This window comes from Adlercreutzia wanghongyangiae, assembly GCF_035989245.1.
Lineage (GTDB): Bacteria > Actinomycetota > Coriobacteriia > Coriobacteriales > Eggerthellaceae > Adlercreutzia > Adlercreutzia wanghongyangiae.
This window is the reverse complement of the sequence record NZ_JAYMFF010000003.1, coordinates 1-57,671: the sequence shown is the minus strand read 5'-3', so window position 1 is coordinate 57,671 and position 57,671 is coordinate 1. Positions and strand designations below refer to the sequence as shown.

Sequence of the window (57,671 nt, the reverse complement as noted above, 5' to 3'; positions counted from 1 at the left end):
CTTGCCGGCGCCGTTCCAGCCCTCGAACAGCACCACAAGTCCCACGCCCTCGTTGTGCGCCCGCTGCTGCAGCACCACCAATTCCTCCAGCAGCGCGTCCCACTGCTCCTTATAGGCGGCCTTCTTCATCTTCTTCTGCGAGAAGTCCACTTGCTCCAACATGGCAGCTCCCCTTTTCGCTGGTAGCTCGATTGTTTTACTCATTCTACCATGGTCCGCCGCCCAGCAGGCCCGCATTGAGGCGCCTCGAAGCGCACCCCTATGCTTCGCCCGACTGCTGCGCCAGGTCAATGAGCTCCTGCTTATTGTGAACTCCCACCTTGGCGTATATATGGCGCACGTGGGTGTCCACCGTGCTGATGGACACGTACAGCGTGTCGCGAATATAGGGACGGCTGCGCCCCTGCAGCAGCATGCCGAGTATTTCGCACTCCCGATTCGTCAGGCCGTAACGCTCGGCAATATCTTGCGCCGCCTCGGAGGTACCTCCCGCAGCAACCACCTCGTCGCCTGCAGGATGGTCCGCTTTCTCGTAGGGATGCAGGGAATGGGATCGGCCGAGCCGCGTTTCAACGTCGAGCAGCAAAAGAGAGCTTGCCCCCACGAGAACGGCAAGCACGACCAAGGTAAGGTGCAGCGAATCAATGGCAACCGCCATGGTTACCACCATGTAGAGGCTCGGCCCCAGAAACGCTCCCGCCATGATGGCGGCAAACCCCCAGCCCACGTACAAAAGCTCGTCTCCCCGGCTTTTGCGGGCAAAGGAAATCACCTGCATGCGCAAAATCATTTCAAAAGCCGCATGGGCAACGGACAGCATGAGACAAGCCGCCACCAGCAACTCCGGGATCTCCGAGCCATTGAACAGCAGACCGCAGGCCATAACCGGCAAGACCCAACGAGCGGCCGCCACAAACCCGACGCTCGGCGAGTACTTCACGAACAGCCATATGGCCAGCCCCGAAACCATAAAGCCCAGACCGAAGAGAAGCGCCTTGGAAACCATAAGCTCCTGATGTCTGAGCGAGAACATGCACCATACAAAGCTGACGATCGTGACGGAGAACGCAACGCTCAAAACCAGCGGCGTCAGAGTGGCCCGCGCCGTCTCTTCGCGCTCACCGCGAGCTTCCCCATCGCTCTTTCGGAGCAAGGGCTCGTTCGGCAAAACGACGCCATCCGCCAGGGCGCAAGCGGCAACAGCCACTGGGACGGCAGCAAGCACCCCATCCAGAATCGCATTCGGCAAGCCGAGCGTCACCATGACGACCAAGCCCACCAGAACGAGGATCAGCACGAAATCACGCTCGATGCGCTCAGCGTCGCCGCGGCACAAGGCCAGTCCCCAGAAAACCAGGAAAAACGAAGTTCCGATGCCGTTGACAAATGCGAGTGCCACAAGAAGGGGCGCGGGGACAGACGCAGAGACGCCCATGGTTCCCAGCCATCCGGCAAGCCAAAGCGCAGCAGCTCCCAAAATCGACCGCGTGAGCATTTGGGGTTCAAACAAGCGAGGGGCGAAGATGAAGATGATGCAAGGCACAAGCCCCACGGCGCTAAAGCGAATGAGTATCTGAGCCCCCGCCGACACGCCCTCCCAAAAAGTCCCATCTGCGCTAATGGGAGGCGCCGCGCAAAAGGCCCACGCCAGAGTTAGGGCCATGCCCAAAACGCGCAATGCGCTGTTGCGATATTCTCTCATTCCGCGCCGGCTCTCTTTCTCGCTCATTTCGCAAATTGTACTTCACCCACGGCCCCTACCGCCTCTCGCAAGCCGTCCAAAATGGCTCCCATCGGCCAAATCACTGGAAACCAGTGACGCGAAAACCCGTTTCTGTGCGGTTCCATGGATGCGACGGCCGCCGAAATCGCGCAAGCTTTCCCTGCACTGCAATTCCGCTTGCCTTATCTGGAAAGGGAAGCGGCTCAAAACGGGCGCCGCATCCCGCGTGCGCCAGAAGGAGGAACGAATGGGAATCGAGAACGCATCTTTGGAACGCCGCAGTTTCCTTAAGGGCATCGCCGCTCTGGGCGCGGCGGCCGGCGCGACCGCCTTGGCTGGCTGCTCCCCGCAACCGGGAAGCTCGTCGGAATCACTCTCGCAAACCGGAAGCAGCGACAACGGCGGCGCAGCCCACTCCTGGGAGATGGCGCCGGAGCCCATCGACGAGGCCAACATCGTGGAAACCATCGACGCCGATGTGGTAATTGTCGGAGCCGGCATGGCGGGCATGGCCGCCTTCATGCACGCAGCGGAACAGGGCGTGCGTACCGTTATCATCGAAAAGCGCGACTCCTTCAGCGCCCGCGGCCTCGACTTTGCCGCCGTCGGAACCAAGGTGCAGAAGGAAGCCGGGGTCGAGATCGACAAAGGCCAGCTCGTTAACGACCTCGTGAAAGCCTCGGGCTATAAAGCCGACGGCTCGCTCATAAAGCTCTGGGCCGATCACTCCGGCGAGGTGTTCGATCGCCTGATCGATATGATCGTTGCCGATGGCGGTGCGGTTGCCCTGGGCGCCGGTTCTTCCGCGTCCGCCAACGCAGAGGACTTCACCACGCGAACCTATCCCACCGATCACACCTTCGGCACGGGCATGACGGGACCGGGCGACGTCATCGGCCACATGGAGAAGGTCGGCCTTGAAGCCGGCGGCCAGGTGATGTACAACACGAAGGCCGAGCAGCTTCAAAAGGACGGCGATCGCGTGAGCGCCGTGTTCGCCACTAATGCCGACGGAAACACCGTGAAGATCACTGCCTCCAAAGGCGTGATTCTGGCCACCGGCGACTATGGGAACAATGCCGAGATGGTGGAGGCGTGGTGCCCCCTGGCCGCCGGCGCCGAGGGCAACGTGTATCCGGCCCCCGAGGCAAACACCGGCGACGGCATCAACATGGCGCTGTGGGCGGGAGGCGCCATCCAGCCCGGTGCCCACGCCGCCATGATCCACCCGATCTTCGGCGGAGGCGCCATGAGCACCGCCTCTTACCTGAAGGTGAACGAGAGCGGCGTGCGCTTCTGCAACGAGAACACCACGCTGCCGGGCATCTCCAATATGTACCTCACCAGCAAGGATCACAAGGTGTGGAGCATTTTCGACGACGACTTTGAAACCCAGATGCCGGCCATGTCTGCCCTGAGCAACTACAACAACAATACCGCCGGCCCGCTCACGGCCATGTTCGGCACCGGCGATGCCGACCCGGCGAATCCCCCGACTCCTACCGAGGTGGTTTCGTACTGCCTCGAGAACGGCAGCACCGTTAAGGCCGACTCCCTGTCCGAGCTGGCCGCCGCCATGGGCGTTCCCGCCGACGCGCTCGAGGCCACGGTGGCCCGCTACAACGAGCTCGTGAACGCCGGCGTCGACGAGGATTTCGGCAAGAATGCCGACGATCTGAAGCCCATCGTCAAAGCGCCCTTCTACGCCTCAGCACTCACCGCCAAGGTGCTGGTAATTGCTTCGGGATTGAACGTGAACAGCCAGATGCAGGTGCTGTCCACCGAAGACGAGCCGCTCGAGGGCCTGTACGCCGTGGGCAATGTGATGGGCAATTTCTTCGCCAACGACTACCCCATCTGCGCCCCCGGCCTCAGCCACGGACGCTGCCTCACCCTGGGAGCGCTCTTGGGCCGCGCCGTGGCCACGGGCCAGCCCCTTGGCGCCTAATCCCCGAGTTTTAAGCACACGCACTCTCACGCGCCGATATGCCCTTCCGGCATTCAATGGCAAAAGCCGCCCCAGCGTCCCTCCCCGCTGGGGCGGCTTCTTTTTAAGAAGCCCGGGCGGCTGGCAGGCGGCCCGGGCTTGAAGTTTAGCCGAACAGCTTCTTGAGAAGACGGGTGAGGAAGTTCCCCTTTTTCGGCTCGATGATCTCAGCGGGGACGATCTCGCTGGTGGGTGCGGGGGCCGGAGCGGTTGCGGAGGCCGGAGCCGGCGCGGACGCAGGGGCCGCCGTCGGAACCGCAGAGGCGGGCGCCGTGGGAGCCGAGGCGGTTGCGGCGGGCGCGGCCCCAGCAGAGCCGGCCGCCGGAGCGTTCGAGGCCGAGGCGACGGGAGCCGCCTTCGGAACAGAGGCGGGTGCGGCGGGTGCGGCAGACGTTGCCGACGGGGTGGATGTGGGGGCCGAGGCGGGTGCGGCGGGTGCGGGCGGCCTGAAGGCCGCCCCTACGGGGGTGGTTTCCCCGGGGGTGGTTTCCGCGGGGGTGGTTTCCCCGGCCGGGACGGAGTCCTTTGCGGGCGCGGGTTTCGCCGCCTGGGGAGCCGCGGGCTTCACGGCCTTCGCCTTGCCGGTCTTTTTCTTTGCGGGAGCGGGGGGAGCCGTCAGCACGGCAGCCGCCGCACCCGAAGCCGCCTGCAAAGCAGAGGCGGGCTCAGCCGGAACCGACGTGGCCTTCGGGACGTCGCCCTGCGGAGCGGCCGGCGCCTCAGCCTTGGCAGCGGCAACCTTCTCCGTTGCGGCCCCAGCCTCAGGATCGACCTTCGCCGGCGTAGTCTTCTCGAGCGCGACCCCGGCCGCAGCGTCGGTCGCGGTCGGGGCGTCGTCAACCGCAGTCTGCTCTTGGGCCGCAGCGTCAGTCTGGGCCGCAACGGCTGCGGCCGCAATCCGCTCTTGAGCGGCGGCCTCGGCAGCAGCGATTTTCTCCTGGGTGGCTGCAGCGTCGTTTTTCTCCTCGGTCACGAACGCGGCCACGGCAGCCGAAACCGCCGCGTCCGACACACCGGCCACCTCGGCCGCCGCCACACGCGCGGGCACTGCGGCCTTCGCCGGTACCTCCGCCGCATGCTTGCCCTTCGCAGCTTTTTCCGACGCCGACGCGGCGACAGACGGCTCGGCAGCGGCCGGCTCGGCCTCGCCGACCACGGAAGGCGCCGCCTCGGCTGCAATCGCCGCAACGGCAGCACCCCGCTCGATCGCGGGCGCCGGCTCGGCAGCGGATTCCGCCGCCTCGGATACCGACAATTGCGTCGTAGCGGCCTCAACGGCTGCGGCCTCTGCCGCATCGGGTGCCGCGCCCATCGCGGCTTCCGCCGCCTCGGCGCTGGCGACCTCCGACTGGCTCATGGCCTGCAGCACGCTTTCCGCCGTGGCCTCCACCGCGGCAGCCATGGCCTCGGCCGCGTCGTGCATGGCGCGCACCTCGGCCTCCACCGCCGCCCAAATGGCCGGGTCGATCTCCATGCCCAGCTCATCGGACATCGCCGAGCGCTCGGCCTGCGTGGCCAGAGCAGCTTCCTTCACGGCGCGGGCCAGGTGCTTGCCCACGCGCTCGTCTTCCGCAACCTGCGGCACGAACTCCGACTCCTCCTCGGTTTCCACAGGCTGCGGCTCGGGCGTGACGGCGGCCACACGGCCCAGCGGGAACACGTAATGGGAATCGCCCTCGGCCAGCACGCCCTCGTGGGCGGCCAGCTCGGCGGCGGCCAGATGCATGCGCTGGGCCTCGGAAATCAGGTACTTCTGGGAATCGAACAGCTCCACATCGCCCTCGTCACCGGGCTTGGCAAAGAAACCGAGCGGGGTGTAGGACCCGTCGGCCAGAAGCTCACGCAGCTTCGCCGTATCGGACCAGCTGATGTCCAGGTAGCCCAGCACCTGCTCGCGCAGCACGTCATCCAAAATGGGCCAGGCGATCTCGATGCGCTTGTCCATGTTGCGGGTCATAAGGTCGGCGCTGGACAGGTAAATCTGGCAGCTCTCGCGCGGGCCGAAGCCGTAGATGCGGCTGTGCTCCAAAAGCTGGCCCACGATGGAAACCTCGTGCACATGGTCGGTATAGCCGGGCACGCCGGGCAGCAGGCACGAGATGCCGCGCACCAGCAGGTGCGTCTCCACGCCCGCCTGCGATGCCTCCACGATCTTCTCGATCACCTCACGATCGGTGATGGAGTTCGTCTTGAAGAACAGCCCGCAGGGCTTGCCGGCCTTCGCCAGGGCAATCTGCTCGTCGATGCCGCGCAGGATGTTCTGCTTGATCATCAGCGGCGCCACCCACAGAATGTCGTAGTTGTCCGATGTGTTCTCCAGCGCCATGTTGCGGAAGAAGTCGGCGGCGTCGGCGCCGATGCGCGGGTCGGTGGTGATGAACGAGAAGTCGGTGTACAGGCGGGCCGTCTTTTCGTTGTAGTTGCCCGTGCCCAGCTGGGTGATATGCTGCAGCCCGTCGGCAGTCTGACGCGTGATGGTGCAGATCTTCGAGTGCACCTTGAAGTTGCGGAAGCCGTAGATGACATGGCAGCCCGCCTGCTCGAAGCGCTGGGACCACTCGATGTTGTTCGACTCGTCGAAACGGGCACGCAGCTCGAATAGCGCTGTTACTTCCTTGCCGTTCTCGGCCGCGGCGATAAGCGCCTCGGCCAGGTGCGACTGACTGGCCAAACGGTACAGGGTGATCTTGATGGAGATGACCGCCGGATCGTTGGCCGCCTCGTGCAGCAGGCGCACGAAGGCGTCCATCGATTGGTAGGGATACGACAGCAGCACCTCGCGCTCGGACACCTGCTGGATGATGGAGCGGTTGCGATCGAGGCACGCCGGCCACTGCGGCGTGAAGGGGGCCTGGGTCAGAGCCGCGCGCTTCTTCGCCGACAAGCGGCCAGACAAGCCCCAGGTGTAGCTCATGTTCAGCGGCACGCTGGTCACGTACAGCTGGTGCTCGGCCAGCTCCAGCTTGTCCAGCAGCAGACTCTTCACCGTACGCGACAGCGGGCGCTCGCTTTCCAGGCGCACCGGCGCCAGGCGACTGCGCTTCTTCAGGATGCGCTTCATGTGCTCGCGGTAATCCTCGCCCTGCTCCTCGGCACCCTCGGTGGCATCCAGGTCGGCGTTGCGCGTAACGCACACGATGTTGGTGTGCTTCACCGTGTACATAGAGAAAATCTCGGGCACGAACATCTCGATGGCGTGCTCCACCAGCATGAACGACAGGCCCTTGCCCGGCAGCTGGATAACGCGGTCGGTCTGGCGCGGCAGAGGGATGATACCCAGCGTCACGCCCTCGGCACCCAGGTTCTTCGCCTGCTTGCCCTCGGCGGCAGCGGCCTTCTCGGCCTTGGCGCGGGCCTTCTCCTCCTTGGTCTTCTTACCCTTGGGAGCGGCCTGCTCGTCCAGGCGCACGATAATGTAGAGGCCGCCGTTCTCCAAATGGGGGAAGGGGTGGCGGGCGTTCACGATCTGCGGCGACAGGAAGGGCAGCACGCTGTCCTGCATGTAGTCGTCCAGGAACACCAGCTGCTCATCGGTGAGATCGTCCTTGCGCACCTGACGGATGCCCTCTTCGGCCAAAAGCCCGCGCAGGTTCTCGAAGGTTTCCTCGTAGTAGGGATACAGCTCGTGGCAGCGCGCGTAGACGGCGTCCAACTGCTCGGCCGGCGTCATACCCGACTTCGGATCGATGATGGACTTCTTCAGCAGCGAGAGGTCGGTCAAGCTGCCCACGCGCACCATGAAGAACTCCTGAAGGTTGCTCCAGAAAATGGAAATGAAGTTCAGCCGCTCGAGCAGGGGCACGGTGGGATCGGCGCCCTGATCAAGAACGCGCTTGTTGAAGTCGAGCCAGGAAAGCTCGCGATTCTGCATGTAAGGGGGCTTCGTCAGCGCGCCCTCGTTCACAGAATCCTTCGGTGCCTGCTGGTTCATGGAAACCGCCTCCCCATTGCCGGTGAACAAAACCGACCGCCCCCGAGGGCTTTCCCGATGCCCCGGCGGCCGATCATTCGATTTTATCACGAGTGCAGCACCTTACCCCCAGCTGTGGGCGGTTCGTTACGGGAGGTCAACATCCCAGGTAAAAAACAAAAATCCCGCCAATCGCTTCTGATGGCCACTTGACTTGGTGCAAAGGTTTACATGCGGGGGCTTAAAGGCTTAGGCCTCGTCGCCGCTGACGAGTTTGAGGCCGATGATGCAGCCGACAAGGCCGGCGATCAGCAGAATGCGGGCGACGCTGGCCGGCTCGCTTCCCGTGACCATGCCGTAGATGACCGTGAGCGCCGCGCCGATGCCCACCCACACCGCATAGGCCGTGCCCGTAGGCAGCGTCTTCACGGCGAAGGACAGCCCCAGCATGGAAAGCACCAGGGCCACAACGAACACGACGGAAGGGCCCAGATGAGTGAAGCCCTCCGACTTCCCCAAGGCGATGGCCCACACCGATTCCATGCACCCCGACGCAACGAGCACAAGCCAACTCACTGGTCCCTCCTTTCTCGGCGGAGCGGGGCGCCGCGGCCGACCGCCCCGCGCCCCGCACCCTCGCTTCCGTATGCGCCCGCGCTACTCGTCGATCACCATAGTCGGGTTGTCGCGGGTGATGATCTCCTTCGCGAAGATCGTGGCGCCCAGGTGGCGCTCCACCATGTCGGCCAGCTGGTCGATGGCGGCAGCCAGGTCATCGGCGCGAGCGGGGTCCACCGACTCGATGATGAGGAACGCCTTCTTCGACTCGTCGGTTAAGGCCGTGCGCTCGCCGTCGCGCCAGTTCCAGCAGCGGCAGATGGCGCCGGCGTTATCGAAGTAGCACAGCTCGCCTTCCAGCGTGGGAGCGTCCTCGTCCTCGCCGAGCGGGCGGAAGGCGTCGCCGCCCTGGGTGACGCCCAGGCGAATGTCGCCGTCCATGGCATCGATGTCCTCGCCGCCCACGGGCAGCGCATAGGCGAGCGACACCGTGTTGTAGATATCGACCGACGGGGTGATGGAGCCCACGGGGTTGCCCTTCAGCACGCGCTTGAGCAGGTTCTCGATGGAGCAGCGCGCGCCCTTCTTCGTCTTGAACTTCTGGTAGGCGTCGCGCCACACGGCCACCACCTCGTTCTGGGAGATGGTGTTGCTCTCCAAGTGCTGGTCGGCCATGCCGTTGGCCTCGGCAAGGGCCTTGGCAATGGCGGCGGCGTCCTCGGGCGCCACCTCGGCGGTGGGCTTCATGCCGTGGGCCACCACGATGCCAATGCTCGCATCGGGGAACAGATTCCAGAACGATTCTTCCGTGACGAATTGCTTCATACTGCGATCCTTTCTCCTCGCCGGTCTCCTGCGACCGAGCCGCACGCACGCCGGGCAAAACAAAAAGCGCCCACGGGGCGAGCATCTTCAAAGGCCTAACGATGCTCGCTCAGTGAGCGCTTCACGCCTACCCGGCGGCAGGCTATGTACTTCAATCGGGATCCAATGATAGCACAGGGCTAGTTGGCAGGACCCACAGGGCACGAATCTTCCAAGAGCGCATTCACCAAAGCCGCATCGCGGTGGCACCACAGTGCCGTGAAGCGCGCAAGAGCCGTGTAGAACGTGGCTCCGTAGTGCGTCTCCATCGCTTCGGCTAGCGAGTCTATCCACCGCAGGAGATGGTCGGTGAGAAACGTCAGCGACTGCAGAAGGCGATCCTGGCACCGTTGCGACTCGTCTTCCTGGAAGGCAGCAAGCGCATCGGCGGCCAGCTTCGCCATGAAGTCGCACTCAAGGCCGATGGAGTCATCGGCCACCTGGCGGTAGCGCTCGGGAAGAAAACCAGCCTGGCGGTAGGCGTCGCGCACCGACAGAATGTCGCGATGGAACAGCATGCGCTTGCCCGTGGTGTGCATCGTCTCCCAGGGGGAGGCGGCCAAAGTGTTCGGGCCCACGAAGATGCGCGTGTAGTCCTCCCGGGCCGCCGCGACAGCCCCGTCGCGCTCGGCAGCCGGCACGGCCAGAAAAGCAGCCGCGGCCTGGAAAGCCGCCACAAGATCGGCAGTCGCCCCGTCTTCCACCAGCCCCACTTCCTCGCGCGCATGCTCCCCGGCAACGATGTCGGCGAAAGCGCGATCGGGCTCTTCCGCGAACCCGCGGGCAATGAGCCCCCACACGAACTGGCGGTTCGCCAGCACCAGCTCTTTCGTATCGGCATCCACGGAAGGGCTCCTTTCTCATCAGAAGGGCCGCCCGGCCTGAGGAAGGAGCAGGCCGGGCGGCAAAGGGAGGGATTACAGCACCAAATCTACGAAGCTGTCGTCCTGCAGGCAGTCGCGACCCATGATGAGCGTGCTCGGATCGGTCATGGAGGAATCGGGGCGGCAAGCGATATCGCGAACCGCGTCCGGATGGGCGGCCGCCAGCTCGTCGTAGTCGCCGAACTCCAGGGCACGCGTGCCGCAGGCAGCCACACAGGTGGGAGCGCCGTCCTCGGAGCGCGTATCGATGCAAGCGTTGCACTTACCCGTAATCTTCTTGTCCTCCAGCAGCACGGGCACCTGGTAGGGGCACGACTTCACGCACGTTTCGCAGCCGATGCAAATCTCGTCATCGTGCTGAACGGTGCCGTCTTCCTCGTCGCGATGCATGGCCCCCGTCGGGCAGTTGGCCACGCAGGCCGCATCAACGCAGTGGTTGCACGTGTGCGAAATATGGTAGTACTTCGCCTCGGGGTATTCGCCCACCTCGTAGCTGGCAACCGCACGATAGGTGATGCCCACGGGCAACGCGTTCTTCAGCTTGCAGGCAACCTGGCAGGTCTTGCAGCCCACGCAGCGGGTGGAATCGAAATAGAATCCTTTGCGGGTCATGTTGGTTCTCCTCCTTTATTCCGCGTCGATGACGAGCTGGCGCTCGTCATCGGGGGTCAGCGCCTCGCCGGTCCACTTCTCAACCTTGACGCTCACATTGTTGTAGCCGGACACGCCCATGCCCTTCGGCTTGCCGCCGTACAGGGTGTTGGGGCAGCCGCCACGGTCGATGCCCTCCTCGTCGAAGTCGGGCCAGGTGCCGTTAGGCACGTCGATAGCGCCGGGAACGATCTGGTTGCTCACAGACGCGGGGCGCAAGATGCGACCGTAGGGGCTGCTCACGAGCACGGCGTCGCCCGTCTTGATTCCGGCTGCCGCAGCATCGGCGGCGTTGATGGTCACCGGCGCGTCAAAGGCCTCGCGCAAGGTGGTCACGTTGTCGAAATCAGAACACGCGCTGCGCGGGTAATGCGTGTTGAACATGAGCAGCGGATAGCCCTCGTCGCCGGCCTGCTCGTGGTAAGTGGCGTAAGGCTTGTACGTCTCGCCGCCGAAGGCCAGGGAACTCAGTTTGTCGCCCTTCTCCTGGCAGTAGATTTCGAACTTGCCGCTGGCGCTGTTCACGGGATTCGCCTCCGGGTCGGCGATGAAGTCGGCGTAGGCGATGTGGGTGTAGCCGTCGCCGAAGGAGCGGGGCACCTGGTAGATGCCGTTCTCGCGCAGGGTGGCCAGATCGACAACGCCCTGCTGCGGCTCCCCTTCCACACCCATCGCGTCAATGTCTTCCTGGGTGATGGTGATGAGCGGGCTGTACTCGCCGGATTCGTCCATGATCCGGGAGGAGGCCAGGTAGTTGAAATAGCACTGCTCCTCGGTGTAGGGGTACACGTCCTTCGGGTTGTAGCCGAGGCGCTCCAGCAGCTGCTCGGCGATCCAGCGGTCGCTGTGAGCTTCGTAGGGCGTCTCGCCAAGCGGCGTGTAGAACAAAAAGCCCTCGCGGTCCTGGTCGCCGCCCTCCAGGGCGATGTCATGCTCGAAGTCGGCGAGCACCGGCAGGATGATGTCGGCATAGGGGGCCGAGGCGGTAGCGAAGATGTGCTGCACGAGGAAGAAGTCCACCGTGCGCAGGGCCTCCACCATACGGTTGGCGTTCGGCGTGGCGCGGATGGTGTTGTCGCGGCTGCCGTAGATGAAACGGATGTCGCAGGTGGCCGGCTCGGGCGGAATAGCGCCGCGGCGGCCGGAGTTGGTGTACTGGCCCGTGATGACCGCATCCCACATCTCCAGGGCGTTCACGTAATCCGGATGCTCCGGGTCGGGCACCAGGGAAGGATCACACAGCGGGGTGAGCGCGGGCAGTTCCAAATCGGCGGCGCCATCGTCGCCCACCATGCAGATGGGATCGCCGCCGGTACCGCAGCGGTCGACGAAGTAGTTGCCGCAGGCATGGCCCGGCTTGCCGAAGTGGCCGCCCATGGCTGCGATGGTCATAATGGCCTGGGGCAGATCCTCGGCGCCGTTGCAGCGGGCGGAAGCGTAGCCATGGGAAAGAATGGTTGCGTGCTCCTTGCCGAGCGCTTCGGCAAGGAAGGTGATGTCGGCGGCCGGCGCACCGGTGATGGCGCTCGCCCACTCGGCGGTCTTCGGAGTGCCGTCGTACTCGCCGAGCACATAGCCGCGGAAATTCTCGTTGATGGCGGCATCCGCGGGCATGGATTCCTCGTCGAAGCCCACGCAATACTTGTGCAGGAAGTCCCAATCCACCACATTGCCCTGCTCCTCATCGAGGCGCAGCATCTCATGGGCCACGCCCAGCAGAAGCGCCGTGTCGGTGCCCGGCTTCACGGGAATCCACTTGGCGTCCAGCATGTTCGCGGACACGTTGTAGGAAGGCCCGATATAAATGAACCGGGCGCCGCGGTCGCGCGCCTCGCGGAAGTTGAAGCTGGGATTACCGTTGGAACCCCAGCCGGGATTGTTGCCCAGCATGATGATATTCTCGGCGTTCTCGATCATGTCCATGCGGTCGTTCACCGACGTGGAGCTGTGGCCCAAGCTCACGCGCAGAGTGTGGGTTCCGAAGGAAATGGTGTCGGACACGCCCAGGTATCCTCCGCACGCATTCAGCAGCGGGCGAATGTAGCCACCGGAGAGGCAGCCGGGCGTGTAGACGCCCTTGGGGCCCACCTCGGTGTACACCTTCTTCAGCTGATCGGCCACAATGTCGAGGGCCTCCTCCCAGCTGATGCGCTCATAGCCCTCTTTACCGCGCAGATCGCCATGGGGATCCTCCGGCGTCCAGCTCTTGCGCTTCATGGGATACTTCAAACGGTCGGCGCCCATCTGGGACTCGTACAATGCACGACCGCGCAGGCAGCCGCGCTGCTGCGGATACTCGATGGAGTCCTCGTGGGTGTCGTCCGTCTTCTGGCGAATGACCACGCCGTCGGACACGAGCACCTTGTTCATGCAGCGCGTTCCGCAACCGTGGGAGCATGCGATGGTCACCCACTCGCCCGCCGGCTGCGCGGCGCCCTCGGCATCGCCCTCGCCCGTTTCGCTCAGACGATTATCGCAGCCGTAAAGCGACGCCGACGCGCCCAGCGCCGCAGCAGCGGCAGCGCCAGCGGCCACAAAGCTGCGCCGATCCATCTTGAGGCTGTTGAGCTTAATCTCGCCCATGTTCCTCCCCCTTCTTCTCAAAGGCATTTTCCTCTACGAGGTGCAGAATATCCAGCCCTCGAAGAAAGGGATATAGACACGGTATCAATTCTTTATGACGAGTTGTTAATGAATTCTTACAGCGTTCCGATCAGTTCGTCGATCAATTTGCCATCGCACTCGAAAAACGCAGCACTGAACCGGGACAACTCACCATATAAAGCAAGTGCGCACTCCACGACCTCGGCGCTTCCGACACCTGCCTCGACAGCCTCTTCACAGGCCTGCGCCAAAGAGCGACCCAATTCCACAGCGAAGCTGGCGAGATGGTCGGACAGAAACGCTCGCGAGGCCACGAGGGCCTTCTTGCAGCCAACGTCGTCCCCGTCGCTAAAAGCACCGGCAGCCCTTTGGGCCATCTTCGCCATGAAATCGCATTCCGTGGCGATATGATCGTCAGGTTCTGACCCCTTCTTCCTGGCAGCGAGTCCCCATGCGGCATAGGCCTCGCGCACCGCCAGAGTAGACGGCTGAAACACCAGGCGCTCTCCGGTCACATATACCGATTCCCAAGGAGCCACCCGCGTACCCACGCCCATGAAGCACCAGTTGAATGCCCGCTCGGCGTCGGCAACGCCCCATCGGTCAATCGCCGCCGCAACCGCACGCCACTGCCCAACCAGCGACTGCCCGCCGTCTTCCTCGAACAGCGCCAGCACCGTCTCCCAGTCGGAAGAGCCGAGAACCGATGCAGCGTCGGCATCGAGTGCATCGGCCCACGCCCGCGCCAGCAGCGTATAGACCGCCTGACGCCCCTGCAGCGCAGCTGCAACCGAGGCGGAATCCATCGCATCGTCTTCCACTACCGTCTCCTTCCTTCTCGCCCGGCACCTCGCCAGACGCAATGAAAAGCACTACCGAAAACGCCGAGCCGACGGGAGGGATGTCGGCCCGGCGCAATGTACAGGGGCAGTGCGACGATTATCAGAGGGAGAGGTGCCGCAGCGCCCCGGTAGCAACTAAACGAGCACTGAAGCCCAATCCTCCTCCAGCGCGGCCGGCTTGGCGTCGATGGCCAACGACGGGGCCGTGTCCGGCTCGGGCAGCACGGCAATCTTGTCCACGGCCTCGGGATGCTTCGCGCGCAGCTCCTCGATATCGCCGAACTCCAGCGCGCGCATGGGACACGATGCCACGCACATGTTCTCCTCGCCGTTCTTGCGTAGGCTCAGACAGGCATCGCACTTTCCGGTGATCTTCAGCTCGGGAAGATACTGGGGTACCTCGTACGGGCACGACTTCACGCAGGTCTCGCAACCGATGCACACTTCGTCGTCGTGCTGGGTGGTGCCGTCTTCATCATCGATGTACATGGCTCCTGTCGGGCAGTTCGCCACGCACGCAGGGCTCTCGCAGTGGTTGCAGGTATGGGTCAGGTGGTAGAGCATCGAAGTGGGGAAATCACCAGTTTCGAAGCTATCCACCTTGCGGTAGATGATGCCGATGGGAAGATCGTTCTTGTCCTTGCAGGCCACCTGGCAGGTGCGACAACCCACGCAGCTTTCCTGGTTAAAATAGAATCCCTTGTGTGCCATGGCCTATTCACCATCCTCTTCGAAGAAAACCACCGGGGCCTTCTCAACGTCGTTCAAAATGTCGCCCGTGTATTTCTCAACCTTGGCAATGGCGCTGTTGTAGCCCGAGGTACCCTGACCGGTCACCACACCGCCAGTCAGCGTGTTGGACGCACCGCCCACATCGGCCTGAGCCGCCTCGTCGTACTCATACCAGCCGCCCCACGGCACCACCAGTGTGCCCGGCATCTGACGCGCAGTGACGGACACCTTACGCACAATGGCGCCGGTAGGACTCGTCACTTTCACGGCATCGCCAGTCTGAATACCCAGATCTTTTGCGTCAGCTGCAGCCATGATCACGGGGTTCTCGATGGTCTCGCGCAGCTGGGGAACGTTGTCCATGGTGGACGCCACGTCACGCAGGGTCTTCAGGCAGAATACCTGGAAGGGATACTCGCCCTTCACCCCTGCCGCAAAGTCAGAGAACGTGGCCTCGTAGCCCATGGCCTTCTCCTTGTACACGGTCAGCGGGGACACTTCGCCGTAGCCCATAGCGCTCAGCGTCTCGCCCATCTTCTGAGAGTAAATCTCAAACTTGCCGCTCTCGGAGTTCTCGGAGGGATTGGCCTCGGGGTCTTCGCGGAACGCCTTGAACGGAATGTGGGTGTAAGTGTCGCCATCGGTGCGGTGCACGGTAACCACGCCCGTCTCCCAGAACTCCTTCAGCGCCACCTGCCCTTCCTGCGGCTCGCCTTCCACGCCCCACTCGTCGATATCGTCCTGAGTGATAGTCACCAGCGGAATGGGAGTCTCGCCGTCGGCAGGATCGAACACCGTGGAACCGGCGATCTGGTTGAACAACTGCTGCTTCTCGCTACCGCAGTAGAAGTCCTCCTCTTTGAAGCCGAACAGGGGAGCCAAGCCGCGCACGACATCCTGGTCGCTGCGAGCCTCATACAGCGGATCGCATACCGGCTGAGCCAGCGTAATGGTGTCGCGACCGCCATCGGCCGAGATACGACCCGCACGCTCCCACGGCGTGGTCACGGGCAGCACAATGTCGGCGTAGATGGCCGGCGGATTCGGCGCCCAGGCATGCGCCACCACGAAATCCATCTTGCGGAACACCTCGATGCCCTTGCTGATGTCCTCGTTGGAACCCAGCCAGCCGATGCCCGTGGCATACAGCACGTGAATGTCGCAGGAACGCTTCTCGGCGATGGGGTTCAGGTTGTCGAAACCATAACCAGGCATACGGCCGTTGAAGGTATACTCCCCCTTCAATACCGACTCCCACAGCTCGCCGGTGTTGATGCACTCGTCCAGCGCGTTCTCAATATCGGGATTGCCCGACGATCCTGTGGAGAACAGGCGCGGACCGCCATCGGCCGTCATGGCATCGCAGCAAATGCCGCACATGTGGCCTTCTTTACCGAAGTGGCCCGTCATAGAGCCCAGAGTCATGAACATCTGGGAAAGGTGGTCGGTGTCGTGGCGACGAGCCGGCGCCCAGGAGGTGACGATGGACACCTTCTTCTCGGGCTTCAGCTCGTAAGCCAGGTCGCGAATCTGCTCGGGGCTGGCACCGCACAGCTTCGAAGCCCACTCGGGTGTTTTCGGCGTGCCGTCATAGGTACCCAGCACATAGTCGCGGAAATTCTCCTTCGGATCGGCGCCCTCGGGCATGGAGTCGGCATCGAAGCCAATAGTGCAGCGACTGAGGAAGTCCCAATCGATCAGGGGGTTGCTCGCCGGGTCGTCCTCGGTGATGAGCACATAAGCCAAGCCGAGGATGAGCGCGTCGTCCTGGCCGGGGTAGATGGGAATCCACTCGGCGTTCAGCATGGCGTAGGAATCGTTGTAGCGCGGGTCGACGGCGATGAACTTCGCGCCGGCCTCCTTCACCTGCTGCCAATACCACGACTGGGTACCGCAGCCCGACCAAGCCGGATTCACGCCGAACATGACCACTGTCTCGCTCTTCGCCATGGAAAGACGATCAGAGGCCGTCACCTTTCCATGATGATGGTAGCCGTTGAAGCGCGTGCTCAGCGAGTAGGAACCGAATGAATGGGTGCTCCAGTAGGTGGTGTAGCCACCGAGCTTGTTCAGCAGCCCCGTGATCTCGCCATGGGCCAGAATGGAGGCGGGACCATAGGTGTCGATAGCCTTTTGCAGCTCGTCGTGGATGATTTGCAGCGCCTCGTCCCAGCTGATGCGCTCCCACTCGTCCTTGCCGCGCATTTCGCCGTTGGGGGCATCGGGGCTCCAACCCTTGCGCTTCATGGGATACTTCAGGCGGTCGGCAGAGAACACGTGCTTACGCTGGGACCGTCCGCGCAAGCAGCCGCGACGCTGGGGATGCTCGGCGCTGTCCTCGTGGGAGTCGTCGCTCTTCTGGCGCAGCACAATACCGTCTTTCACCAGACCCATGTTGCGACAAGCGGCAGTTCCGCAACCCAGCCAGCAGGCTACGGGAATCCATGTCGCACCCTCCTCGGGATTGCCGGTCTCCGACAACTCCACGGCATTCTCGCTCTGAGGGCTGCAGCCGGCCAGAGCGCCGGTCAGCGCCGTAGCGGCAGCCGCGGCGGCACCAGCCTTCACGAACCCGCGCCGGCTCACCGTCGTCTGGGTCGCTTGTTCCAGATAACCCATCTCTCAATCCTCCTCTTCGTCTCGAGCGCAGGGATTCGACCCCGCGATGGCGAAAAGATACCCCCCCCCCCGCAGAAAGAGCCATAGACCAAATCTCATAACTTTCCGACAAGTTATTGCGGAAATCTTACTTGCTGCAAAAGACAGCTTCCAAGAAACCCACTTCTTACGCCCGGGAAGAGAATCGGTGCAGTATGATATAAGAAATCATGAAAGGTTCTTTTTATGACGGAAATTGATGGTTAGAAAACGTTACTCGTATATCTTGACGAAGCAGGTGACACATATTTCGGTGACTCGGGGACCCGTTTCTTTCTCTATACCGGCCTCGTTTTAACAGGCGAGAACTTTCCTCTGCACAGAGCGCTGCTCGAATGTCGCTACGCGACCATTGCGGCACAGGGGCGATTCAGCAACAGTCACGAGCACAATGATTATTTTCACGCTACGGAAGACTCGCTCGAAACAAGAGAGCGTGTTTTCTCCACGTTGAAAAAGCATTCGAGAGATGCGCGCGGCTACGCGGCGATACTCGAGAAAGCGGCCTTAGCACCAAACCGGCAAACGCCCGAGGAGCTATTCCAGACCGCCGCAGAAAGCCTCCTCAGCACCCTTGTAGCTGCAGAGATTCGCGATGCCTCATACAGTCATATCAGCATCATGCTCGACTCAATTCCTGTGCAAAAGAAGCGCAGGGCAATCGTCGGAGCCCTTAAACGCGCGTTGGCAACGGTGCTCGAAGGAACCGGCATGACCTTTACGGTTATGCCCATGGCATCTAAAAGCGATCTGGCCCTCCAGGCCGTCGATTACTATGCTTGGGCGCTCTATCGAAAATGGGAGTCGAACGACCCTTCGCAGCTAGCACGACTTGGCGATGGCTCAATTCGCACCATCCGGGTAGCACCCTCGCAGGCGGCCACGCGCCCCAAAAGCAAAACGACCTCCCCAGCTATCCATAAGGAAGAGCAGCGGAGCTCTTATCGCTGGGGAGGAACCTTTTCGCATCCATCATAACACATCACAACGAAACCGAGCCGCTCTTTCCTAGGCCTCGAAAGGCTGCGCAAGCTTTAGAAACAGCCATAAATCAAATCTCATAACTTTCCGACAAGTTATTGCGGAAATCTTACTGCGCGGCGTTCTCCCAGTTCCAGGTCTTGTTGGCATTGCGTCATTATTTTTCCTTGCCGTTTCCTCCGGCCTCTGAAATAAAGTAGACTTTACGCAGGGGAAATCTGCGGTCCGACGAGAGATCGAGGGGGGCGGCTCCATGCGCATCAAGCTTCGTACCAAAATCGCCGTGCTCGTGCTCGGCGTGGTCACGGTGTTCCTGTGCGCCAACGTGCTGTGGGAGTCCAGCCGCGGAGCCGAGCTGGAAGAAGCCGAGCTGGTGCAGCAGGCCCGCGCGCTTTCGGCCAACATGGAGGCCGTGTGGGAGTTCATGAACCACAACCAGGACAAGATCAACTACGACAGCGCTGGCAACTTCGAATTCAAGGGACTGCAGTGCTCCATCGCCGGCCGGTCGGTGGGCGCCTACTTCACGCGCGACACCGACTATTCCGTGCGCTACGTGAGCGACACGCCCCGCAACCGCGCCGATGAGCCCGACGCCTTCGAGCAGACGGCCATCGATGCCTTCCGCGCCGACCCGGACTTAAACGAGTACTACACTTTTGCCGAGGTGGACGGCCAGCGCGTGTTCCGTTACGCCGAACCCATGGCGCTCGTGCAGAGCTGCCTGTCGTGCCACGGCGAACCCGCCGGCGAACTGGATCTTTCCGGGTACCCGCGCGAGGGGTTTGCGCAGGGCCACGTGTACGGCGCGCTTTCCATGGATATTCCCACCGAGGCGTTCGTGGCCGCCTCCAACGAGAACGCCGCCTTGAACATCGGTTTCTCGCTCGCCCTCATCGTCGCGTGCGTCGCCATCATTTCCATTGCCATATCCCACCTGGTCACACGGCCCCTCGCCCAGGTGCGCACCGCCATGGAGGATGTCGCCGAGGGCGATTACTCCGCTCGTCTGCCCCAAGATCGCTCGTCCGACGAGATGGCCGTGCTGTCCTGCGGATTCAACCAGATGACCTCCCAGCTGGAAAAGACCACGGGGCATCTGGAGGAACTGGTCGCCGAGCGCACCACGGCGCTGGAGCACGCCAACGCCGAGCTTGCCCGCCAAAGCGCCGAGCTGGAAAAGGCCAACGAGGCCCTGACCGAGGAGAACCAGTACCGCAGTGATTTTCTGGCCATGATGAGCCACGAGCTGCGCACGCCCCTGGCCGCATCCATGGCCTTCGCCGACATTTTGCGTGAGCGGCGCGCCGTAGAAGGCCAGTTCGGCACCGAGGACGAGCGGCTGTGGCACGAGATGGAGAGCAACCACCGCACCCTGCTGTCGATGATCAACAACATTCTGGAAATGGCGCGCATCGATGCTGGGCGCGAGAGCTTCCGCCCCGAGCTGATGGATATCGGCGATGTTATCGGGCTGCTGGAAAACACCATCGCGCCCCTGGCCGACCAGAAGTCCATCGCCCTGGAATACCGCATCGGCGACGTGCCGCTGTTCGTGGCCGACGCCGAGAAGCTGCGCCGCATCGTGGAGAACCTGATGAGCAACGCCGTGAAGTTCACCCCCGAGGGCGGGCGCATCGTGTTCTCGGCGGATCACCAACCCGACGAGGGCGCCATCGTATTCGCCGTGGCCGACACCGGCTGCGGCATCCCCGAGGCGAGTCGGGCCACCATCTTCGACCGCTTCGTGCAGGCCGACAGCTCGTCGTCGCGCGCCTACGGCGGCAGCGGGCTGGGGCTCGCCCTCGTGCGCGAGCTGGCCGAAATGCACGGCGGCTCCGTCAGCTTGGAAAGCACCGTGGGCGCCGGCAGCACCTTCACCGTGTGCATCCCCGACAATATCCCCCTTATAGGAGGCAACGAGGTATGACCCACTGCCCCCAAACGCGCTCGGGCGCCTTCCCCACAGCAGACGCCCGTCACACCATCAACCCACCGAGGAGGACCGATGGATAAGATCATGCTCATCGACGACGATCCCAGCTTGCAGCTGGCGCTGCGCCATCTCGTCACCGACGAGGGCTACCTTTTCTGCTGCGCCGGCGACGGACGGGAGGGCCTGGCATTGCTGGAGCAGGAGCGCCCCGATTTGCTGCTGCTGGACGTGATGATGCCCGGCATGAACGGCTACGACGTATGTACGCGCCTGCGCGAACGCGGGCATCGCGTGCCCATCATCTTCCTGTCGGCGAAGGGCGATATCGTGGACAAATCCATCGGCTTCAAGGCCGGTGGCGACGATTACCTGGTGAAGCCCTTCGACAACAGCGAGCTTCTACTGCGCATTGAGGCGCACTTACGCCGGCACAAGGGCGACTTGGCCTTCGCCCGAGCCAGCGCCCAGAACGGCTACACCACCATCGGCGACCTGTCCATCTCTTTCGGCAAGTACACCGTGGAGAAGAACGGTACGGCGCTGGACCTCACCAGCAAGGAGTTCGAGATTCTCGCGCTGCTGGCCGCCAACCCCGGCCAAGTGTTCACCCGGCAGCAAATTTACGAGCACATCTGGGGCGAGGGCAACGCCGTGGACACCAACTCCATCACCGTGTTCATCCGCCGCATCCGCGAGAAGATAGAGGACAACGCCAGCCAGCCGAAGTACCTGCTCACCGTCTGGGGCGTCGGCTACAAGTTCGCGGAATAGCCTCCGCATTCCACCAGAACGCTCCAGCGATGGAATAGGACAGTATCCGCTATATACGCGCTAGCAAATCTTCAGGGCTTGGCAACACCTTCGCATAAGCCTCAGGCAGCTCGTCACCAAGGCGGTACTCGCTTACGCCAATGGGGGCATCCATGGAACGAAGCGAGTATTCGGCAACTACGTCGTTCTTCGTCTTGCATAGCAAAAGGCCAATGGTGGGATTATCCCCCTCTCTGCACATATCCCCATCGACTGCGGCAACGTAGAACCCGAGCTGGCCGTTAAACTCTGGTTTAAACGGCTCGTTCTTCAGCTCAATGACCACGTAGCAGTGCAGGCGCACGTTGTAGAAAAGCATATCGATATAGAAATCGTCCCCGCCTACCACAAGATGGTATTGTCGACCAAGGAAAGCGAAGCCGGTGCCCAACTCCAAAAGAACGTTGGTAAGATTGTCCATCATGGCCTGCTCGATATCGCGCTCCTCGGCAGTTTGCCGCGCCGTTATGAAATCGAATATGTAGGGATCTTTGAAGGTCTGCTCCACCAGCTCGCTTTGCGCTGGCGGCAACGCCTGAGAAAAGTTCGTGACCTTCCCAGCTGATTCTTGGCGCTCATAAAGATGCGTGGCGATCTGATGGTTGAGAATCGAGCGAGACCATCCATTGTCGAGAACCGCCTTGATATATTAATTACGCCGATCGCCTGGAGCCGTTTTATCCAAGAGCACCATAACGTGCCCCCAAGGAATTGTGCAGCAGCTGCTGCACAATTCCTCATCGATTTCTGCGGCAAACTTCTTCATGTACTTAAGATTACGCACCGAGAAACCCGCTATACCCGGAAAAGCTGCTCGGATGTCGCGCGAGAGCGAGTCGATATGTTTGCTCCCCCATACAGCACGCTTGTTGAGTTCGGAGCCAATACGCCAGTACAGCTGAATAATCCTGGAGTTAACGTCTGAAGCGGCCTTGCGCTGAGTTTCAGCTATATCAGCCTTGATCTTCTTGAGAACATCAATATATTCCGAATCATTAGCAAGCATAGCAACTCCCATGATCGAATTAACCTCTACGCATCTTTGCCCGCACATACTTTTTCAGCAAAAGGCGACCCCCAGCAGCGAAGCGCGCGCTCACCGTCTGGGGCGTCGGCTACAAGTTCGCAGAGTGAGCGCTAGAGCCGTTCGACCCCCACGCAGCTCACGTCGTTCAATTCGCAGATCGCGCGCAGTTTCTTGTCGAGAGTAAAGAGCGTTGCTGCGTTGCGGCGAGCCAATACGAAATAGATCATGTCGTAAACGGGATGGTTGTGGCGTATGGCCTCATTGATCGCCTCCGCAAGCAGTGGTTCTGTGTCGGCATAATAGTCAACAAGTTCAGCCGCCTTCCAGAAAAGGCGCAAAGCGTCATCTTCAGAAATATCTCCGATGGCCGCGTACTTCCACGCGACGTTGCCCATTTCCTCAAGAAAGAGTCGCGGGGCCACAATACGTTCGGGCTTGCTGAGAAGCAAACGGAGCGCTGCGCCCTCTTCAGTGTTCTTAGCTATAGCCACTGCCGCATTAACATCGATAACAACCATGCGCGTCCGCCTTACTCATCGAAATCAGGAGAGTCAACCGACGACAGGATGCGCTCGGTGCGCTCGTCGCGCCCTTCGTTCACGAAGGCGACGATATCCTCAGCAGTCGACGGCGCACCCTTCCAGTCTATCTCATCGAAATCGGCGAATACCCGCTGGCGCCTCTGGACGCGTTCTTCGCTGACGGTACGCCTGAAAGGCCACGGCTCTTCAAGGCGGCGCGGAAATACCTCCCGGCTCCCCGATGCCCCGAAATTATCCCGCCCTTGCGCGCTGCCCGAAAACACTGGCAACTCGGCAGCAGCCAGCATCTCCTCCACGGCGATGATAGTTTGCTGGGCAATGGAGCGGTGGTTGCGCGCCGCGTATTCCTTCAGCTGGTCATACAGTGTCGCGGGAAAATCCCTCACCTGTAACGCTGGCATATTGGCCTCCTTCGCTCATCTTCTATTGCATGCATTATACCTACTTTTTCATGCAACACCAGAGAGAAGGTATCACGGAGGCAATCTTCCCTACTCCAGCTTATAGCCGAAACGCCACACCGTCTTCAGGTGCACGGGATTCGAAGGGTCGGGCTCTATTTTCATGCGGATGCGGCGAATGTAGACGGGAATGCTAATGTTGCTGCTCTCGTATTCCTCGCCCCAGATGGCCTCGATGAGGTCCTCGCGAGTGAATACACGGCCGATATTGTCGGCCATGAGCGCCAGAATCTGGAACTCCTTCGGGGTAAGGCCCACGGCCCTGCCGTCCAGGGTCACCTCGCAGCGCAGCGGGTCGATAGACAGGTCGCCTATGGTCACCGTCTCGGTGAGCTTCTTGGGCTCAGCCACTCCGGCAAGGCCGCGCCGACGCAGCAGGGCCTCCACGCGCAGCAGCAGCTCCTCGTCGTCGAAGGGCTTCACCACGTAGTCGTCGGCACCGGCCCGCAAGCCGCACGTCTTGTCGCTGACGGCCCCCTTGGCCGACAGCATGAGCAGGGGTACTTCAGGACTGATGGCGCGCAGGGCCTCGCACACCTCGATGCCCGAAAGCCGCGGCATCATCACATCCAGAATGGCAAGATCGGGCCTCTGCTGCATGAACACCTCGATAGCCTGAGCGCCATCGGTGGCCATGCAGGTCTCGTAGCCCGCCTTGCGCAATATGATGTCGAGCGCCCCGCGCAGCGCCGCCTCGTCGTCGGCAACAAGAATCTTCGTCATGGGCAGCCTCTCCTTTCGCCGCAGCCCGTCGCGTCAGTCGCGCGTATCGTCGTCATCGCCGATGCGCGACGCTTCCCCTCCGGTGGGAAGCATGACCGTAAACGTGCTGCCCTCTTCCAGCTTGCTCGATACCGACACCGATCCTCCCAGACTCTCGGTCAGGCTCTTCACCAAAAACAGGCCGATGCCGCTCCCGCCACTATGCTCCGCCTGACCCACCTGCGAAAACTTCTCGAAAATGTGGGCCAGGTCGCCCTCGCTGATGCCCATCCCCGTGTCGGCAACTTCCATACGTATCCAGCCGGGCTCATCAGGGTAAACCGCGAGACGCACGCTGCCACCCGACTCGGTAAACTTGATGGCGTTGCTCACAAGGTTCAGCAGAATCTTGCGAAGCGCCTCTTCATCGGAGTAAATGATGGGCACATTGTAGTCCACCTCGTGGCTTAAGCGCACGCCGCGCTTCTGGGCCAGCGGCGCACTGGTGGCCATCACCTCGCCCACCACATCGAACAGGTCCGTCTCGTCCCACTGCAATTCGAGGCGTCCCGCATCAAGCCGCGCCACATCGATGGTGTTGTTCACCATCTCCAGCAGCTGCGCGCTGCTCTGCTTGATCTCACGCACAAACCGTTCCTGGGCCTCGGGGCTGGTCTGCCGCTCTTTCTCCCAGATATCCGTGTAGGCGATGATGGACGTCAGCGGCGTGCGCAACTCGTGGCTCATGACCGCCAAAAAGTCGGATTTCTGCTGGCTTTCCCGTTCAAGCTGACGGTTCGCCCGCTCAAGAGGGCTCGACACCCACAGCTTCATAGCCAGCAGCAATACAGCCACGATGGCGGCGGCAAGCAGGCAGAAGAAGCCCACCGACCGCACGAATTCGGCATGCGCCTCCTGCACGTAGGAATCCACGGGAATAATGATGCTCACCGCCCCGGCCACGTCGCCCTGCTCCATACCCTCGCGCAGGAAGCCCGTTTCGTCGGGCGTTCCCGCCGGATCGCCGTGGCATTGCAGGCAATTGCGCTTAACGGGCAGCACCGAGGCGTACCGGAACACGGGACGGCCCTCGTACTCGGCCATCTCGTAATGCTCGTTGGCGCCGCCCACGGTGAAGTGGTTTAGAGCCGTCTGCTCGAAGCGGTCGGGAACGTCGGTGGAGGAACGGGGGTTCTCGCGCACATAGCGAATGACGTAGCCGTTCGATTCGCGCGTGAAGCGCTGGGCGATGGCCTTGCCCGCCATGGAACAGTAGATGCCCTTGAAATCGTAGGAGCCGTCAGCGTTGTAGTTAATGGCCTGCTGGGAGTCGTCGATGTAGTTCCACACCGCCCGCATCTCGATGTCGAGCGTGCGCGCCTCGGCCAGAGCCTTGCTCTCAACCGCCGTATTCTGCGCAGACTGGGTCCACACCACGTAGGCGGCAGCGGCCACGGCGACCACCACCGTCACCGACAGGATCAGCTTCAGCGAGAGCCGCTTGGCGCCTATCGTTTGCGCTCCCATAACACCCCCTTGCCTTCCCGTACCCGCGAAATGCGACGGCGCACCCCTCGAAAAGGAGTGCGCCGATCAGGCCCTATGCGGTGCTCTTACGCCAGCGAGTCGATAGCCTCGCTCACTATCTGGCGTCCCTGCTGCATCAGATTCATCATCTGGTCAAAATTGTGAGCAGCCTTTCGTCCCACATTCTCACCCTCATGGCCGTAGGTGTAACGCAGATACCAGCTGCCCTTCGACCAAGCCATGCGCGCCTCATCAAGCGTCGCCTCGTCCACATCGCCCGACGCCACAGCCTCGGCGATCGCGCTCTTCAGCGTCTCGAGGTTCTCGCGCATCCACAGCTGGCCTTCAGCCAGTTCGTCTTCCTTGCCCAGTACGAATTCCTTCATGGCCTCAGGCGATTCGATCCCCTGATTCTTGTGGCACGTCAGGCAGTACTCCAGTGCGACAGGGTTCTCGATGGGAGAACCGGAGGCATCGTGGCTCGTATACACGGTACCATCCTCGGCCGTCGTTTGCGGCATATGACATGACGCGCAGGTCAAGCCAAGACTCTGATGATTGCTTCCCTGGAAGTTCTCCAGATCGACCACAGATCCGCCGCCGTAATACTTAAGTCCCGTTTCCTCGTCGTACTTGGTGATGTAGCCGCCTTCTCCACCAGGCACCGGCTTGGAAAGGCCCTCGGCCTCAGAATCCAGGAACGTCTGGAACAGACCGTCGGCACTAACGCCATTGCGGTAGATATCGATGGCATCCCAATCGGTCTCCCACAAGTTTTCGGACGTAGCGCTGTGGCACTGGCCGCACACCGTGTCCTTCTCGGGGAAATCGTAGCTCTTGGAAACCGCCTTGAACGTAAGGTTCGTAGGCGTCAGAATGTTGGCCGGATCGTCCTCGTGACAGGTGCGGCAATCCCAGAACTCCATGTTCGGGAATTCGTCCTGATAGCTCGCCATGGGAGAATCCATCACATCGGTGCTGGTGCCGTGCGCCTCGGTGATCTCTTTGAACCACGAAGAATGGCAGCCCATGCAACGCACTGAATAGGTTGCGTCCGGGATGAACGCCTCCATCTCTTCCGCGAGCAGCGCATGGCTATGCGAGCGATCGTCGCCGTCGCGCTCCTCGATGACGTTGGCGCCGTTCAAGAACGATGCCGTCTGCAGCGGGTACACCTTCTCCCAGTCGGCGATGTGGGACACGCCATTCGCCCCTACGGTTACCTCAGGCGTCGTCGTGCCTCCCGTAGCCGGCGCCTTCGAGTCGGCACCAGGCGACGTGGAGCAGCCGGCCAGAGCCATACCGCCAGCCACAGCGCCGCACAGTGCCACGGTAAGAACCGCCACGCCCAGCTTCTTGCGTTCCATAGCTTCCTCCTTCTCCCTACAGAATGCCCTTTTACGATGACAGAAGTCTATCGCCGCTGAAGACTTGCCCGCATAGAGGGAGATTTGCATTGCGATTGCGAAATCGCAATAAACGAACAGTCACCCGGCCAGAGCCATAATTTCCTCAGAAGAGTATACGAGGGCGCAGCGAGCACACCCATATATGATTCCTTGCAAGTTATTGCGAAATTCTTACTGTTTGGACGTGCCCGCAGCATCTGCGCAATTCCCACGGACTCGAGCTTTCCAACCAAAACGCCCCCGTCGCCTCAAGCGCGACGGGGGCGTCTCGTTTGCTTACTTAACCGCAGCATGCGAACCCTAGCCGATGCCGCCGTAGAAGATGCCCAGCACGATGACGAGCGCGGTGATGCCCACGAACACGTAGCGGGTCATGAAGGTGAACCACTTCCCCAGAGGCTTCGCGCGGCCCGTTTCCGCCTGCTGCTTCGCGAAGCCAGCCGGGCACACCCAGAAGAACATGATGGCCGCCAAAAACGCGCCCACGGGAATCACGTAAATGGAGATGACGTCCATCCAGTCGCTTACCGAACTGCCGTTTTCCAGGAACAGGCCCACGGCCACAGCCAGCACGGCCACCACGCCCACCGACGCCGCACGCGACAGGCCCGCCTGCTCCTGCAGCGCCTCAACCGGCGCCTCGAACAGGTTCATAAGGCTCGTAATGGCGGCGAACACCACGGCCACGAACAGAATGATGGCGAAGATGCTGCCGAAGGGCATCTCCTGGAACACCTGGGCCAGGGTGATGAACAGAAGCGGCGGCCCCGAGGACACGTCAAGCCCGAAGGCGAACACAGCCGGCACCACCACGCACGCAGCCACCAGGCCCGCGATAGTGTCGAAGATGGCGACGTTCTTCGCGGCGTCCACCACGTCCACGTCCTTCTTCAGGTAGCTGCCGTACACCAACGTGCCGCACCCCGCCAGCGACAGGCTGAAGAACGCCTGACCCAGGGCGTACACCCAGGTAGTGGGATTCAGCAGCGCCTCCCAGCGGGGCACCAGCAGATACATATAGCCGGCATCGGCCCCCGGCAGCGTGGCCACGCGAATGGCAATGATCACGAACAGCACGAAGAACAGCGGCATGAGCACCTTGTTCACACGCTCGATGCCGCGGGACACGCCCAGAATCATAATGCCGAAGGTAATGGCCAGCCCCAGCAGATGGAAGCCCACGTTGCCGAAATCGGACGCGATGCCGCCGAAGAAGGCCCCCATGTCGGGCTGTGCCATCAGCTCGCCGGACAATGACGAGAACAAGTAGTGGCACGCCCAGCCAAGCACCACGGCATAGCCGATGGCGATGGCCAGCGAGCCCAACGTGGGAACGAGGCCGACGATCTTGCCGATGCGGCTGCCATTCCTCACGCCGCGCATCTCCATGGCGCGACCGAACGCGCCCATGGGGCCGCTGCCAGTGGCGCGACCGAAGGCCATCTCGCCGATAACGCCGGTAAAGCCCAGCAACGCCACGAAGATGAGGTACGGGATGAGGAACGCCGCGCCGCCCAGCTGGGCCACACGATACGGGAACAGCCAGATGTTCGCCATGCCCACCGCGCTGCCCACGCAGGCCAGAATGAAGCCCGTGTGCGTGGCCCACGTGTCGCGTCGACCGCCCTTGCCGCCCGACGGGCCCGCGCCCGCCTCCTCGCCGACCTCGATGGCCCGCGCCTCTTCCGCAACGATGTTGTCGCCTCTGTTCACCACAACGTCCTCCTTGATTTTTCGTGCTCTCCATCATAGCGAAAGGAGCCACGTCAACAAGTACATTTCGGCTAGAAGGACGAATCTCGTGTCCGCGCCTACCGTTCCTTTGTGCAGGATTTTTCGATTGGGAGAATCCCAGGAAGCTAACTTGTGCAGGATTTTTCGGTTAGAAGGCTCTGCCGCGGGCAATCAGCCGCCGAGAAGTCTACCGATCGGAAAATCTTGCACACTTTCCAGGTCGTCGTCAACAGGTTCCTTGGCAAAGGACGCCCCGCATCGGCTTCAATCGGTCTCGGCCCCTTATCGCCCGCACGAAATCCCACGCGCACGAAACGGACGCTCAACTCGCGCGCAGAAAACAGGCAGTCACCGAGGGCAGCATCGGCCCCAACGTCGCCGACGAGCACGCTCGCCCAAAAGCAAGCGATTGCCCGCACATCAGTGAGGAAAATGCCGGCGATGAAATTTGCCGACCTGGTAACGTAATTTTCGATGGACGCTCGCATGCGCCTCAGACCGCTTTCGGCGTCTTTTCCCCGCACGATAGGAGGTCCTGTCGAGCAGTTTCGTGCATTCCTTCGTATCTTGGAATTGGGAGTTTGTCAGCGTGATCGTCTCAATGCCGTCGACCATAAGGCCATCTCGCTTACGGGAATCGCGATCTTGCTGTTCGGCGCTTGCGTGAGAGTCGCGCCCGTTGTACTCAATGCCGAAATGGGCATCGGGCCAGTAGAAATCAAGAACAACCCAACTGGATCGAGTAATCTGACGCGCCCTCTCCGAAAGAGCAACGGGAGCATTGATGAGCGCTTCTGCAATACCGAGACCGCCATAGCACTCCGAAGTAAACGCGACGGCGGCGAGCTCTGTCTCCATCACAGAACCCGACTTTGCGCGCACCTGCTTCGCGACTGTCCTCGCAAGTTTCGCCCCCCTCGCACCGCGTAAACGGGTCGTGTAGGCGATCAAACGATTCGGCGTTGTGAGAGGTCGACGCACCAGAGGAACGTCCTTCTGCGTCATACGGGGATAGCAGCCGCACATTTCGTAACCCAATGCCAGCAATTCACCGAAAGAGAGGGAGGAGGCCATCTGGACAAACACCAGTTCGGGAGCACAAATGAACAACCCCTCCGCCAGGCGCACAAAAGACCCTCGCGGAAAATCCAGGCGGCTACGATGGCGCGCAATGAGCGCCGTGCTTTTCACTCCCGCCTTATCGTCATGCAGAATATGCCAGGGCTGAGCGTCGAACTCGTCGGTGCAGTCCCTGAGGCAGAAGCGCAGCTCGGGCATCTTCGGCAGAAGGTCCAGCGTGCCGCAGACGTCCCGGTCGGTTATGGCGCAATCGCGCAGCACCATCGAGGTTTGGTAAAGACTCGACGGGAACAGATCCGCACTTGCCACTTTCCCCATGCCGTGAAACTCTCGAAGCGAGAGAGGACGCAAGATTGACCATGCTCGCCAAAAGCGCAGGGCGGTAAGATGACTGAGATAAATATTCATGGCGGAAACTTTAACGCAAGATGGCCAAATTGGCCCTCCCCCTTGAAAGCTATACGGAAGCCCCATCCATGATCGTTTCCATTATCTTTAGACGAATACAGTGCCAAATCCAAGCAGGCTCTTCCAGCGCGGAGTACCTAGCGGGTCACACTGAGACAACATCGACTTAAGCCAACGGCCGTTTTTACGCCATGGGTCAAAACTCGCCAACCCGTTTTCTTCATGTCAGCGACCCTCGTTCTAATGAGCAGAATTTGACGTTAGGGAGAGTCTCTGCGAGCCATTTGTGCGAAATATTGCGTTAGGAAGAGCCGAAAGCATCATTTCGGCCATTTGCGAGTCTCCCTATCGCAATATTCTGCACAAGCCCCCGCGGACAGCCGACAAAAGAACGAACAAGCGCTTGGCCATAGCCGGCAATTTGCAAGGGCTTGCCCGTGGTCGGCAATTCACGAGCGCGGCGAACGGCAGAGGCCCCCTGACGGAGTACCCACCTCTCGCAGAGAAGGCCACGCGAAGCGGCGCGGCGACAGAGCCTTAGGGCTTCAAAACCCTACTGGCTTCACTTCGTCGAGCCAGGCGACTACCTCGTTGTGAGACCGAGTAGGGCTGCGGCACACCGCAGCGCATCGGCGATACTCTCAGCGGAAAACCCTTCTGCTACTAAAAAGAAATCCGTAACTTTTATAAAGAAAAATGCCGCCGACCATCGTTCGTTGGTCGGCGGCATTCATTAGCACCCCGGGAATGGCGTCGTTCAGCGCTTTTACACGCTAGCCTCCACCACAGCGGCGATGGCCTCGGCGTGCGAGCGGGCAGCGGCCGGGTCAACGGCCTCCACCATCACGCGCACCACCGGCTCGGTGCCGCTGGGGCGCAGCAGCACGCGGCCATCGTCGCCCAGGGCCTCCTCGGCGGCAGCCACGGCGGCGGCCACGGCCTCGTTGCCATCCACAGCATGCTTATCGTTCACCCGCACGTTGATAAGTGTCTGCGGCATCTTCTCCATCACGCGCACCGCTTCGCCTACGGGCTTGCCGGAGCGCAGCACAGCAGCCAGGAACTGGCAGGCCGTCATAAGGCCGTCGCCGGTTGAGTTGTGGTCCAGCAGAATCATGTGGCCCGACTGCTCGCCGCCGATGGAATAGCCGTGCTCGCGCATGGCCTCCAGCACGTAGCGGTCGCCCACCTTGGTCTGCACCACGTTGATGCCCACCTCGCGCATGGCGCGCACGAAGCCGAAATTCGCCATGACCGTGGAAACCACGGTGTCGCCGGCCAGCACACCGCGCTCGTGCATATCCAGCGCGCATACGGCCTCCACCATGTCGCCGTCCACCTCGGTGCCGTCGGGGCACAGCAGCATCACACGGTCAGCGTCACCGTCGTGGGCGATGCCCACATCGGCACCCGACTCGGCCATCAGCGTGCGCAGGGGCTCCAAGTGGGTGGAACCGCACTGCACGTTGATGTCCATGCCGCTGAAATCGTCGTTGATGACGATCACTTCGGCACCCAAGCGACGCAGAGCCTCGGGGCTCGTCAGCGAGGAGGCGCCATGGCCCGTATCCAGCGCGATGCGCATACCCTTAAAGCTCAGACCCTGACTCTCGATAGAACGCACCACGTGATCGATGTAAATCTCACAGGCCTGCTCCAGCGGCACGGTAACGCCGAGCGAACCGCCCGAGGGCATCGTGATTTCCGAAGCGATGTAGGTAAGCGCATCGGCCGGCGCCCCCTGCTCGGCTGCGACGCGGGCGCCGGCGTCGGCCACCTCGCGTGCACTGGCCACCTGACCCTCCAAGCCCCCGGCAGCAATGAACGCCTCAATGTCGTCCTCCACGGCGTCAGGCAGCTTGAAACCATGGGCATCGAACAGCTTGATGCCGTTATACTCCGGCGGATTGTGGGACGCGGAGATAACCGCACCGCCCGCCGCCTTCATCTCGCGCACCAGCAGCGCCACGCCGGGCGTGGGAATAACGCCGGCCACCAGCGCGGTGCCGCCAGCGCTCATGATACCGGCCACCAGCGCCGCTTCCAGCATGTCGCCGGAAAGCCGCGTGTCCTTGCCCACGACGATGGACTTCCCCAGGAATGTGGCAGCGGCCTGACCCAGGCGGTAGGCGAGCTCACACGTCAGCTCGACGTTCGCGATGCCGCGCACGCCGTCGGTTCCAAATAGTCGGGCCATGGCTACTTTCCCCTTCTCACGAATTCCTCATGCAGACGCACGGCACCGGTGGGGCGCTCGTCTGCGGTCATGCGGTTGTTCAGCTCGGCGGCGAACTCGTCCAGCGAGATGCCGTAGCGCTCCAACACCACCAGCAAATGATACACGACATCGGCCGCCTCGTAGCGCAGGTGGTCCACCGCCTGCCCGTATTCCGGCGGCAGCTGCACCGACAGGGCATCGTCCAGCTCGGCGTTGCCGGCGGCCGCCTCGAAGCCCATCAGCGCGGCAATGGACGACGTGGCCCAGCTTTCCACGTCCTTGGCCGCCAGCGCCACCTCCCCCGACTCTTCCATCACCTTCTTCAGCACTGCATCGGGCGATGCGGTCAGCAGCCGGTAGGTGTAGCTGCCCTCGCCCGCGTCGCGGCGCGCGGCAATGGTGGCGGCCAGGGCCTCCAAAGTAGCCCCGATCTGCGAGGCCGGGGCATCCTGCCCCTCGGGAATATACGTCTTATCGACCATAGGTGCACTGCTTTCTCTTCAGACCGCAACGTGATATACTACAGGGGCCAGCAAAGCCCGAGTGACCTTACACTCCGGTCGGGCGGCGCGGGTCATTGATTGGAAAGGGCTAGTTGCAGCTAGCCCTTTTTCTTTCTCTCCGCGTCATCCTCGCGCTTATGCTCCTTCCACGTTCTCCATACTTCAAGTATAAAGATGGCGACGTTTGCAACCATCGCCAACACGCTCAGAGTTTCATGAACTACATTCATAGGCAACACTCCTCTCGAAGCGCCGCCCACGTTCGGACTTTGCCAGCCTATCTATGATACCCGTACAACAAGATGAAGGCGGCCCGCATAAGCCACCTTCTCCAAATCACATAATGCAAATGCACCCTTGCCGAAGCGGTTGCCCCTACAGGCCCATCTCGTCGAGCAGATCGGCGCGGTGGGCATTCAGGTAGTCCACCATGTACGGGATGGCGAATTCTATCTCTCCGCGGGCCCGCGACTCAACGACATTCTCCTTAATAAGACGGCTGCGATACGAGCTCAGCTCCGTCAGCCCCTTGTCGAGGCGCAGGGCCACAGCACCCACCTTGCTTGACGCCCCCTCATCTTCTGCCATGGCAAGAAGGTAGGTGAGCAACGACTCCGGAAGGTTGTGCAGGGCGGGCTCTATCACCATACGATCGAACTGACGACGAGCGGCCTCCACGCCCTGCTGGGCGTCTGGCCCCTCGAGAATGTCGGAGCCACGCTTCTGGGCAGCCTTCCACGTGTAATACCCCACAAGCTGCACCATGAACGGGTATCCGGCTGAGGCCTCCGTCATAGCCGGCAACACATCCTGCGCGACGCGCATGCCAGAGGCGGCAACGGTCTCGGCGAACGACTGCTCGATATCCTCGAACCAGAGAGGCGCCAACTCTTCGGGCATCGCCCGACGCAGAAACGTGAGCGTCTTGGCGTTCACCACCCGGTCGACCATGGAAGGCAGACCCGCGAAGACGAAGGCGATGTTCAGATCGGCGCCGATAACCTGCTGGACGGCAACGGCAAGGGCCCGTACCTCATCGAGGGAGGTGTCCTGCACCTCGTCAAGCGTGATGAGCAAACCCGCCTTATCGTCGCGAAGCCGAGCCTCCATGGTTTCGCGCAACGTAAGGGAGGCGCGCTCGATGTCCACCTCCCCCAGGCTGATGCCGAGGATGGAGGACTGGATGCGCATGGCCCCTACCTGGCTGCGCGGCGTGAGCCGATCGAGGATGCGCGCGCAGAACCCCGCGCTCGCCACTTCGTCGACGACCGTCCAGCCCCGCTGACGCGCAACGCGCCCTAGCTCGTTAAGCATCACAGTCTTGCCCATGCCGCGAGCGCCCGTCAGCCGCATCAGCCGCTCCGGAGCGCCCGGGCCGTTGTCCATGCCGTCGACGAATGCCTCGACGATGGCATCGCGACCGATGAGCTCGGGCGGCATCTTTCCCGCTGTCGGCTTGAACGGATTCATAAAACCCCACTTCATAGTACCTTTATAGCAAATTATAGCAGCAGGGTTCAGAAGCGAACCGGCTCTTGACGCCTACACCCGCGCCCGTAAAATCATCCTCAACCACGGCAAAGGCGGCACGCTCGTCGAAAGCGAGTAACGCCTAGAACTCTTCGCTCAAGTCGATGACGTCGTAGGCAATCTGGTATTCGCTTTCAACGTAGTCGAAGAAATCGCCCGGGCTTATCGCAGGCACATGACCCTGGGCAAACCCCTTTTCATCGCGGGTAAGCAGAAAGTCGGCCTTCACCTTCTCGGCGCACACGTCCACCAGACAATCTTCGAAGTCGGCCCATCGGCGACTTGTCGCCCGATGAATGTCGGCGCCATCGATGGAGCATATCTCCAGCCATTGGTAGCTTTCTTCGAAGGCGTTCTGCACGTAATCGCTGCTATAGGTCTTGTGAAGCACGTAGAACACATCGGTGAACGATTTTGCCGAGACCCAGAGCTCAACATCGCCGAATTCTCTCATGATCAGTAACTTCTGGGCGATATCACCCTCGGGCGGCCGCTGTGTATACAGGTCTATCAGCACGTTGGCGTCAAGCAAAACGCGCATAGCGCTCATCCCTTGCGGCACTCAACTGGCTGGAAAACGACTCGTCCGTGGCCGGTGGACCGACATACATAGCCTGAAGGGAACGGCGGATCTTCTCCCGCTGCTGATCGGTCAGCTCTCGCTTCGTGCCCTTCATTCCCTCGAGGGGGTCACGAGGCTTCGGCAACTCATGCTCCGATAGCACGAACTGGTAGGCAGCATTGATGAGCTGAGTGGGCGTGCAGCCTATATCACGCAAAATACCGTTGCCACGCTCCTTCAGGGCAACGGGCACGCGAGCCGAAACGATGGCGTCCATACAGGCCTCCTTCCTTTCCGCCACTATAATGTAATACCGTCGAACAAGCAAGCAGCAGTTTCAGGTTAGGCGACCTGAAACTGCGGGCCATCCAGAACCACAGGCCCCCCTTGTAGAAAGCGAGTATCGACCCGGGCGAGTCCCCGTAGGGGGCGGCTTTAGCCGCCCCGGGCCCCCGAGCATAACGACAGCTTGGCCGGGCACCCTAAAGGGCGCCCCTACGAAATGATCCTCGGAATTGCCACGCATGGAATACCCGACGATGCAACTGGGCGCAAGTGCAGCAACTCCAATGAGCTGAAACGCAAGGACGCGGCCGGCCTACGGTCGCGTCCTTAGCATGCAAGCGCGTCGGGGAGGGAGGCGACGCGCTTGATGGCACGTAGTATGTCAGCGAGTTCTTACGCGAACGACAGCTCGGAGATGACCTTGTCCTGGGCTACCGCAGAGCCAACCAGCTGACCGAAGGTCACGCAGCGGCCATGGCTCACGCCAGGGCAATGCACCGGGTAGTCGTTGCCGAAGAAGTCGCCCTGCACATTGCCGATGGCGAACAGACCCTGAATAGGCTCATCCTCGGCAGTCAGCACCTGCGAATCGGCATTCACATGCAGACCGAAGGGGATGGTCAAGGTACTGCACACGTTCTTCGTAGCGTAGAACGGAGCCGTCTTCACCGGGGCCAGGAACTGCTCCGGCACGCCGAAGTCAACATCCTCGCCAGTCTCGGCCATGCTGTTGTAGCGTTCTACCGTCGCCTTCAGGGCATCAGCAGGCACATCCAGCTGCGCAGCCAGATCTTCCAGAGTGTCGGCCTTCACCAACATGCCGTTGTCCAGCCACTTCTCCATTACGGCGTCCAGACCGTCCATGAAGCGGTCGAAGCGCTCGGGCTGCTGCTGCATGAGGTATTTCTCGTAGTCGCCGTCGAAAATCGACCAGGCGATATTGCCCGGCGTGTTCATGCGGGCATTGGTCAGCATGGGCTCGAAGGGCATCTCGGCGCCGTAGCGCTCACCGTTGGCGTTCACTGCCAACCAGCACATGATGAACGAGGTGAGGTTGAATTCCAGAGTGTCCAGCGTGAACTGATGGATCATCGGAGCGGCCGGGCTCTTGGAAATGGCCGCACCGGCCCACGAGCCCATGAGGATGCCGTCGCCGTTGTTGAAGCCGGCCGGAGCATACACGTTCGCGTCGGAACGATTGGAAATGGGACAGAACACATCCACCATCTCCTGGTTGCCGCCGATGTCGCCCGTAGCCAGGATAACGCCCTTCTTGGCGTTGTACTGCACGTGGCTACCGTCAGCCGCCGTCACAATCACACCCGTAATGCCGTCAGCCGCATTGCCCACCAACTGCTCGGCACGCGTCTCGAACACGAACTCGGCGCCGTTCTTCACGGCGGAGTCGTACACCAACTCGCCGAGCGTGACGTTCACGGGCTGCCCGTCGTCGCGCATATCGTAGGTCTCGCCACCACGCACGAACGACACCGCGTCGGGATACACACGCCACTGCTCGGGCAGCTTCGACCAATTGCCATACTTCGCCGTACCGGAAAGTGCCGGCACCATGCTTACGCCGCTGGCAGCGCCCAGGTCCTCAATATAGTCGAACACCTCGCCCGAACGGGAAGCCCACACGTAGATGAGATCGTAATTGGTAGTCTGGTGCGAGGCGTGGTGCAGATAACGCGCTGCCACACGCGGATCCAGGTCGAAGCCGTTAGCCTTATGGTAGCGGCTACCGATATGGCCCACATCCACGCCGCGGATGGAAATGCCGGTGTTGCGCTCGATGACAACGGTCTTGGCACCGTTGCGCGCCGCCGCCTCAGCGGCGTTCACGCCAGCCAGACCCGCGCCGACGACAACCACATCGTAGTCCTGCGTGGAGGCGATGTCCTCGATAGGAGCCGGAGCCACTTCCCAGCTATGGGCACCCGTGGCGGCCAGATCGCCAGCTGCCTTCTCGCTCGGCGCCGCCGGGCTGCACCCGGGCATCGCCACCGTGGCGGCCGCCGCTGCGCCCGATACCAGCGCACCTTTGAGGAAACTCCTGCGGTCGATATTCATGTTCCTTCCCCTTCCATGATAGTGAAATGCTCGCCGTGCGCCCCAGGCGCATCGGGAGGGCAACCTCCAATTGCCGTGCTCCATCATGGACCGGCGCCTCGCTGCCGCCAACGCACGAAACACCGTATTCGGGAAGATCAGCCAACCCTCGTGATATCAGGAAACCGCCTCACGTGAATCGGGTGATACGGCTGTGTACTGGTCATTCGCCAGATCGATGAACTGTTGGCGATCATGTACGCCCAGTTTCTGGTAAATATGGCGCACGTGCGTGCCCACCGTGTTCTCGGATATACACAGGCTGGTTGCCACCCACGGCTGGGTGCGGCCGGCTATCAGCAGATGGGCGATCTCCTGTTCGCGTGGCGTTAGGCCATAGGCGACGAACCACTGATCCAAGCACTGCCGGCGAGCCTCCCCTCCGCTCGCACCCGAAGAGGTGGCGACCATTCCCGACAGCACCCACATATCCTTGCTGCTCAGCAAAAGCACGGTGGCTATCATCACCAGATATCCCATGAGCGTGGTCTCTTGCAGCACGTAAGTGTGCAGGGTCTCGTCGTTGCCCACCAGAACCATGCCAGCCACCGCCCCTACCACATAGCAAATAACGGCCAGCAGCTTAATGACCGCGATAGTTTGGAGCGGACTTTCGGAACGAGTGTGGGCAATCTGGGAAAACAGCACCCACACCAGCAAATCAAATGCCGTATAGCCACTGATAATGATGGCACCCGCAACCCAGAACAACCCCGACCCGAATAAGAAGGGCATCAACATGAAACCGGCAATGATCAGTAGCAGGCCCATGCGGTACAGGATGTTTGTACGCGAGGGCGAACAGATGACCACGGAAAACAAGATCACCGCCATCGCGCCGCGTGTTAGCTGCACCACAACGCCACCCGGAGTGCCCCCGCTTGCCACCGAGGAAAACGAGACCAGGTGCTGAAGGTAGCCGAAGCTGACCAATACCAAGGCAGCCGCCAGCAGAAGCATCCGCGGAATACCCAAACGCCGGTCAATGGCCGTCAGCAGAGAAGGACCTCCGCCCACTGCCTGCTCCGACGTTTGGTAGCGACGCTCATCACCGCCGATAGAGACGAGCAGCACGCCGGACACCAGGGGCAAAAGCGCATAGAACACCATCGATGCCAGCGGTACCATGAACAGCAAGGGCAAATCGATAATCACCGCCCCCGCAAAACCACCCGAAGCATACAGCGCCGCGCTTCTCGCGCCATCGCGACAGTAAACGGCGCCCCAGCCCATCTGAAACATAGCCATGCAAACGGCGCAGCAGGCACCGCCGACAACAAGCAATGTCACCGCATGCATGGCACCCGCCGCGGCGAACAACGCCGATCCCACGGTACCCAACGCCGCTGCCATCAGCGGAGTCCGCTTCTCGCCGAGCAACTGGTTTGCCCGCGCCGGCCACGCCAGAAAAGCCGCAAACCCCACGGCGCTCACGCCGAAGAGCAGCACAACCGCCAACTCGGCCATCAGGCCTTCCTCATGGGAGCCTCGAAAGAACGCGCTCATGAACATGCCGTCGAGCCATGCCCAGAAACACGCCGAACCCGCAATGATCTTGACATCCGCCGCCCCCAACGTGGCCAGACGTCCCGCCATAATCCCCTCCTCTATCAAGAGGGGGACGATGGAATCGTCCCCCTCGGTAGTGCTATTCAGCGACAAATTGCAGAGCTGCTTACTCCTCGCCGTCCTCCATGGCGGCGTTGCTGGCCGCCTCGTCCTCGGCGCTGGTCACGCCGAAGCCGAAGGAGCCCAGGCCGCCCACGGAACCCAGCAGAGCGTCGAGCTCTTCCAGGTTGCGCTGGTAGGAGCGCGGAGGCAGGGCCTCGCCGAGCATTTCCTCGCCGTCGGTGTTGAACGTCGGCGGCTCGTCGCCACCAATGAGGATGGTGTCATCGGGCGAGAACACCATGTCGAGCAGCTGGCTCATGTCGTCGGAGGAAGCCGCCAGATCGTCCTCGATGACATGCATCAGGTCGCGCGCCTCCAGACCCTCCTTCAGCTCCTCGATGGCCTTCACGCCGATGCCCTCGATGCGCAGCAGATCCTCCTCGGTGTGACCCAGAAGGTCGGCCACGGTCTCGATGCCCGCCTCGGAGAACTTGTTCGCCCAACGCTGGGACACGCCCAGGTCGTCGTAGATGTACAGGCGAGCGTCCTCGTCGGACAGGTTGTGGCCGCGATGACCCGACAGCGCGCTGTAGTAGCCTCCGAAGGAGCCCGTGGAGTTGAAGTAGCCGTCGTTATCCAGCGACCAATCCTGGGGCTGGGGCAGCAGTTCCTCGATCTCGCGCAGGGCGTCGGGAGCGAAGTCGGGCAGCGCGTCGCCGCTGACCTGGTCCACCGGACGGCCCTTGTAGGTAAGACGCACGTCGCGGTAGCGGCGCAGGCCGGTGCCGGCAGGGATGGGCTTGCCGATGATGACGTTCTCCTTCAGGCCGGCCAGGTAGTCGGTCTTGCCCTCGATGGCGGCATCGGTGAGCACCTTGGTGGTCTCCTGGAACGAAGCGGCCGACATCCAGGAGTCGGTAGCCAGCGACGCCTTGGTGATGCCCAGCAGCAGCGGCTGGCCCACCGGCGGCTCCTTGCCCTCGGCGATCAGCTCGTTGGCCACCTTCTCAAACTCGAAGCGGTTCACCTGACGACCCGGCAGGAAGTCGGAGTCGCCGGCGTCCAGCACGGCCACCTTGCGCAGCATCTGGCGCGCGATAACCTCGATGTGCTTGTCGTTGATGTCCACGCCCTGGGACACGTACACGCCCTGGACCTGGCCCACGATGTAGCGCAGCGTGGTGTTCGGATCGGTCAGGCGCAGCAGGTCGTGGGGGTTCACCGAACCCTTGGTCAGCTGCTGGCCCACCGTGACCTCGCACCCGTCGTAGACGCCCGGCAGCAGCTGGGCGCGGGCGCTCACCACGTACTCGCGGTAGTTGCCTTCCTGGTCGTGGATGGTGATGGTCTTCGACATCTTGTCGCCGGCCACCTGCATGGTGCCCGATATCTCCGCCAGCACCGCCTGGCCCTTCGGCTTACGGGCCTCGAAGAGCTCCTGAACACGAGGCAGACCGTGGGTGATGTCCTCGCCAGCCACGCCGCCGGTGTGGAACGTACGCATCGTCAGCTGCGTGCCGGGCTCACCGATGGACTGGGCGGCGATGATGCCCACCGCCGTGCCGATGTTCACCGGACGGGCCGTGGCGAGATCCCAACCGTAGCACTTCTGGCACACGCCATGCTCGGCATGGCAGGTCATGATGGTGCGGATGACCACCTCGGCAACGCCGGCCGCGTCGATCTCGCGCAGCTGGGCCATGGAGTGCAGGTAGCTGCCGGCCTCGGCCATAATCTCGCCGGTCTCGGGGTTGGCCACCGGCTCCAGCAGGCAGCGGCCCACCAGGTTCTCGTCCACCTCGTTCTTCTCGTTGCGCACCGGGTAGCTCACGCCCTCGGTGGTACCGCAGTCGATCTCGCGGATGATAACGTCCTGGGCCACGTCCACCAGACGACGGGTCAGGTAGCCCGAGTCGGCAGTACGCAGAGCGGTGTCGGCCAGACCCTTACGGGCGCCGTGGGTGGAAATGAAGTATTCCAGTACCGACAGGCCCTCGCGGAAGTTCGCCTTAATCGGGCGGTCGATGATCTCGCCCTTCGGGTCGGACATCAGGCCGCGCATACCGGCCAGCTGACGAATCTGCTTGATGTTACCGCGGGCACCGGAGAAGGCCATCATGTAAATGGGGTTGAACTTGTCGAAGTTCTCCGCCATGGCCTCGCCGACTTCCTCGTTGGCGTCGTTCCAGATGTCGACGACCTGCTTGTGGCGCTCCTCATTCGACATGAGGCCCATCTCGTAGTCCTCGTCGATGGCGGCCACGCGCGCGTCAGCCTGAGCCAGAATCTCCGGCTTGCTGGGCGGGATAGTGGCGTCGTACACCGACACGGTTACGCCGGCGCGCGTCGCGTAGTGGAAGCCCGCGTCCTTCAGGCCGTCCAGAATCGGCGGCACCTCGGACAGATCGTAGGTGTTGGTCACGTCCTCCACCAGGCGGCTGATCTCCTTCTTGTTCATCTCGTAGTTCAAGAAGGGGTAGTCCGGCGGCAGCACATCGTTGAAGATGATGCGGCCGACCGACGTCTCGATGCGCTCGCCTTCCTTGCGATCCTCGAAGGTGTTGAAGGCCGTGGCCACCTTCATGTTGTAGGGCAGACGCACCTGAATCTTGGCCTGCAGGTCAAGATCGGCACGAGCGTCGTAGGCGTTCAGGGCGTCGTCGAGGTCGATGAACACACGACCCTCGCCCGGGAAGCCGTCGCGCACAGCGGTTAGGTAGTACAGACCGATGATCATGTCCTGGGTGGGCACGGTCAGCGGATGGCCATGGGCGGGCGACTTGATGTTGTTGGAGGACAGCATAAGCACGCGGGCCTCAGCCTGAGCCTCGGCGCCCAGCGGCACATGCACGGCCATCTGGTCGCCGTCGAAGTCGGCGTTGAAGGCGGTGCAGACCAGCGGATGCAGCTTGATAGCCTTACCCTCGACCAGCACCGGCTCGAAGGCCTGGATGCCCAGACGGTGCAGGGTTGGTGCGCGGTTCAGCAGCACGGGATGCTCGGCGATAACCTCTTCCAGCACGTCCCACACGTAGCTGGCACCACGGTCCACGGCGCGCTTGGCGGCCTTGATGTTGGCAGCGTACTCCAACTCCACCAGGCGCTTCATGACGAAGGGCTTGAACAGCTCCAGGGCCATCTGGCTCGGCAGGCCGCACTGGTGCAGCTTCAGCTGCGGGCCCACGACGATAACCGAACGGCCGGAATAGTCCACGCGCTTGCCCAGCAAGTTCTGACGGAAACGACCCTGCTTGCCCTTCAGCATGTCGCTGATGGACTTCAGCGGGCGGTTGCCCGGGCCCGTGACGGGGCGGCCGCGACGACCGTTGTCGAACAGCGAGTCCACGGCCTCCTGCAGCATGCGTTTCTCGTTGTTGATGATGATCTCGGGGGCACCGAGGTCCAGCAGGCGCTTCAGGCGGTTGTTGCGGTTGATGACGCGACGGTACAGATCATTCAGGTCCGACGTGGCGAAGCGGCCGCCGTCCAGCTGCACCATGGGACGCAGGTCGGGCGGGATAACCGGAATCACGTCCAAGATCATGCCGGAGGGCTTATTGTCCGACTTCAGGAACGCGTCCACCACCTTCAGGCGCTTCACGGCCTTGGCGCGCTTCTGGCCCTTGCCCGTGGCGATGACCTCGCGCAGCTCCTCGGAGGTAGCCTCCAGGTCCATGGCGTCCAGCAGGTCGCGCACCGACTCGGCACCCATGCCGCCGGTGAAGTAGTCGCGGTAGCAGGCGCGCATCTCGCGGTACAGGGCCTCGTCGGGGATCAGCTGCTTCGGCTCGATCTTCAGGAAGGCGTCGAAAGCGTCCTGACGCAGGGCCTTGCGCTCGTTGAACTCCTCATAGATGTCGGCGATCTCCTCTTCCACCTCTTCGGGGGTGAGGCGCTCGTCGTCATCCAGGTCGTCGACGAAGTCGTCATCCTCGGGCACGTAGTCGGTAGACAGCTTGCGGGTGGCCTCGATGAGGCGGTCGCGCTCGGCGTCCAGTTCCTCCAGGTCGGCGGCCAACTCGTCGCGCAGGTCGTCTACGTCCTCCTCGCGAGCCTCCTTGTCCACCGAGGTGATGATGGAGCTGGCGAAGTACAGCACCTTCTCCAGTTCCTTCGGCGGAATGTCCAGCAGGTAGCCCAAGCGGGACGGGCTGCCCTTGAAGTACCAGATGTGGCTCACGGGCGCGGCCAGCTCGATATGGCCCATGCGCTCGCGACGCACCTTGGAGCGGGTCACTTCCACGCCGCAGCGCTCGCAGACGATGCCCTTGAAGCGCACGCGCTTGTACTTGCCGCAGGCGCACTCCCAGTCCTTGGTGGGACCGAAGATCTTCTCGCAGTACAGGCCGTCCTTCTCGGGCTTCAGGGTGCGGTAGTTAATGGTCTCGGGCTTCTTCACCTCGCCGCGCGACCAGCTGCGCACATCCTCGGCGGAAGCAAGCGAAATACGCAGGGCGTCGAAATTGTTGACGTCGAATTCCGTCATGCTTTAAGCCTCCTCTCCGCCACCGATGAGGTCGGCGGTGTTCAAATCGAAATCGAGATCGTCCACCAAGCTGCCCACCGCGTCGGCAAGGGCGCCGATGGCATCGGCCTCTTCCTCTTCGGTCTTCTTGGCATCGGCGGCCAGGGCGTTGTACAGCGCCTGATCGCCATCCATAACGTCAATCTCATCCTCGCTGATGGACTGCATGTCGTGGCCCTTCAGCTCGATGTTCAGGCACAGCGACTTCATTTCCTTCACCAGCACCTTGAAGGACTCGGGCACCTCGGGAGCCGGGATGTTCTCGCCCTTCACGATGGCCTCGTAGCTCTTCACGCGGCCCGACGTGTCGTCGGACTTCACGGTCAGAATCTCCTGCAGCACGTTGGAGGCGCCGTAGGCGTACAGGGCCCACACCTCCATCTCGCCGAAGCGCTGGCCACCGAACTGGGCCTTGCCGCCCAGCGGCTGCTGGGTGATCAGGCTGTAGGGGCCGGTCGAGCGGGCGTGAATCTTGTCGTCCACCATGTGGCCGAGCTTCAGGATGTAGGTCTGGCCAACGGTGATGGGCTCGCGGAACTTCTCGCCGGTGCGGCCGTCGTACAGCCAGGTCTTACCGGTACGGGACAGCTGCGGCACCAGCTCGTCGCGGGCCATGTCGCCGTACTTGGCGTGGTTCATGTTGATGAGGTTGCGGTTCGCCTTCTCGATGGCGTCCGAGATCTCCTCCTCGGTGGCACCGTCGAACACGGGCGTGGCCACGTACATGGGGCCCTCCACCACCTCGTCGGTGTCCTCGGCGTCGGACCAGCCCCACTTGGCGGCCCAGCCCAGGTGGTTCTCCAAAAGCTGGCCCACGTTCATTCGGGAAGGAACGCCCAGGGGGTTCAGGATGACGTCGATGGGCGTGCCGTCGGCCAGATAGGGCATGTCCTCCACCGGCAGCACGCGGGAGATAACGCCCTTGTTGCCGTGGCGGCCCGACAGCTTGTCGCCCTGCTGCACCTTACGCTTCTGAGCCACGTAGATGCGCACCAGCTCGTTCACTCCCGGAGGCAGATCGTCGCCGGCGTCGCGCGAGCTGCGGTAGATGCCGATGACGCGGCCACCGGAACCGTGGGGCACCTTCAGCGAAGTGTCGCGCACCTCGCGGGCCTTCTCACCGAAGATGGCGCGCAGCAGGCGCTCCTCGGCGGTCAGCTCGGTCTCGCCCTTCGGGGTAACCTTGCCCACCAGCACATCGCCCGGGAACACCTCGGCGCCCACGCGGATGATGCCGTCGGCGTCCAGGTCGGAAATCATGTCCTCGGAGATGTTCGGAATCTCGCGGGTGATCTCCTCGGGGCCCAGCTTCGTGTCGCGCGCGTCGATCTCGTACTCGGAGATGTGGATGGAGGTCAGCAGGTCCTCGGACACCACGCGCTCGGACACGATGATGGCGTCCTCGTAGTTGTAGCCTTCCCAGGGCATGTAGGCGATCATCAGGTTCTGGCCCAGCGCCAGCTCGCCGCCGTCGCAGGACGGGCCGTCGGCCAGCACGTCGCCGGCCTCCACCTCGTCGCCCTTGCGCACGATGGGGCGATGGTTAATGCAACCGGACTGGTTGGAGCGCTGGAACTTCGGGATGAGGTACTCGTCGTACTCGCCGTCGTTGTTCAGGATGATGATGGTCTGGCCGTCCACATAGTCCACCACGCCGGGGCGCTGGGCCACGAGGATCTCGCCGGAGTCCACCGCGATGCGGTGCTCGATGCCGGTACCCACCAGCGGCGCCGTGGGGCGCAGCAGCGGCACGGCCTGGCGCTGCATGTTCGAGCCCATGAGGGCGCGGTTGGCGTCGTCGTGCTCGAGGAACGGAATGAGCGAGGTAGCCACGCTGGTCATCTGGCGCGGCGACACGTCCATGTAGTTCACCTGCTCGGGCGGCACGTCCATGGCCTCGCCGAACACGCCGTTGGTGTCGGTGGTACGGGCGAGCACGCGGGTGGACTTGTGGAACACGCCGTCCTCGTCGGTGTAGCCGAACTCGCGGGTTTCCAGGTCGAACAAGTCGTTGGCCTGGGCGATGGTGAAGTTCTCTTCCTCATCGGCGGTCAGGTAGTCGATCTCGTCGGTCACCTTGCCGTCGATCACGCGACGATAGGGCGTCTCGATGAAGCCGTAGGGGTTGATGCGACCGTAGGCGGCCAGCGAACCGATGAGGCCGATGTTCGGGCCTTCAGGCGTCTCGATGGGGCACATGCGGCCGTAGTGGGAGGTATGCACGTCGCGTACCTCGAAGCCGGCGCGCTCGCGGGACAGACCGCCCGGGCCCAGAGCCGACAGGCGGCGCTTGTGGGTAATACCCGCAGCGGGATTCGACTGGTCCATGAACTGCGACAGCTGGGAGCTTCCGAAGAACTCCTTGATAGCGGCCACGATGGGGCGGATGTTCACCAGGCTCTGCGGCGTGATCTCGTCGGGCTCCTGCATGGACATGCGCTCGCGCACCACGCGCTCCATGCGCGAGAGGCCGATGCGGAACTGGTTCTGAATCAGCTCGCCCACCGAGCGGATGCGGCGGTTGCCGAAGTGGTCGATGTCGTCGGTGGCGAAGCCCTCGTCGCCGTTGTGCAGACCGATGATGTAGCGCATCGTGCGGATGATGTCCTCATTGGTCAGCGTGGAGGAGTCGTTCTCCTCGGGCGTAAAGCCCAGCTTCTTGTCCATCTTGTAGCGACCGACCTTCGCCAGGTCGTAGCGCTGCGGGTTGAAGAACAGACCGTCGAGCAGGGTGCGGGCCGAGTCGATCGTCGGCGGCTCGCCGGGACGGAAGCGCTTGTACAGCTCGATGAGCGACTCTTCCTTGGTGGTGGCGGGATCGCGATCCAGCGTGCGCAGCACCATCTCGGAGCTTCCCAGCAGCTCGATGATCTCCTCGCGGGTCTCGGCGAGGCCGAGGGCGCGCACCAGAAGGGTGGCCGGCTGTTTGCGCTTGCGGTCGATGCGCACGGAAAGCAGGTCGCGCTTGTCAGTCTCGAATTCGAGCCATGCACCGCGGGAGGGGATGACCTTCGCGTTGTAGATGGTCTTGTCGGAGGTCTTGTCGCGCTCGGAGGCGAAATACACACCCGGAGAACGCACCAGCTGGGACACCACGACGCGCTCGGTGCCGTTGATGATGAAGGTGCCGCGCGGCGTCATGAGCGGGAAGTCGCCCATGAACACCTCCTGCTCCTTGATCTCACCGGTCTCGCGGTTGATGAAGCGAATCTCGACGAAGAGCGGCGCCTGATAGGTGACGTCCTTCTCCTTGCATTCATCCACCGTGTACTTGGGCTCGCCGAACTCATGCTTGCCGAACTCGACACACATGTCGCCCGTATTGTTCTCAATGGGGCACACATCGGCGAAGGCCTGCGCCAAACCTTCATTCTTGAACCAATCGAAGCTTTCCGTCTGGATGGCGATCAGATTGGGGACGTCCATAACGTCCGGAATCTTCGCAAAGCTTCGGCGATCCCTGTAAAGGCTGGTGGGAGCGGATTTTTTTTCCTGAGCCACGAGGCTGTTCCTCCTTCACGTCCATCGCAAATCTGCAAAAAGTTGCAATCCGCTAAGTTACTATGAGGGGAACGCCGAGTCAAGAAAAATTTTTACAAGCCATGGATTTTTTTTGGAAAATGCCCTTGGATCAGGCATAAGAAAGGGCGGGCTAAAGCCCGCCCCTACGAGGCTACGAGGCTCGTACCGAAACGCCCGCCAGGGCACGCGTCAAAATACGCACCCGCCCCGGAAGCAAACCGTAGGGGCGGCCTTCAGGCCGCCCGAGTCGGGGACGCCTTGAAATTTCCCGTGCCCTTAGTTGCCAGCGGCCCGCGAAGCCTCGTAGGCTTCCACGAGCTTCCGGGTCACGTCGGCCGGGGCGGCCTCGTAGCCTTCCAGCGTAAGCGTGTAGGAGCCGGAGCCGCGCGTCATACTCCGCAAGTCCTTCGTGTAGTTGATCACCTCGGCGTAGGGCGCGCGCATCTTGATGACGGTCTCGCCGGCGGCGAAGCCCGCGTCGGTGCCCACGATGCGGCCGCGGCGGGTGGAGATGTCGCCCATGATGGTGCCGGCGTACTCCTCCCCCACGGTGACCTCCATGGTAGCCCAGGGTTCCAGGATGATAGGGCCGGCCTGTTCGCAGCAGGCGCGGAAGCCGATGCGGGCCGCGGTCTTGAAGGCCATCTCGTTGGAGTCCACCGAATGATACGACCCGTCGAACACCGTGCACTTCACGTCCACCATGGGGTATCCGGCGAGGAATCCCTCTTCCATGGCCTCGCGCACGCCCTTGTCCACGGCGGGGATGAGGCCGTTCGGGATGGCGCCGCCCTTGATCTCGTCTACGAACTCGTAGCCCTCGCCGGGAATGGGGGCGATCCTCAGCCAGCAGTCGCCGAACTGGCCGGCGCCGCCGGTCTGCTTCTTGTGGCGCCCCTGGGCCTCGGCCTGCTTGGTGATGGTCTCGCGGTAGGGAATGCGCACGGGCACGAGCTTCGCCTCAACGCCCGACTGCTCCTTCAGGCGGTTCAGCAGCATCTCCACCTGGGCCTCGCCCATGGCGTGGATGATGGTCTGGTGCGTGTCCTCGTCGCGGGTGATGCGGATGGTGGGATCAGCCTCGGCTGCGCGGGCGAGGAAGGTGCCGAGCTTGTCCTCCTCCTTCTTCGACACGGCCTCGATGGCCACGGGGTACAAAGGCTCGGGCAAAGGCAGCGGCTCGATGGCGATGGTGCCCTCGCAAGACAGCGTGTCGCCGGCGCGCACGTCGGTAAGCTTCGGCACCACCACGATATCGCCGGCCTTGGCGCTCTTCACGTCCACGGCCTCCTTGCCCATCATCACCTGGATCTTTCCCAGGCGCTCCTTCTTGCCGGTGCGCCCGCAGACAAGCTCGAGGCCCGGCTCCAGGTATCCGGAGATGACCTTCAGGAAGGTGAGGCGTCCCACGAACGGGTCGGACACCGTCTTGAAGGCGAAGGCGCAGGGGGGCTTGGTCTCGTCGATGCGCACGGTCACATCGTCGGCCATGCGGAAGCGGCCGTGGCTCTTCGGGTGCGGGAAGTAGGTGCAGATGTCCTCCATGAGGCCCTGCACGCCCTGCATGATGATGGTGCTTCCCACGAACACGGGGATGATGAGCTCCTGGGCAATGGCCGCGTCAAGCAGGTTTTCCAGCTCCTCCTGGGTGAGCTGCTCTTCGCCGTCGAGGTACTTCATCATGAGCTCGTCGTCGGCCTCGGCCACCAAATCGCACAGCTTGTCGCGGGCGATGCGGGCCTCCTCCTGGTACTTCTCGGGCAGCGTGTCCACGTCCTCCACACGCTCGGCGGTGCCGCCGGGCTCGAAGTAACGGGCCTTCATGCGGATGATGTCAATGACGCCCGCGAAGTCGGCGCCCTGGCCGATGGGAATGGTCACCGCGCCCAGACGGCCGCCGAAGCGAGCATGCAGAAGCGCCATGGCGGCGTCGAAGTTCGCGCCCTCGCGGTCGATGTGGTTGACGTACACGGCGCGCGACAGGCGCATGTCCTCGGCCTCGCGCCACAGCTTCGTGGTCATAACCCCCGGGCCGTCGGCGGCGTCCACCACGAACAGGGCCATTTCCGCAGCCTGCATGGTGGCCAGGGTGTCGCCGATGAAGTCGGGGTGGCCCGAGGTGTCCAGCACGTTGATCTTGTAGTCCTTGTAGGGAATGGGCGCGATGGACGTGGAGATGGTGAACTTGCGCTTGATCTCCTCGGGGTCGTAGTCGAGATACGATTTCCCGTCGTGGGTCGTGCCCATGCGCGGCGTCTTGCCGGAGACGAAGAGCATGGCCTCGGCCAACGAGGTCTTGCCGGCGCCGTCCTGTCCCACCAGGACGATATTTCTGACGTGTTCGGGAGCCGGAGCTGCCATGGGCGACCACCTGCCTTCCTGTTCGAGGGCACCCGCACCCTTTGCGCGGGACTTCCCTGATCGCGGGGCCATCATTGGCTCGCGCGACGAAGCGGCACCGTTGCGCGGGCGGCGGGGCTTACTGACACAGTGACAGCGAGCGGTCGCTTCCAGCCGGCGAACGGCATTTAGATCATGGGTTCATCTTAGCAAAAGGCAGCGGCACCGCGGTCCACAGCGCCCGGTTATTTTGCGCGGCTTCACCGTTCCCGAAATCGCTTACGGCGCCCATCCGGCGTCTCGCGCTCGCCCTACGCCCGACGTCTCGCGCTCGCCCTACGCCCGGCGTCTCGCGCTCGCCCCCCCCAAGCCCGCCTTCCCCACGGGCCCGTCTCCAGAGTCCTGCCGCCCCCCGCCTCCAGCGTTCCACGGCCCCCGCTTCCAGCGTTCCACGGTCCCCCATGCCCAGCGCCCCACTTTCCGCCAAGATTTGGCGGTTTGGTACCCCAAAATTGGCAAGTTTGGTACCGCTCTTCCGTAAAACCCCAGTTCAGAATTTCCTCATGAGGGCCGGCCGGGTACCAAACCCGCGAATTCTGGCGACAGGCACCTCCGGGCTCGGCAGAAACCGAGGGTTTGGTACCGAAAACGGGAGAGCCTGACACCACGGGAGCCTGATACCACAGGAGGATGAGCTGGTACCGCAGGGAGAACGCCCGCCGCCCGTAAGACAATCGGAGAGAGGGAATCGGAACCTCTGACTACGCGGCGGCTTTTTCACGGCGCTTCTTTCGACTGCCGCACGACAGATCGACGAACTCCTCCCGAAAGCGCGACGGCGGATCGACGAACTCTTCCCGAAAGCGGAACGACACTCCCGAGACGTTTCTGCGGTTGTGATCTTCTATGCTGGAAAGAATCACCCTCTGTTCAGTTTCGTCCCAAGGAGCCCCATGAGCAAGATCGCCCTCTTCGGCCCCACTGCCCTCGAATTATTCGGACATACTGTGCACGCTCCGCTCCAGAGAAGAGCCATCACCTCTGAACGAGCAGCCGAATTCACGCCGAGCAAACGGGTTCTCGACCACGTCCACAGCACATTCCCCTTTCTCTCGCGACCGGCTCATATAACGGTGTTCGATCGAAAGCATCGGAGACAGAAATATGCGCGCTGCCACCTGGGAACGCCCGCTTTGCTCAACTTCGATTTTCTTCACGTGGGCGACGGCATTCTTGCGCCACCGCCCGAAGTGGCCCTCGTCCAGGCAATGCGCGGACGTTCCGTAATTCAAGCTGCCGCCCAGGGCAGTGCGTTATGTGCGTCCTATTCCCTCCATGCCGACAGCCCAACCATCATCCAGCGCGAGCCCATCGCCACCCGCGCATCCCTTGAGATGGTCACTCGAAGCTGTTCGTCTATCCCAGGATGCAAGACCGTTCGCAACGCTTTACCATGGATATTGCCTCACGCCGCATCACCACGCGAGATAGCGCTCGGACTCGTATTGTTTCTACCTGTACGGCTAGGCGGCTACGGCTTGCCTCGTCCCACCCTGAACTTTCCCATCCCCACCGGCAAACACCCTGGCAACTTAGCCGACCGGAGATACTATGTTGCCGACCTCTGCTGGCCCCACGCGCATCTGATCGTGGAATATGACAGCGATGCATTTCACCTAACTTCCGATCAGCACTATCACGACATCGTTAAGCGCACCACATTAGAGTCTATGGGATATCACGTCATTACCGTTTCACGGCGGCAGCTTAACGATCCCTCCGAAATGGACAAAGTCGCGGCATGCATTGCCAAAGCGCTGCAAAAGGAATGGCGCTTCCGCGTTCGCGACTTCCCCACCCGGCAGACTCAACTCTGGACAATCCTAGGTCTTGCCCCCAACCGCTGAAAGTTCGTCGGCTTCTGCCTCTCGTCCCACCCGCCCCTTCCCCGCCGTTCCACTCCCGTCTCCTTACCCGCCCCCTTGCCCGTCCCCGCTCGCGCCCGTGCTCCCCATCTTGCCATGCCCCATCGTCCAGTCCCCTGCTTTCAGCCCCCCCGACACTGGCAGGATTTGGCGGTTTGGTACCCCAAAATTGGCAAGTTTGGTACCGCTCTTCCGTAAAACCCCAGTTCAGAATTATCCCATGGGAGCCGGCCGGGTACCAAACCCGCGAATTCTGGCGACAGGGACTTCCAGGTGCAGCCTCGGGCATGCCACGTAGGGAAGGGGAGGGGAGGGCCCTTGCCTGCCCAGGATCAGCTCGCACTCCAGACGGGCTGAAGTCCCCCAGGGAGGCGCCGCTCGCGAACACGCGTGAGCGGCCTCGGATATGCGAGCACGGGCGCGGCCTCGGGTGCGGCCTCGGGCGCGGCCCTAGGGAAGGGGCTCTGCTCCTTCCGCTCGTTCAATGCCAGGTCGACAAGGGCAGAGCCCTCGTCCTCTACGCAGGATCGGTTCGTATCTGGGGCGGGATGTGGCCTAGAGCGTTACAGCTCGCCAATGATGCGGGCGGTGCGGGCGGTGCACTCGGCCTTGGTGCGCTCCACGTCGATGGTGGGCCACGCGCCGTCGCGGTAGACCACCTGGCCGTCGCACATCGTGAGCACCACGTCGGCGCCATCGCCGGCGTACACGATGTTGTACACCGGATCGGGTGCGGGGCACCACGAGGGGCCCGTGGTATCCAGCACGCACACATCGGCTCGCGCGCCCTCGGCGATGAGCCCGCAGTCGTCGCGGCCCTGGGAGAGCGCGCCCACCCGCGTGGCCGCGGCCAGCGCCTGCTGGGGCGTGACCGCTGTGGGATCCAGGATCGCCCCCTTGTAGATAAGCGCCTGCAGATACATGTCGTGGAACAGGTTGTGGTTGTTGTTCGACGCCATGCCGTCGGAGCCCAGGCACACGGGAATGCCGCGGCGCATCATGTCCGGAACGGGCGCGAACCCGCTGCCGAGCTTCATGTTGGAGGCCGGGTTGTTGGCCACGAACACGCCGTGGGACTCGAGGATATCCAGGTCGTTCTCGCTGAGCCACACGCAGTGGGCGGCGGTCACCGGCACGTCGAACAGGCCCAGGCCGTCGAAGTACTCCACGGGCGAGAGGCCCCCGTGGCGCTCACGGCACTCGCGCACCTCCTTCTCGGTCTCGGACAGATGAATGTGCAGCCGCAGGTCGGTGCCGCGCACGATATCCAGAATATCGCGGCAGACCGTCTCGGTGGACAGGTACTCTGAGTGGATGTTGTAGTCGATGCGGATGCGGCCCTCCCCCGCTCCGTGCCAATCGCGCACGAGCGCCTCCATCTGGGCGCAGATGGGGTATTCCGCATAGGGCTTCTCCTCGAAGGCCACGAGCCCCTCGCACATGTTCGCCTTCATGCCCGCCTCCAGCACCGCGCGGCAGCGCTCCTCGGAGGCGTAGTACATGTCCGAGAAGCTGACCACGCCGAAGCGCGCCATCTCGGCGCAGGCGAGCACCGTGCCCCAGTAGCAATCCTCGGCCGTCATCTTGTCCTCGAAGGGAAAGCACTTTTCCTCCAGCCAGCGCTGCAACGGCAGGTTCTCCGCATAGCCGCGCAAAAGCGTCATGGGGGCGTGGGCGTGGGCGTTGTAGAGCGCTGGCATCAGCAGCTTGCCCGCGCCGTCGTACACCTCACCGAACGCAGCCGCCGCATCGGGCGCAGGCGCCTTATCGCCCACATACGCGATACGGCCGTCGCGCACGCCCACCCACTGGTGATGGCGCACGACGCAGTGCTCGTCCAGAATATCGATGTCGGTGAAGAGCATGGGAAGCCTTTCTCTGCGAACCCGTCAACTCGAAATGCAATGGCGCGGGCGGAAATGCCATACCGATAAAAAGAACCGGAGGTGCGCCCTCCGGTTCCCGCAAGGGGCGCCGCAAAACGCCCCTCCTCAACGCTCATACCGGCTTAGATGTCGGCCAGGGTGAAGTCCTTCTCGCCGTTGAACACAGCCAGGGCGTCGGCCACCGTCCAGTCGGCCAGGGTGATGGCGGAGATGGCCTTGGTCAGGCGCACCGCCTCGTCCAGCGAGCGCTGGTGGATATTGCGGCCCGTGGCGTTGCCGCAAGCGCCGCCCACATGAATCTGGTCGTACAGCTGGGTGAGGAAGGTCTCGGCGTCAACCGTCGAGCCGCCCGCGCACACCAGGCCGCAGCGACCGGCAGCGGTAGAGGCGATCTTCAGGGCCTCGGCGGGGGTGCGGCCGTCCTCGGGCTTCGGCGGGTTCACCTTCACGAAGTCGGCACCCAGGCACAGGGCCACGCCAGCAGCGCCGGCGATGAGGTCCGGATCCTTCTCGGCGGTCACGGCCTTGCCGCGGGGGTAGATCCACAGCACCACGATGAGGCCGTTGGCATGGGCCTGGGCGATCAGCTCGCCGGCCTCGGCCATCATGGTGGCCTCGTACTCGGAGCCGAGGTAGATGGTGTAGCCGAGGCCCACCACGTTCACGCCGGCCTCCTTCATGGCCAGCACGGCATCCAGATCGTACAGCTGCGGAGAATAGGGATCCTCCTGCTTGGTGCCCACGATGTTGGTCTTGGAGTTCATCTTCACCAGGTAGTTGATCTCCGGGTAGTCGGCGGCATACTGGGCCACCAGACCGCGCTGACCGGCGAGCACGCCGCAGACGCCCTCGTTGCCGATCTTGAACAGGTGCTCCGGGTCGAGGTCGGCGATGTCGATGCCCTCGCCGTAGAAGTCCGCGTTCAAGTGCTCGATCTTCTGATCGCAGGCGAACAGCATGAGACGGCCGGTCTCGCGCGTGGCCTTCATGTAGTTGGAAATGTACTCGTCACGCATATCGGGCATGACGTCGGCGGGAACGCGCACCTGATCACGGGTGATCTTCGGCATGGGTATCCTCCTTGAAACTCGTTTCAATAACGGCGACTATTGTACAGAACCAAAGCCTGACCGCCCATTCTTTCACAAAGAAAGTGGCGACGGACCCGCAAGGGGATCTGGCGCCCTTACCCCTCCACGTAGGATTCCACTAAATCGATCAGTTCTTGCTGCTTGTGTACGCCCAACTTATGGTAGACGTTTTCCATGTGGGTCTGAGCCGTGCCCTTCGCAATACCAAGGTCGCGCACCACAATGGCCAGCGTACGGCCGCGAGCCAGCAGAAACAGCACCTCGCCTTCACGAGGCGTCAGGCGATACTCCTCGGCCACCGCCATGCAAGCCGCCTCCAACGGATGCCGCCCCGCCACAGTAGCCACTTCGGCCGCCGCGTCCTCATCGGCGGGGCGCTGCTCGCCTCGATCAAAAATGCGAATGCCCGCAAGTTGGGCGAACGTGCCTTCAGGAATCACAAGAAAAGCCGTTATCACCAAGGTCATCACGCAGGCCACTCCCACCGACGGCAGCTCCCAGGCCCCTGAAGCCAATCCCGCCGATACTGCCACACCCGCCAGCCGCCCCACGCCCATGCCCAGCATCGTTGCGGCAGTGCCCAGGCCGAACACCGTCAGCGGGGCCCAGCGCACCCGCTGATTTTGGGCAAGCACCACCAGCAATATCCAGGTCAGCGTATCGAACAGCTCATAGCCCATGCCGATCAGCAAAATGGACAGATACCAGTGATGTGCGAAAAACAACGCAATGACCGTCATGCCCGCAGCCATAAGCGGCAACGCCACGCGGTAGCCGATGAGAGGATTGAACGTGCGTCCTGCCACCACAACGAAACCGAGAAAACCAACGCCTGTAACCACTAAGGCAAACAGCGAGCTGCCCCCGATAACGGCTAGCGGATCGACCATATCCCCCGCTGGCAAGCCGTCGAAGAAACGGCAAAGGAAGCTGAACACCCCTATGCTGATCAGCAGACGGACAATCGTACTCAGAGGCAGTGCCGACTCATCAGCCGCCTCAGCGGGTACTTCCGCTTTTGTTGCTTCACTCCCAGACCCCGAGCCCTCGGAAGCCACGAGCAGCAGCAGGAACGACGCCAGGGGGAACACGCAGAACACCAGCAACTCGCCCCCGGCCAAAACCACTGCCACCATGACAGCCGTGACCACCGCCGTCGCCGGATAGCAATACAGGCAGAACAGCTGGCTGCGGCGGGCAAACGCCGCACCCCACAGCATCTGCAAACAGCCCGAAGCCATGCCTCCCAGCACCATGAAAAGACCCAGCAGCCAAGGGTGCTGCAGAGAGGCGACCACTGGCGTCACCGCCGAGAACAGCGCAGCGAGCACACCCACCGCTGTTTTGAATCCCCCATCAAAGGCAACTCTGTCGGCAGCGCGCGTAGCCACCAGGGCCGCCACCAAGGCCGTCATTCCACCGGGCAGCAGGAACAGCCAATCACTCGACTCAAGCTCCGCCAGCGCAAACGGCGCCGACAAGCACAGGATGATCCACACGCGACAGAGCGCCAACCCGAAAAGCACCACGCAAAAGTCGAGCACCGACGCCCGATTGTCCAAACCCAGTCGCCTCCCCAGCGACACATCATCCATAGCGCCCCCTTCGCCACATCCCATCCCATTCAATTCTTTTCAGTAACCCACATCAGGGCTTTTCTGCCATCGGATGGAACATCCTAAAAAGGGTGAACCGACCTGTTCCATCCTATTTTCTGCAAAAATCGCCAGAATCCAGGAGCCCATCGGAGGGCAATGCGAGCGCAGCCGACTAAGGTAGAAGCGCCGCAGCGGAGGAACCATCCCAAAACGGCCATCGCGCGGCCCGACCGACATAAACCATGCCGGCCCGAACCAATCAGGAGGAGGAAACCATGAATACCAACGAAGCCCTGTCGCGTCGCTCGTTCCTGAAGGGCGCCGCCCTTGCCGGCGCAGCAGCCGCCGGTGCCGCATCGCTCGCTGGATGCGCAACCGCCGATGAGTCGTTGTCAAGCACCGGCGGCGACTGGATGCCCGCGCAGTGGGACTACGAATGCGACGTACTCGTTATTGGATACGGCGGAGCAGGCATGTGGTCCAGCCTCATCGCCGCCGATGAGGGCGGCGCGGAAGTGCTGGTTCTGGAAAAGGCGCCCATCGAAGGAGGCGGCAACAGCCGTATCAACAATGGCGAGTGGACGGTCATCGCCGATCCCGAGCGCTTCAAAGCTTACTGCAAGTCGTTCAGCCACGGCCTCATGGAAGACGAGATGATCGACGCCTATGTTGCCGAAGCAACGCGCCACACCGAGTACGCTGACAAGTACGGCATGAGCTACGAGGTGGCCGAGCAGGCGCTCGCCGGCACCATCCCCGAATACTATTTCCTGGATAACGATGCTTACGGCGGCTGCATCCAAATTTCCTCGGTCGACGGGTTCGGCATGCAAACCTTCCGCGAACTGGATGCGGCGCGCCAGGAGCTCGGCATCGAAGTGCTGTTCGACTGCCACGACGAGCATCTCATCCAGAACCCGGCCACGAAGGAAATCGTCGGCTGCACCACGATGATCGGCGATGAAGAGAAAACGGTGAAGGCGCGCAAGGGCGTCATTCTCACCACGGGCGGTTTCGAGTTCAACGACGATTTGCAGCGTGAGTACCTGAAGTGCTATCCCTGGCACTTCGAGGGCTGGCGCTACAACACCGGCGACGGCATCCGCATGGTCGAAGAGGTGGGCGCGAAGCTGTGGCACATGTCGATGGTCATCTCTATGTCCTCCATGTACACCCGCGACCCCGAAAACAACTTCGGCGTCGACGCCTTCCTGCCCACCAACTCGTTCTTCCACGTGAACCGCTTGGGCAAGCGCTATGTGAACGAGGTGAACAACGGCGAGACTCCGCATAACGGATGGCACGTATACACCCAGTTCAACGATGAAATCGACGATTACGATCGCATTCCTACCTGGGTAGTATTCGACCACACCAACTTCACGAGCGGCAAGATTGGCGTCAGCCAGGGCGATTTCTTCGAGTGCGGCAACATGACCTCGGAGCTGCCCGACGAGCTGCGCGACTGGGACGGCTGGAGCGAGGACAACATGGCCGAACTCGAGCGTGGCTGGATCACCAAGGCCGACACCATCGAGGAGCTGGCCGCGAAAATGGCCGAGTGGGATCCGTGGATGAGCGCCGAAACCCTGCGCGCCACCTTCGACGAGTACCAGGCCATCTGCGATGCCGGCGTCGACCCGAAATTCGACCGCAACCCCGAAACGCTGCAGAAGCTGGACGGCGGCCCTTACTATTGCTACACCCTGTATCCCGGTTCGTGTTCCACGCTGGGCGGTCCGAAGAAGAACACCAACGCCCAGGTGCTCGACACCCGCGGCGAAGTGATTCCGCGCCTATACGCCGCCGGCAGCTTTGGCAACTTCCAAGCCCATAGCTACGGCATCACCGGCGGCAACAACTCCGAGAACATGACCTGGGGCCGCATCGCTGGACGCCATGCCTCCTCCCTTGACAACTGGGACGGCGCCGA

39 protein-coding genes and 1 pseudogene (1 of these 40 running past the window's edge) are annotated in these 57,671 nt (G+C 62.3%); 6 read left to right on the top strand and 34 right to left on the bottom strand.

Going from position 1 to position 57,671, the window contains the following annotated elements:
• Both VIN30_RS02910 and VIN30_RS02905 read right to left on the bottom strand, forming a co-directional pair.
• Nucleotides 1-162: the 5' portion of a polyphosphate--AMP phosphotransferase gene (locus VIN30_RS02910; RefSeq protein WP_326423989.1), read on the bottom strand. Its footprint begins 1,551 nt before the window's first position; 162 of the gene's 1,713 nt are visible here — the first part of the coding sequence; the start codon lies at nucleotides 160-162; its stop codon lies beyond the left edge, outside the window.
• A gap of 97 nt (nucleotides 163-259) precedes the next feature.
• A complete protein-coding gene (locus VIN30_RS02905) occupies nucleotides 260-1,729 on the bottom strand; it encodes a helix-turn-helix transcriptional regulator (RefSeq protein ID WP_338209150.1) in 1,470 nt (489 codons plus the stop codon).
• A 241-nt stretch (nucleotides 1,730-1,970) separates the two neighbouring features.
• Here VIN30_RS02905 and VIN30_RS02900 point away from each other — a divergent pair, with 241 nt between their 5' ends.
• The gene (locus tag VIN30_RS02900) at nucleotides 1,971-3,671 is read left to right on the top strand and encodes an FAD-dependent oxidoreductase (protein WP_338209148.1); all 1,701 of its coding nucleotides are present in this window, start codon (nucleotides 1,971-1,973) and stop codon (nucleotides 3,669-3,671) included.
• Nucleotides 3,672-3,816: 145 nt separating this feature from the next.
• Here VIN30_RS02900 and ppk1 read toward each other — a convergent pair whose 3' ends face one another.
• The 9 genes from ppk1 to VIN30_RS02855 all read right to left on the bottom strand — a co-directional run bounded on the left by ppk1 (nucleotide 3,817) and on the right by VIN30_RS02855 (nucleotide 17,374).
• Nucleotides 3,817-7,641 (bottom strand): polyphosphate kinase 1, encoded by a 3,825-nt coding sequence (gene ppk1 / locus VIN30_RS02895; protein ID WP_338209146.1) that lies wholly within the window; start codon nucleotides 7,639-7,641, stop codon nucleotides 3,817-3,819.
• A 228-nt stretch (nucleotides 7,642-7,869) separates the two neighbouring features.
• A complete protein-coding gene (locus VIN30_RS02890; RefSeq protein ID WP_338209143.1) occupies nucleotides 7,870-8,196 on the bottom strand; it encodes a DMT family transporter in 327 nt (108 codons plus the stop codon).
• A gap of 81 nt (nucleotides 8,197-8,277) precedes the next feature.
• Nucleotides 8,278-9,003, bottom strand: a complete 726-nt coding sequence (locus VIN30_RS02885) for a B3/B4 domain-containing protein (RefSeq protein WP_338209142.1) — start codon at nucleotides 9,001-9,003, stop codon at nucleotides 8,278-8,280.
• Nucleotides 9,004-9,182: 179 nt separating this feature from the next.
• Nucleotides 9,183-9,887: a TorD/DmsD family molecular chaperone gene (locus VIN30_RS02880; RefSeq protein WP_338209140.1), complete on the bottom strand. Its 705-nt coding sequence runs from the start codon at nucleotides 9,885-9,887 to the stop codon at nucleotides 9,183-9,185.
• Between the two features lie 72 nt (nucleotides 9,888-9,959).
• Complete coding sequence (locus VIN30_RS02875; RefSeq protein ID WP_338209139.1) at nucleotides 9,960-10,538, bottom strand: 4Fe-4S dicluster domain-containing protein; 579 nt, start codon at nucleotides 10,536-10,538, stop codon at nucleotides 9,960-9,962.
• A gap of 15 nt (nucleotides 10,539-10,553) precedes the next feature.
• Nucleotides 10,554-13,160, bottom strand: a complete 2,607-nt coding sequence (locus tag VIN30_RS02870; protein ID WP_338209137.1) for a molybdopterin-dependent oxidoreductase — start codon at nucleotides 13,158-13,160, stop codon at nucleotides 10,554-10,556.
• A 116-nt stretch (nucleotides 13,161-13,276) separates the two neighbouring features.
• Entirely contained in the window at nucleotides 13,277-14,002 is a 726-nt protein-coding gene (locus VIN30_RS02865) for a TorD/DmsD family molecular chaperone (protein WP_338209136.1), read from the bottom strand.
• Nucleotides 14,003-14,158: 156 nt separating this feature from the next.
• Nucleotides 14,159-14,734 (bottom strand): 4Fe-4S dicluster domain-containing protein, encoded by a 576-nt coding sequence (locus VIN30_RS02860; RefSeq protein ID WP_420915313.1) that lies wholly within the window; start codon nucleotides 14,732-14,734, stop codon nucleotides 14,159-14,161.
• Between the two features lie 3 nt (nucleotides 14,735-14,737).
• Nucleotides 14,738-17,374, bottom strand: coding sequence for a molybdopterin-dependent oxidoreductase (locus VIN30_RS02855; protein WP_338209131.1), 2,637 nt, complete (start codon nucleotides 17,372-17,374; stop codon nucleotides 14,738-14,740).
• A gap of 267 nt (nucleotides 17,375-17,641) precedes the next feature.
• Here VIN30_RS02855 and VIN30_RS02850 point away from each other — a divergent pair.
• The 3 genes and pseudogenes from VIN30_RS02850 to VIN30_RS02840 all read left to right on the top strand — a co-directional run.
• Nucleotides 17,642-18,391: pseudogene (locus VIN30_RS02850) on the top strand (DUF3800 domain-containing protein); the annotation flags it as partial.
• A gap of 256 nt (nucleotides 18,392-18,647) precedes the next feature.
• On the top strand, nucleotides 18,648-20,324 hold the full coding sequence (locus VIN30_RS02845; protein WP_338209129.1) for a c-type heme family protein: 1,677 nt from the start codon (nucleotides 18,648-18,650) through the stop codon (nucleotides 20,322-20,324).
• 78 nt (nucleotides 20,325-20,402) lie between these two features.
• On the top strand, nucleotides 20,403-21,101 hold the full coding sequence (locus tag VIN30_RS02840) for a response regulator transcription factor (RefSeq protein WP_326424006.1): 699 nt from the start codon (nucleotides 20,403-20,405) through the stop codon (nucleotides 21,099-21,101).
• A gap of 49 nt (nucleotides 21,102-21,150) precedes the next feature.
• On the opposite strand, the gene VIN30_RS02835 is transcribed toward VIN30_RS02840, so the two are convergent.
• The 20 genes from VIN30_RS02835 to VIN30_RS02740 form a co-directional block, all read right to left on the bottom strand.
• Nucleotides 21,151-21,648 carry a PDDEXK nuclease domain-containing protein gene (locus tag VIN30_RS02835; protein WP_338209127.1) on the bottom strand — a complete coding sequence of 166 codons (498 nt, stop codon included), beginning with the start codon at nucleotides 21,646-21,648 and terminating at the stop codon, nucleotides 21,151-21,153.
• Nucleotides 21,649-21,789: 141 nt separating this feature from the next.
• The gene (locus VIN30_RS02830) at nucleotides 21,790-22,158 is read right to left on the bottom strand and encodes a DUF1016 N-terminal domain-containing protein (protein ID WP_338209125.1); all 369 of its coding nucleotides are present in this window, start codon (nucleotides 22,156-22,158) and stop codon (nucleotides 21,790-21,792) included.
• Between the two features lie 119 nt (nucleotides 22,159-22,277).
• Nucleotides 22,278-22,685, bottom strand: coding sequence for a type II toxin-antitoxin system VapC family toxin (locus tag VIN30_RS02825; protein WP_338209122.1), 408 nt, complete (start codon nucleotides 22,683-22,685; stop codon nucleotides 22,278-22,280).
• A gap of 11 nt (nucleotides 22,686-22,696) precedes the next feature.
• Nucleotides 22,697-23,110, bottom strand: a complete 414-nt coding sequence (locus VIN30_RS02820) for an argininosuccinate lyase (RefSeq protein ID WP_338209120.1) — start codon at nucleotides 23,108-23,110, stop codon at nucleotides 22,697-22,699.
• 90 nt (nucleotides 23,111-23,200) lie between these two features.
• Nucleotides 23,201-23,893 carry a response regulator transcription factor gene (locus VIN30_RS02815; RefSeq protein ID WP_338209118.1) on the bottom strand — a complete coding sequence of 231 codons (693 nt, stop codon included), beginning with the start codon at nucleotides 23,891-23,893 and terminating at the stop codon, nucleotides 23,201-23,203.
• 33 nt (nucleotides 23,894-23,926) lie between these two features.
• Complete coding sequence (locus VIN30_RS02810; protein WP_338209116.1) at nucleotides 23,927-25,399, bottom strand: ATP-binding protein; 1,473 nt, start codon at nucleotides 25,397-25,399, stop codon at nucleotides 23,927-23,929.
• Nucleotides 25,400-25,485: 86 nt separating this feature from the next.
• Nucleotides 25,486-26,766: an ammonia-forming cytochrome c nitrite reductase subunit c552 gene (locus tag VIN30_RS02805; protein ID WP_338209115.1), complete on the bottom strand. Its 1,281-nt coding sequence runs from the start codon at nucleotides 26,764-26,766 to the stop codon at nucleotides 25,486-25,488.
• Between the two features lie 342 nt (nucleotides 26,767-27,108).
• Nucleotides 27,109-28,524, bottom strand: coding sequence for a sodium-dependent transporter (locus tag VIN30_RS02800; protein WP_338209114.1), 1,416 nt, complete (start codon nucleotides 28,522-28,524; stop codon nucleotides 27,109-27,111).
• Nucleotides 28,525-28,962: 438 nt separating this feature from the next.
• Nucleotides 28,963-30,030: a hypothetical protein gene (locus VIN30_RS02795; RefSeq protein WP_338209112.1), complete on the bottom strand. Its 1,068-nt coding sequence runs from the start codon at nucleotides 30,028-30,030 to the stop codon at nucleotides 28,963-28,965.
• Nucleotides 30,031-30,796: 766 nt separating this feature from the next.
• Nucleotides 30,797-32,227 carry a phosphoglucosamine mutase gene (locus VIN30_RS02790; RefSeq protein ID WP_338209110.1) on the bottom strand — a complete coding sequence of 477 codons (1,431 nt, stop codon included), beginning with the start codon at nucleotides 32,225-32,227 and terminating at the stop codon, nucleotides 30,797-30,799.
• A 2-nt stretch (nucleotides 32,228-32,229) separates the two neighbouring features.
• Nucleotides 32,230-32,730 carry a phosphoribosyl-ATP pyrophosphatase gene (locus VIN30_RS02785; RefSeq protein ID WP_326424022.1) on the bottom strand — a complete coding sequence of 167 codons (501 nt, stop codon included), beginning with the start codon at nucleotides 32,728-32,730 and terminating at the stop codon, nucleotides 32,230-32,232.
• Between the two features lie 396 nt (nucleotides 32,731-33,126).
• Nucleotides 33,127-34,221, bottom strand: a complete 1,095-nt coding sequence (locus VIN30_RS02780; protein ID WP_338209108.1) for an ATP-binding protein — start codon at nucleotides 34,219-34,221, stop codon at nucleotides 33,127-33,129.
• 142 nt (nucleotides 34,222-34,363) lie between these two features.
• Nucleotides 34,364-34,822, bottom strand: a complete 459-nt coding sequence (locus VIN30_RS02775) for a PIN domain-containing protein (RefSeq protein ID WP_338209105.1) — start codon at nucleotides 34,820-34,822, stop codon at nucleotides 34,364-34,366.
• Nucleotides 34,806-35,120 carry a hypothetical protein gene (locus VIN30_RS02770; RefSeq protein ID WP_326424039.1) on the bottom strand — a complete coding sequence of 105 codons (315 nt, stop codon included), beginning with the start codon at nucleotides 35,118-35,120 and terminating at the stop codon, nucleotides 34,806-34,808. Before VIN30_RS02770 ends, VIN30_RS02775 begins: the two co-directional genes overlap by 17 nt.
• 401 nt (nucleotides 35,121-35,521) lie before the next feature.
• Entirely contained in the window at nucleotides 35,522-37,201 is a 1,680-nt protein-coding gene (locus VIN30_RS02765) for an FAD-dependent oxidoreductase (protein WP_326424040.1), read from the bottom strand.
• A 156-nt stretch (nucleotides 37,202-37,357) separates the two neighbouring features.
• On the bottom strand, nucleotides 37,358-38,836 hold the full coding sequence (locus tag VIN30_RS02760; protein ID WP_338209102.1) for a helix-turn-helix domain-containing protein: 1,479 nt from the start codon (nucleotides 38,834-38,836) through the stop codon (nucleotides 37,358-37,360).
• 79 nt (nucleotides 38,837-38,915) lie between these two features.
• A complete protein-coding gene (locus VIN30_RS02755) occupies nucleotides 38,916-43,337 on the bottom strand; it encodes a DNA-directed RNA polymerase subunit beta' (RefSeq protein WP_326424042.1) in 4,422 nt (1,473 codons plus the stop codon).
• Nucleotides 43,338-43,340: 3 nt separating this feature from the next.
• A complete protein-coding gene (gene rpoB, locus VIN30_RS02750; protein ID WP_420915312.1) occupies nucleotides 43,341-46,802 on the bottom strand; it encodes a DNA-directed RNA polymerase subunit beta in 3,462 nt (1,153 codons plus the stop codon).
• Nucleotides 46,803-47,174: 372 nt separating this feature from the next.
• Nucleotides 47,175-49,259 carry an elongation factor G gene (gene fusA, locus VIN30_RS02745; protein ID WP_338209097.1) on the bottom strand — a complete coding sequence of 695 codons (2,085 nt, stop codon included), beginning with the start codon at nucleotides 49,257-49,259 and terminating at the stop codon, nucleotides 47,175-47,177.
• A gap of 740 nt (nucleotides 49,260-49,999) precedes the next feature.
• Nucleotides 50,000-50,161: a hypothetical protein gene (locus VIN30_RS02740; RefSeq protein WP_338209095.1), complete on the bottom strand. Its 162-nt coding sequence runs from the start codon at nucleotides 50,159-50,161 to the stop codon at nucleotides 50,000-50,002.
• 30 nt (nucleotides 50,162-50,191) lie between these two features.
• Here VIN30_RS02740 and VIN30_RS02735 point away from each other — a divergent pair, with 30 nt between their 5' ends.
• Entirely contained in the window at nucleotides 50,192-51,145 is a 954-nt protein-coding gene (locus VIN30_RS02735) for a DUF559 domain-containing protein (RefSeq protein WP_338209093.1), read from the top strand.
• 581 nt (nucleotides 51,146-51,726) lie between these two features.
• Here the strand turns inward: VIN30_RS02735 and VIN30_RS02730 are convergent.
• From VIN30_RS02730 to VIN30_RS02720, 3 genes are all read right to left on the bottom strand, one after another.
• Complete coding sequence (locus VIN30_RS02730) at nucleotides 51,727-53,028, bottom strand: amidohydrolase (RefSeq protein WP_338209091.1); 1,302 nt, start codon at nucleotides 53,026-53,028, stop codon at nucleotides 51,727-51,729.
• A 143-nt stretch (nucleotides 53,029-53,171) separates the two neighbouring features.
• Nucleotides 53,172-54,119 (bottom strand): beta/alpha barrel domain-containing protein, encoded by a 948-nt coding sequence (locus VIN30_RS02725; protein WP_326424046.1) that lies wholly within the window; start codon nucleotides 54,117-54,119, stop codon nucleotides 53,172-53,174.
• 116 nt (nucleotides 54,120-54,235) lie between these two features.
• Nucleotides 54,236-55,735 carry a helix-turn-helix transcriptional regulator gene (locus VIN30_RS02720; protein WP_338209089.1) on the bottom strand — a complete coding sequence of 500 codons (1,500 nt, stop codon included), beginning with the start codon at nucleotides 55,733-55,735 and terminating at the stop codon, nucleotides 54,236-54,238.
• A 278-nt stretch (nucleotides 55,736-56,013) separates the two neighbouring features.
• Here VIN30_RS02720 and VIN30_RS02715 point away from each other — a divergent pair.
• Nucleotides 56,014-57,671 (top strand): FAD-dependent oxidoreductase (locus VIN30_RS02715; RefSeq protein WP_338209087.1); only part of this gene is annotated, 1,658 nt, incomplete at its 3' end.

Bases quoted from the DNA above. Each gene is read 5' to 3' on its own strand.
- VIN30_RS02905 (WP_338209150.1), bottom strand. From the start codon at position 1,729: ATGAGCGAGAAAGAGAGCCGGCGCGGAATGAGAGAATATCGCAACAGC.
- VIN30_RS02900 (WP_338209148.1), top strand. From the start codon at position 1,971: ATGGGAATCGAGAACGCATCTTTGGAACGCCGCAGTTTCCTTAAGGGC.
- ppk1 (WP_338209146.1), bottom strand. From the start codon at position 7,641: ATGAACCAGCAGGCACCGAAGGATTCTGTGAACGAGGGCGCGCTGACG.
- VIN30_RS02885 (WP_338209142.1), bottom strand. From the start codon at position 9,003: ATGAAGCAATTCGTCACGGAAGAATCGTTCTGGAATCTGTTCCCCGAT.
- VIN30_RS02875 (WP_338209139.1), bottom strand. From the start codon at position 10,538: ATGACCCGCAAAGGATTCTATTTCGATTCCACCCGCTGCGTGGGCTGC.
- VIN30_RS02870 (WP_338209137.1), bottom strand. From the start codon at position 13,160: ATGGGCGAGATTAAGCTCAACAGCCTCAAGATGGATCGGCGCAGCTTT.
- VIN30_RS02860 (WP_420915313.1), bottom strand. From the start codon at position 14,734: ATGGCACACAAGGGATTCTATTTTAACCAGGAAAGCTGCGTGGGTTGT.
- VIN30_RS02855 (WP_338209131.1), bottom strand. From the start codon at position 17,374: ATGGGTTATCTGGAACAAGCGACCCAGACGACGGTGAGCCGGCGCGGG.
- VIN30_RS02845 (WP_338209129.1), top strand. From the start codon at position 18,648: ATGCGCATCAAGCTTCGTACCAAAATCGCCGTGCTCGTGCTCGGCGTG.
- VIN30_RS02840 (WP_326424006.1), top strand. From the start codon at position 20,403: ATGGATAAGATCATGCTCATCGACGACGATCCCAGCTTGCAGCTGGCG.
- VIN30_RS02830 (WP_338209125.1), bottom strand. From the start codon at position 22,158: ATGGGAGTTGCTATGCTTGCTAATGATTCGGAATATATTGATGTTCTC.
- VIN30_RS02825 (WP_338209122.1), bottom strand. From the start codon at position 22,685: ATGGTTGTTATCGATGTTAATGCGGCAGTGGCTATAGCTAAGAACACT.
- VIN30_RS02820 (WP_338209120.1), bottom strand. From the start codon at position 23,110: ATGCCAGCGTTACAGGTGAGGGATTTTCCCGCGACACTGTATGACCAG.
- VIN30_RS02815 (WP_338209118.1), bottom strand. From the start codon at position 23,893: ATGACGAAGATTCTTGTTGCCGACGACGAGGCGGCGCTGCGCGGGGCG.
- VIN30_RS02810 (WP_338209116.1), bottom strand. From the start codon at position 25,399: ATGGGAGCGCAAACGATAGGCGCCAAGCGGCTCTCGCTGAAGCTGATC.
- VIN30_RS02805 (WP_338209115.1), bottom strand. From the start codon at position 26,766: ATGGAACGCAAGAAGCTGGGCGTGGCGGTTCTTACCGTGGCACTGTGC.
- VIN30_RS02795 (WP_338209112.1), bottom strand. From the start codon at position 30,030: ATGAATATTTATCTCAGTCATCTTACCGCCCTGCGCTTTTGGCGAGCA.
- VIN30_RS02790 (WP_338209110.1), bottom strand. From the start codon at position 32,227: ATGGCCCGACTATTTGGAACCGACGGCGTGCGCGGCATCGCGAACGTC.
- VIN30_RS02785 (WP_326424022.1), bottom strand. From the start codon at position 32,730: ATGGTCGATAAGACGTATATTCCCGAGGGGCAGGATGCCCCGGCCTCG.
- VIN30_RS02780 (WP_338209108.1), bottom strand. From the start codon at position 34,221: ATGAATCCGTTCAAGCCGACAGCGGGAAAGATGCCGCCCGAGCTCATC.
- VIN30_RS02775 (WP_338209105.1), bottom strand. From the start codon at position 34,822: ATGCGCGTTTTGCTTGACGCCAACGTGCTGATAGACCTGTATACACAG.
- VIN30_RS02770 (WP_326424039.1), bottom strand. From the start codon at position 35,120: ATGGACGCCATCGTTTCGGCTCGCGTGCCCGTTGCCCTGAAGGAGCGT.
- VIN30_RS02765 (WP_326424040.1), bottom strand. From the start codon at position 37,201: ATGAATATCGACCGCAGGAGTTTCCTCAAAGGTGCGCTGGTATCGGGC.
- VIN30_RS02760 (WP_338209102.1), bottom strand. From the start codon at position 38,836: ATGGCGGGACGTCTGGCCACGTTGGGGGCGGCGGATGTCAAGATCATT.
- VIN30_RS02755 (WP_326424042.1), bottom strand. From the start codon at position 43,337: ATGACGGAATTCGACGTCAACAATTTCGACGCCCTGCGTATTTCGCTT.
- rpoB (WP_420915312.1), bottom strand. From the start codon at position 46,802: ATGGACGTCCCCAATCTGATCGCCATCCAGACGGAAAGCTTCGATTGG.
- fusA (WP_338209097.1), bottom strand. From the start codon at position 49,259: ATGGCAGCTCCGGCTCCCGAACACGTCAGAAATATCGTCCTGGTGGGA.
- VIN30_RS02735 (WP_338209093.1), top strand. From the start codon at position 50,192: ATGAGCAAGATCGCCCTCTTCGGCCCCACTGCCCTCGAATTATTCGGA.
- VIN30_RS02730 (WP_338209091.1), bottom strand. From the start codon at position 53,028: ATGCTCTTCACCGACATCGATATTCTGGACGAGCACTGCGTCGTGCGC.
- VIN30_RS02725 (WP_326424046.1), bottom strand. From the start codon at position 54,119: ATGCCGAAGATCACCCGTGATCAGGTGCGCGTTCCCGCCGACGTCATG.
- VIN30_RS02720 (WP_338209089.1), bottom strand. From the start codon at position 55,735: ATGGATGATGTGTCGCTGGGGAGGCGACTGGGTTTGGACAATCGGGCG.